The sequence below is a fragment of the Bacillus sp. JZ109 genome, from assembly GCF_053903135.1.
Genome location: NZ_CP096388.1, coordinates 1667157 through 1722822, shown reverse-complemented (window position 1 = coordinate 1722822; position 55666 = coordinate 1667157). Strand labels below are relative to the sequence as shown.

The window sequence follows — 55666 nt, the reverse complement described above, 5'->3', positions numbered from 1 at the left end:
AATTGATGATGGAAGCCAAAGAGGCAAATATCAGCCCGGAAGAAATACGAAAATATTTACTTTTAAACAAAAAGTCTGCTCATCCTGGTCCGGCAGCCAGAAGTCATACCGTAAATCCTTTCTGAATGTGCTATAATATCACAAGGAAGGTGATGACATTGATTGGCCAGCGTATTAAACAATACCGTAAAGAAAAAGGCTACTCACTATCAGAACTAGCTGAAAAAGCTGGGGTAGCGAAGTCTTATTTAAGCTCAATAGAACGAAATCTACAAACGAACCCCTCCATTCAATTTCTCGAAAAAGTCTCCGCTGTTCTGGACGTCTCGGTTCATACTTTGCTCGATGAGAAACATGAAACCGAATACGATGGTCAATTAGATAGTGAATGGGAGAAATTGGTTCGCGATGCAATGACATCCGGGGTATCGAAAAAACAATTTCGTGAATTTTTAGATTATCAAAAATGGAGAAAATCCCAAAAAGAGGAGTAGTGCCTGAGCAGAGGCACTAACTCCTCTTTTGTCAATAAACATCGAGACGGCCCAGTGATAATTTACTGGGCCGTCTCTTTTTTTGCTGTTATTAATTTTTATCCTCGCTATGCGCTTTTTCATTTTCTTTCACGTAACCATCTTTATCAGTATGGTCCTTTTTGATTGTCAAGCCGTTCCACTGTGTAGCTTCGAATGAGAATTGAAGCTTAATGGAGTTGCCTTGATATTTATTTTGAACCATAAGCCCGTTTTCATCTTTTGTTTTATCATCCTTGAATTGGATTTCCATTTGAACCTGATCGAAGTCAGTTGGTGTTTTTGGAACACCATCATATTCAGGAGCGGTTTTACCATCAATTGTTGCTACATTGACTTTACCGCTTGCATTTAAGAATTTAGGGTCAATTTGTTTTTTGATTTTTTCAGCAGCCGCTGCATCATTTTTAGCAGACATCAAATACAAGTCTTTAAGGTTCGCATCATCTAAAATAATGTTTTTCGGGTAGCCATTGCCGCCCTCTTTTCCAACTGTCAACAATGTCACTTCAAACTGGCTGAGGAAATCTTCTGGAGTTGTATTGCTGCCGCCATTTGCTTTAAAATCTCCATAATTAAGCGCCATTAAAACTTCTTTGATCGCAAGTGATCCGTTATTTTCAAATTGGAAATCCTTTGTCAACTTATCTCCCGGCTTTAGATTTGATAAGTTCACACTCGCTGAATTTTCTTTAGCAGATAAATCAAGCGTACCTGATGCAAAAGTAGCATCCTTTGATTTAATGTCGTTAAATGCTGCCCATGTTCCTCCTCCAACTAAAGCTAATCCTAGTGCTGCAGAAGCAACTCCTAAACTCAATTTCTTTTTCATACCCATGGTTAAAACTCCCCTTTTATTGAATGTTTTATATCGAAACCTGTTGCCAGGTTTACAACTGAAGTTAAGTGGACATGGTGCTGTCCTTTGTATCTGTTTCCAAGGCTTTTGTCTTTCTTTCAATTTCTCTAATGGCGCTGCTGATCGTCACAAAAGCGTACACTAACAGCATCACGCCGGGAACAATCAATAATACAGCCGTTCCAATTGGCTGGCTGGCAAAATGAAGCATATAGCCGGCATATGGAAGCTGAAAACCTGTGTATTGCGCGCGAACATTTTCGTCCGATACAGGCGCTGAATCAGCTGCTGCATTATTATCACCTTTTGTTTTAAATAACAAATGGTCTCCTTGCTTTGTTATGTCAACAATTCTGTGGGTGACCGCCGTATTTGCATCCTGCATAAATGTAATAACGTCACCTTTTTGGAGCTCTTTCACATCAGTGATTTCTTTGACCAATATTAAGGAACCTGTATTGAACTCCGGCTCCATCGAACCTGACAGAACTGATTTCAATGTATACCCAAACACAGCCGGCTCTCCCCCGGATGAACGTGTTGAAATCACGACAAGTGTCAGCACAATAATAAGAGTAAAGATGATCACGTATAAAATATTACTGATCAGCTTCATTGCTTTTTTCATCCTCTTCCCCGCTTTCCTTCTGGTCTGATTGAGTTTCATTTTCTTTGGTTACAGCTTCTTGAGATGTTTCTTCTTTCATTGTTTTTTCCTGTATATCCTTTTGTGTTGTTTCATTCTCCTTTTTGACGCCCGACTTTGTTTCTTTTTTAGGGACTGTCGGTTTTTCATCGCATTTTGCAAGCGTCATAGGCTCCGACCACTCAAATGTACTGCCGTTTGCCGGGTAGCCTGCCGGTTTATATACTTTAAATGCATAAATGCCGGGTTTCATTTTTTTCTTCGTCTCAATTTTATAAAGTGAATCGCTGATTTGATTGGAGACAAATCCTTTTTCGATCACGTTCCCATCCTTTAACGGTTTTCGGGCATTTTCAAGCTTATGAAGCTCCCACTTCCACTTTGATTTCTTAAGTTTCTCACCTGTATTTTCGAGCTCAGCAAATAAGGTGATAGGTGAGCATACAGTTCCTTTCGTATCCGTTTGATCTGATATGTGCAAATCACTTTGATCCCAGCGTTTATCATAATGGCAGTTTTTATCTGTATGCTGAAAGTCTTTACACGTTTGAAGTGAGACATCAAATGTTTCAATATCATGAAAAGCAGCGCTTGTATCATCGGAAAATTGTAAGCATATTGCGGCAGTCAGACTGAAAATGACTGAAAGCTGAAAGATTAGCAGAACTTTCAGTTTCGTCTTCGCCTTTTGCTGATTGTGAAACAATCGAAACATATCTTACCTCCTGTAAAACACTGTAACTTGATATGACAATCGTTCTCTTTAAAGAACTACACAAGTAGAGTATAATCAACGATTTATAGATTTAAAAACACCAAAATCGCTCATTTTGTTCGTTTAAAAGAATGTTTTCATCATATTACAAAGTCTTGCTCAGTATTGCTCATCTTTTCAATTTTTTTGAAATTTTTGGGATTGTTATGTGAGAATTTAAATGCATATCCCATTATTATTTGGTAATAATAAACAAGAAAGGGTGACAGCATGATGATCAAACAATGTGTGATTTGTCTATCTCTTCTCGTCTTTGGCGCCACAGCCGCTCACGCAGAAGAAACACCGCTTGTAACCGCCCGTCACATGTCCAAATGGGAAGAGATTGCTGTAAAAGAAGCAAAAAAAAGGTACCCGCTCGCACAGGTACTGTTCAAACAAAAAGTATGGGACCGTAAAAGAAAAGATGAAGCAGTGAAGCAATACCATTTAACTCTGAGGGAAGGATCAAAAGAATTCGGCGTTTTTGTGACGATTTCATTTGATCCTTATAGCCAAAAGGTCAATAAAATCGCCATATTAGAAGAATATCAATAAGGTCCTCCATTTTTTGAAGGACCTTATTCGTTTATTTGCGGTTATTTTTTCCGTTTCAGCCAAAGTCGGAAGCCATAGGGTAAAATACCGAACCACTGCTGGGAAACAGGCGTTTTTGTTTCTTTCCGCACCTCTTTTCGTTCTTTTCGCTCATCTCTCGGAGTATCTATATATTTGACAAATTGCTGCGTCATATATTTAACATAATCATTCGTTTTCACGTGATCACCTCATCATCAAATTATTATGAAGTGTTGTCTCACATGACTTTTTTTATACCCTTTACACTGTTTTATTCTGTCCATCTCAGCAGTTTTTTCTGTTTTTGGTCAAACACGATCTGTGCAGTTCTTTCTGTTCCCGACTCCGTTGATACTCTTAAGTTGATTTCTTTTTGTTCTTTTATCGATGTATCATGAATGTAATAAGAAACCCGTCCATATGGAAATTGCTGCGTACCCTCCTGGCCTTTCCGTTTCTCTAGAACGTGCCGAATCGAAAGAAGCGTACCATTTTGAAGCAAATTCTCTCCTATGTATAACTCTTTTGTTTCCTTCTCAAACATGCAGCGTGAAATATATTGAACAGCAGCAAAGTTCACGATTAACAGCACAAGCGCTGACACAAAAAGAACAGCTGGATAAATAAACCCTCTTGTACGATACATTCACCCCCCTCCTAAATACGAATAGACTGGAAAAGCAGTTTGATACACTTTTTGGTCCTCACTCTCAATTTTCAGCAAAACAACACCATTTTCAATATCAGCTTTCATGGCAGTAATATGATCTAAAATCGGAACATGCCCTTTGCCATCCACTCTTTTTCTGATCATTGAATGATAAATGTCAAAACGGATATCTTGTCCGGAAAGATTGGTGCAGATTAACACGCTCCCATGCTCGGCTGTCTTAACTGCCTGTGACTCCTTGCATTCATTCATCATCTGTTCTATCGAAATCATCCATTCTTGCTGTGTGAAACCGTCATGTTCCTGCTGTCGAGACAAAAACAGATGGAAAATCGCAGCTAACGATCCTGATATGAGCAAAAAGACTGAGAGCGAAAATAATACGTTAAGAAGCGTGTAGCCATTCTGTCTGCAAAATGCTGAGGCAAAATGATTTCTCTTTATAAGCTGCGGCTTTGATACATACGTTTTGATATTCGCCCTCCTCCTCCCACTTCATTGCATAGATATGATTGTTCTTTGTAATCGTTTTTGACGCGGCTCCTTCACCACTCATGACATATTTGCTAATGCTCTCATTCATCATCTGATAGCCAATTTCTCGTGATTCCGCCATTTTTTCATCAGACATCAGCTTGTCCCACAAGGGGACGACTGTCAGCAGCACAAACAGCCACAGGCTTAGCGCAGACATTGTTTCTATTGTAGAAAAACCTTTATTTTCTCTCCACATTGACTCTCCCGCTCCCTAGATAAACTGTTATGTCATAAGCGTCATGGCCTATTACTCGTATTTTTCCGCCTGCATTCGGGTGCCCTTTCTCATTAAATTCCAAACGGTCTTTTAATGTCAGCAGTTCTATAGAAAGTCCCCTTGCATACGGACGTTCAATGACCGTATCACCAATGACTAATTGATATTCTTTTTTATGAAAGAAAATTTTTGTTCTTTGTTGACGGGAAATAGCAGCCTGCTGTGTGAGCATAATATCATTTTTCAGCTGCCTTGCTGCCTGTCGGACAGCTATATTGTCATAAGCAGGAGGAAGTGTGGTGAAGACGGCAATCAGTAGGATAGAGGCAAGGCTTAACACAAGCAAACTTTCTAAAAGGGTAAACCCCTCCTCCTCGTTTAATTTAATGTTCAACCTTAACTTCTCCGCCGGTGATGATAATGCGCTTACCATTTGGACAGACAGCATCCTTTTTCACATAGCCCTCTGACTGTAAATCGGCAAGGCTCGGAGTTTGTCCCTCATGATCAAGCTCAAATGCAGTCATTTGTGCCTTAACCATGTTTTGTAAGCCTTCACAGCCTTTTTTTTGAATGGTTTGATTATGTTTTGTGACGTTCGGTATCGTAATTAAAAGCAAAATCGAAATAATAAAGAGCACGATTAACATTTCAACAAGTGTAAATCCTTTCTCATTCATCAGCCTCTTCCTTTCACATTTGATTCATCATCTGATACATAGGCACAAGCATAGATAAATACACAAGTAAGATCATCGCTGCAACAAATCCATAAATCATTGGCTGAAGGATGCCTGTCCATTTTTGCGCTTTGTGTTCCAGCCGCTGTAATATGAATTGGCTGTATGTGAAAAGCTCCCGATCCAATCGGCCGCTCAGCTGGCCGTGAGATATGACTTTTGATAAATCAGTTTCATAAAAAGGGCTTCCACAAATAGCGGATTCAATTGACTCACCGGCTTTTAGCCGTTCAATCAATTGTTCAGCCTCGCAGCGGTAGAAAGGGAGAAACGTTTGATGTTTAAATGCATTAAGGCTGTCATAAATTGAGAGGCCTGATTTTAAAAGGCTGCTTAGCTGCAAAGAAAAAAAGTAGCTGTTAAACAGCTTGACAAGCTTTCCAACCAAAGGAATCCTGATACAAATCAGCATTTGCCGGGCAGGTGATTTTTTCTTAAACACAAGCCAATAATAAATCCCGATACCTGCTGTAAAAAGAACAAGCAAAATGATCACAAGATCAATATGCTGAAAAAAAGCAAAAAGCATATCGGTTGAACGTGAGGTTTCCATATTCATCGATTGATAGATACCGGAAAACTGAGGAATGATGATGGACTGTAACATATAAAACATGACAGCGACCGTAAAGATGAGGAAAAGCGGATAGCGCAGCACTCTTTTCAGCTGGTCTGCCTGTGCAATTTTTCGTTCCAGCAGCTCTCCGCTCTGGATCATGGAAGCAGGCAGTTCACCATGTGTTTCAGCAAAATAACAAATACCTACGGCTTCCTTATGAAATGACAAACTCTTTAGTACTTGATAAAACGGAGCCCCTTCCCTCAAACAAGTGACCGTACCAGTCAAGTCAGCCGCCTGCCTCTTATTCATCTGAAGTTCCATCAGGCGTAATCCATCCAGAAGCGTATATCCGCCCGCAGTCATTTCACCGAGCCGCTTTAATAACCTGGCTTGATCCTTTAATGACCAGACTTTTCTAATCTTTTTCATGATAAACCCACCGGTCATAGTTGTTTGTCGTTAAATAGCCGAGCGCAATTCCTTTTCTGATAATTTGACGAAGCGTTTGATATTGGTAATTTGCATGATTTCCTTTTGCCTCCTGGATACATTGCTGAAGATTTTTCCCGTATAGAAGCTCATAAACGCTAGCTCTCCTGGTATTTCGTGACTGTCGGCAATACACTGATGAACATCCGTTTTCACAAAACGGGCAAGCCAAATCAACCAAGCGCTGAGCCGCTATTGCAATGACAGTCTGTTCGATTTCATTCATATTGATACCGAATTCAAGCAGTCTGTAAATGGCGCCCTTTGCGTCTCTCGTATGAAGGCTCGTTAGTACCAGATGTCCCGTCATCGCTGCCCGCACCGCAATTTCAGCTGTTTCCGCGTCTCTGATCTCACCTAAAATAATCATATCGGGATCATGGCGCAAAATTGCTTTCAGACCTGCAGAATAAGTTACACCGGCTTTTTCATTCACCTGAACCTGAAGAACATCTTCGTCCCTTGTTTCAACAGGGTCCTCTAATGTGACAATATTTCGATTAAAGTGTTTTTTTGCATATTGAACGAGAGAGTATAATGTGGTAGTCTTCCCTGAACCAGTCGGCCCGGTAAAAATGAGCATGCCATGGGAATGTTTTAAAAACGAGAGTAATGTGGCTCCTGTCTTCGGAAATAGCGACAATTTATCAATCGAAGGGATATTGTATTGGGGCATCACTCTGATCACGAGGCTTTCTTCATTAATTGTGGGCAGCGTTGACATTCTTAAATGAACATTTCCCTCTTTCAGCTTTAACGTAAGCGAACCGTTTTGCGGCTTTCGCCTTTCACCTATATCCATTGCTGAAAGAAATTTAAAATGTGAAATCAGTCTTACGCACTCTTCTTTTTTCATGTCCCTTTTTTTCAGCAAGGCATGATCGACCCGAAAATGAATGATAGCGTCCCGCTCCCTCGGCACGATGTGAATATCAGAAGCCTTTGTTAGATATGCCTCTTCAATCAAGTTTTTGCTTACATTTTCTATTGAATCCAATTTGATTCCCTCTCCTTTCAATGCGTATTGTAGAAAAAGAAGGAGCGGTAATCAAACAGGGAAAACGTGATTTTGTGAGATGTTATATGCTGAAAAACCAATTCTTTCTGGCAAGAAAAAAACTTTCAACTGAATGTGCCCCTTTCATTATAATTTTCCCAATAATAAAAAAGCAGACATGGTCACCATGCCTGCTTGATTCCATTTTCATTATGCTGTTTTCGCTTTTTGACCAGTATCTTTCTCAACGGAAAGGTCGCCTAATGCAACAATACCGGTCATTTGGTCATTTTCAAGAATCGATAAACTGCGGATTTGATGCTCTGCCATAAGCGCCTTGTCATCGTATCCGGTCACCCTGATATGTCTGGTGAAAAAGCGGGGCACGCTGCACAAAATATGAAACACCCTATAGAGTCCGCCTTTTTCGAGGTTTCTTTTTCTTCTTCCGCTCCTGCAGCATATCTCCCGTCCAGCCTTTTTTCCTCAAATAGAGATAGATCAGGACTGTAGATGTGACAATCAATAAGAGAGAAAAGAGATATCCGTATTTCCAATTCAGTTCCGGCATCACAGAAAAGTTCATCCCCCATAAGGCCCCCAGAGCTGTAATCGGCGTAAAAAGCGTCGTGAAAATGGTCAGCGCTTTTACAATTTCATTCCCCCTATGTGAGGTAATGACTTCCTCTGAATGCAACAGATTGTTAAGCTCCCCTTCAAATTCGCTGATATATGTAAATCCCCTGTCAATCTTCAGTTGTGTCCGCTGATAATCCTTTTTCCCTTCATTTTGAGGTAAAAAAGTTTCTTTCAACGCCATTTCAATTTTTTTGGCGCTTAATATTAAATTTTTCCAAATCATCAGTTCATGGCGCAGGAGATGGACGCGGTTTAAAATGCTTTTGCTATTGTCGTCTTTAATCTGCCATCTAAGCTTTCTCAGCTTTACTTCAAATTCATCAACACCGATTAAATACGCATTCATTAGTTCGCCGAGAAGAATTAAAAACCCCTCTATCGCATTGTCCGCTCTTTCCATTTGCCGGACAACTTCTTTTCCTTTAATCTCTCTCAAAATTGAAAAATCAAAGTTGATAGTAAAAAAATATTGTCTGGTGATATAAAAGTGAAAAACAGTATGATCTTTTTCTTCACCAAGCCCCTGATCATAAACAATCGACCCAAATACCGCTTCATTTTCCGTTTCAGTTGTATCTACTCGTAAAAAATTAACGTGATGGTTATTTTCAAACCACTTTTCACACTGAGGCCAGTGAGAAAAATGGATTAGATCCCTTGCCTTACTTCTTTCTTGAGGCCCCATTTGGTACCAAAACCAATCCTTTCCCGTATGTGCCTTCATGTCAAGCTCCTCCAAACTTTTGTTCTTTATTCTTTAATTGCCCAATAACCGCGTCACTAAACCAGTCTGCCGCTTCAACACATGTTTTATGAGCATTTTCAGGTGGTATGGAATGTAGAAAGACATCGGAAAAGGGAGGTGCATGCCTTCCTTGGAGAAGGCAGTTGTTTTGGAATTTGTCAATTTACTAGCAGTCGCTATTCTCATTTTGTTAACAGGATTTTTTGTTGCCGTAGAATTTTCAATCGTAAAAGTGCGGCGATCCAAAATTGATCAGCTTGTCGCAAAAGGAAAGAAAGGTGCTAAAGCGGCAAAGCATGTCATCACTCACCTTGATGAATATTTATCAGCCTGTCAGCTGGGCATCACAGTCGCAGCCTTAGGACTGGGATGGCTTGGGGAACCGACTGTGCAAACTCTGCTTCGACCGCTTTTTCATAAAGCAGGCTTAAATGAATCGCTTACCCACCTGCTTTCACTCGTCATCGCATTTTTAGCGGTTACGTATTTAAATGTCGTTATCGGGGAGCTGGCGCCAAAGAGTTTCGCCATTCAAAAAGCAGAAAGCATTACCTTGTTGTTCGCTAAACCGCTTATTTGGTTTTATAAGATCATGTTTCCATTCATTTGGCTGTTGAACCACTCTGCCCGATTGATTACAGGAGTGTTTGGGCTAAAGCCGGCATCAGAGCACGAGCTGGCATATACAGAGGAAGAACTTCGGGTCCTATTGGCTGAAAGCTATAAAAGCGGCGAGATTAGAAAAAGTGAATTAAAGTACATGAATAATATCTTCACCTTTGATAAACGAATGGCAAAGGAAATTATGGTGCCGCGAAATGAAATGGTCAGTTTGTCACTAGATGAAGACTCCATTTCAAATCTTCAGGAAACAGTCAAGCAAACAAAATATACACGGTACCCAGTTGTAAGAGAGGATAAAGATAACGTTATTGGCGTGATTAATATGAAAGAAGTGCTGTTTTCCATGCTGACGAAAGATTTTTCAATCAAGAAGCATCAAATTGAACCTTTCGTACAGCCCGTTATCCATGTCATTGAGACGATTCCTATTTATAAACTACTGCTGAAAATGCAAAAGGAACGCACTCATATGGCGATCCTCATAGATGAATATGGCGGGACGTCCGGTTTGGTCACTGTCGAGGATATTATCGAAGAAATTGTAGGAGAAATCCGTGATGAATTTGATGCGGATGAAGTGCCTCATATCCGCGAACTTGGAAAGGATCATTACTTGTTAAATGCAAAATTATTAATCAGCGATGTTAACAGCCTGCTTGGAACCGATTTATCAGAGGCTGAAGTAGACACCTTGGGCGGCTGGTTTTTGACACAAAACATAGACGCTGAGCCTGAAAGTGCCATAGAATATGATGGCTACTCTTTTAAGGTAAAAGACATCAACAGCCATCACATTTTATTTATAGAAGTTAAAAAAGCTGAATAGCCCGTGAAAGGCTGTTCAGCTGCTATCTTTCAAGATAAACATGGCAAAGGCATCAACACTCTTTTATTTTAAACCCTTTATTGGCCAGGGCTTTAGCAAGACTCTGCTCGGTTTTCACATTCGAAAAATCCAGACCCAGCTTCACGACAGTTTGGGCAATTTCCGGCCTGATTCCTGAAATAATCGTCTCAATGCCGAGCAATTTGGTGCTGTCAATCACTTTAAAAATTTGATAGGCTACCATGGTATCAACGATAGGAACGCCCGAAATATCTAAAAATAAATACGAGAGCTTTAACGCTGAGCACTGCTCCAGCACAGACTCCAAAATCGTCCTCGCTCTGTGCGTATCAATTTCACCGACAAGCGGAAGAATCCCAATTCCATCAGTAATCGGCATAATCGGCGCACTCAATTCATTAATCATTTCTTTTTGCGCGTTTAATTGTATCATGGTCACCTGGTGATATTCTTCCGTAAACACTTCGATGATCTCATCAATGTTTTGATTCAAGATCCGGCTCCACTCATAAAATTCCTGAATGCTGATGTCTTGAGAAGAAGCTTCGCTGAATTTCTGAATCCATTCAAACATAATGTGCCTGAAGGTGTTAAACTGGCCGACACTTTGTGTAACCGTCACTTCATGAACGGCACGGTCTCTGGCGCATTGAAGAGACCACCGGTTGAGCTCATCCTCTACGTCTTCTTTTCTAAGGGATTTTGCTACGATGGTCACCAATAATTCATGCTGGTCTTTTAACTTTTGTTCTAGTTTTTGCTGATCTTTCGCTGAATACAGCCAGCTGCCTTTTGACGTACAAACTTCCAGCCATTGTTGCGTGATATCTTCTTTGTGCTCTGTTAAGTGCTGATCAAGAGCTATCATCTTAATGAGCTCCCTCCTGTTTTTGAAAAATGTACGCTATATATGTATAACGCGTCTGCCTTTACACATACTATGTTTAGATTCAATGGGCTATAGCCAAGCGGTAAGGCAATGGACTTTGACTCCGTGATCGTTGGTTCGAATCCAGCTAGCCCAGTTTCTGAACAGGTGAAAAACCGAAGATAAGCTGATTCGAATAAATCAGCGGATCTTCGGTTTTTCATCATGCAGATTGATGAACCGTTTTCTTCTTCGATAACTTCAACAGTTCTCCCGGGTTATAACCAATCACCAGCTTTTTGTTGTCTACTAGAATCGGGCGTCGCAAAAGCTTCGGCTTCTCGATTAAAAGTTCCAGCACCTCATTTACCGTCATTTCTTCAATGTTTAAATTTAAATTTTTGAAAGTCTGGCTTCTTGTCGCCAAAATTTCATCAATTCCTTCTGTCGTTAACGATAAAATGTACTTTAATTCTTCTCTTGTCGGGGTTTCTCTGAATAAATGCCGTTCGTTAAATTCAATTTGATGTGCTTTAAGCCAATGTTTTGTTTTTCGGCATGACGTGCAGCTTGGATATGAGTAAAAAGTTAATTGTTGTTCCATTCGTTTTTTCCTCCTCAGTTAACCATCTCTTTGTAGAATAACTACCCGGATCATTTTTCATTTAAACCATTTACAGAACTTTTTTTCGGATTATTTTTTAAAAAACATTCATACAATAGAAAACACAATCAAAGGGACAAATTCCATTTGTATATTAATAATGAAAATGTTTACATTTCTAGGTGTGATCTATTATAATAACAGTCAGAGGGACTCTCGGGAGGGGATAAAAATGAATCGCATGTTCCGGGTGTTAGGATTTTGGACGGGAATTTTTGCAGTCATGTTTTATTTAGGTGATATGAAAGATGCTTCCCTTTTATTTTTTGGACAGACGATCTTATTTGTGTTTCTATCGTATTTGAACTTAACCGAACGCATGTATATTTATATTTTTGGCGCTTATTTAACAATTTTCTTCGCCGGCTTTACATATTACTCAATTTTTATTATGGTGCCCGGCGGCGGAGGCCATTAAATGCAAAAAGAGACAAACCTTATCGGTTTGTCTCTTTTTTTACAATGAAAACCCATTTAAAAACGGATTTTGATCCTGCTCAGTCAGTACGTCTGTTTCAGGTCCATGGCCGCTTAACACCAGCGTGTGTTCCGGAAGCGTAAGCAGTTTTTCATGAATGGACGTCAGCAGCGTCTCTTGATCGCCGCCTATTAAATCCGTACGTCCTATACCGCCTTGGAACAAGACATCTCCGGAGATAACCAAGTCTGCATCTTTCACGTAGTAAGACACACTGCCTGGTGAATGTCCCGGCGTAAATAATGTTTCCAAATGAAACGGCCCGATATTCAACTCACCGTCGCCTTCAATTAGATGATCTGCAGGCTTAGCTGTGACTTCTATCCCTCGCAGCATGCCGGAGCCGTTTAAAGAAGCATCCGTAAGCCAATTTTTTTCATTTTGATGCAGGTAAACTGGAATATCCCATTTTTCTCTCACTTCATCAAGCGCCCCAATATGGTCAAAATGGGCATGTGTAAGCAAAATGGCTAAAGGCGTCAGCCCTTTTTCTTTTATGTATTGATTGATTTTATGTCCCTCGCCGCCCGGATCAAAAATCAGGCATTGATCATCACTGATGAGAAAATATGCGTTCGCTTGAATCGGCCCTACTGGCATTCGTCTCCATTTCACTATTATCACCTCTTTCTTTTTTATGCTCTTATTATGAGGGTTTTTTAAAAAAGATTCAAACAATCGCAATGAAAACGCTATCGACAAACCTATAAAAAACAGGTAGAATAAAACTGGAAAGAATTGCAGGTTTTTCAATGTAAAGGGGGCTGTGTTATGTTACTTGTCGTGATTTTCGGCCTTGTCGCTCTTTTCGCTTTATGGGGAGTCTTGCGTTCTGTTAGAAATAAAAATATACTCGGGTTTTTATTAGCCGGTGCCACCTTATTTGTCTTTGGATGGTTTACCGTGATGACCGTAATAAACAGCGGGTATCCAACCGCACATTAAAACCTGTATCCGATCGGATACAGGTTTATTTTTATGGCTGTAAATGTTTATTGACACTTTCTATTTTGCTCTCAAGCGTCGTTTTTTTGTCACGCCTGTCATCGATACGGATATTCGTTGCCACTCTGTGCAATCCTTTTTGAAATGGCGCTTCGTGAATTGCCTGAATGACTGCAAAAAGGTCACTGAGTTCTCCCTCGATCAGCGTATTCATCGGTGTCAGCTGATATTTGATTTTCCCTTCTGCTTGATATCCTTCTAATATCTTTTGCACATCGGCTACGTAAGCACTGACACTGGGTGTTTCCGTACCGATTGGGATAATGGTTACATCTGCGATAGCCATCGTTATTCCATCTCCTTTTGATCAATGATGAGTTGCTTCGTTTCATGTGATTTCAATAAAATAATTTGCTCAAAATGAAAGCCGTATAACGCATATTTCCCGTTCGGAGATATTTGAATCGGCTCCATTTCCCGCAGAGACACAAGATCTTTTGTCTCTCCCGATGCTACATTGATTGCTGCGAGCTTATATGCATCGCCGCTTTGTTTGAATGTATAAAACAGGCCTCCTGCTTCATCATAGTCATACTCCATTGGAGCCAAATTTGTATATTTCGCTTGGAGCGGCCATTTCGCTGTAACAGGTGATGTTGATTGCGGCGTTTTAAACTGATACGTCCCTTTTCCTCCGGAAGCTGATTTGACAGTAAAACTCATTTGATGGAAAGAATCGAAGAATAGAACGTCATCCTCAAGCTTCTGTTCCGTCTTAGAAGCTGTATCGAACGTATATAAAGGCCCTGTTTTATCGTCTCTTCCCTCTTTTACATAATCAAATGTATTTTTGGATGTCCAATGAATGAACGGAACCTGTACTGGGCTTAAGAAAGATTCGTCTTTTTTAGCATTCACCTGATATGTATGGAAATCCCAGTTTTCATTGAATTCCGTCACCATCATTTGATAAGGATCATACTGATTCCAAGCAGCCTCAAGCTCATACGTTTCGTAATCTTTTTCGTAAAGCGTCTCTCCTTCTGCATTAAGCAAAACCACTGCCGTCTTTTGGCTATGTGTGATTTGCAGCAGAATCATCTGCTCCCTCGCATTGATTTGAACATCAACGATTTGACCATCCGTTTGATAGAGCTTTTTCGCTTTGCCTGTAAAGATGCGGTACGCAAAAAGCTCTGTTTTCGTCGGATTAGACGCAGTATATAATATTGTGCTGTTATTCAGCCAGCCTTCCGCCCCATCCGCTTTTTCCGAGGAAAGCGGTATGATGTCTTTTTTCTCATCTTTTGCCGCCGATGCCTGTTTTTGCTGCTGATGAGATGGTTCGCATGCCGATAAACTAAACAGCAATACCGCCAGCAGAATAAAACAAACTGATCTCATCAGCATTCCCCTCCGATCATCTTTATTCTCTCATATTTGCTTCAGCAGAAAAAAGAAAAAGTTTCAGTTACTCATGAAAAAATAACGCCCTCCACAAGATGCCGTTTGTGGCGTTATATATGTGTGAAAACTGCTGAAACGGCAAAGGATTTTGGCCTTTTCCAAGTTCCACCGTATACCCTTCCTTAAAATAATGGTGAATAAACCAATCACGAAATCCAGCATAGCTGTCTATATCCCTTACTCCCTTATAAATGTTCCCGCTTAACTCCTCAAAATCCTTTATGACGGCAGCAGATTCCTCAGGCTCAAGGCCTTTATAGCCCCAATAAATTTCTTCTCCTTGAGTATGAAGAGCCAGCAGTCTGTCAGGCGGATTCTCCGTGATCAGCCGGTACATCGCAATAGATTCCGGCTCCGTAAGCGGAGAGATTCCCGGAAAATCGCGGTAGCTGGGTGCTGTCGGTTTTCGGTATTTTTCAATTTCCCATAATGATGGAAATTGTTTATTTAAATCAACCCCGTTTATATTCGCCTTCCATTCTTTAAAATTTGGACGATGTTCATTTAGCCTTTCGAGCTCATCTCTTCTGGCTCCCATGACTTCTGATCCGTTTAAAACAAGATCAACGCCATCCGGATTGACAAGAGGAACGAGGGATAAGGATGTGCTGTTAAACAGCTTTATGGGAGAAAAGCCAAAGAAAGGCGAATTGCAGCATAATGACATACAGTATTCCTTCAACCATTTTAGCAGGACAGACGTTGTAATCCACTCATTCGCATGAAATGACGCGTTCATATGGACCTTTTTTACGGCATGCTCCCCACCAGCCTTCAGCTCCCAGATAGGCCTGCCGAGTACAGAGCGGCCAATTTCCCGGCATGAGACAAACGGAAAAACATCAATAATCTTCTTTATTTCCTTTTCAACAGCTGAATCATCATAGATTTTCTCTTGCTCAATCCAGCTATCAGAAAGTTTCAGCTGCCGAGGCTGTAAAAAGCGCTTTATGTCCTGAATGGTTTGAAGCTCTTTGCCGCTATGCTCCTCTATCACATAACCAGGGCAGTACAATTGATGTTTTTGTGCGGAGCGATTTGCACTTTTAAGCAATTCCTCGTCTATCTTCAGTTCTTTCGCCACTCTGGCCAAATTGTTCTTGATCTCAGGTTTCACCGTAATAAACGCCATCATCATCCCCCTTTTTTGTTACTATATGACAGCGTATTTAAAAAAAGAAAGCCTCCCGCTCACTTTGACGCGGGAGACATTGTGATTACGATGCCTGATCAAGCATTTGTTTTTCTTTCCGTTTTGACGAATTGTCCAGCCTTTTCTGGTCATAAAATCGCAACAAATCCCCATAAATGATTTCATCAGAAAGTGATAGCTCCTGTTTTGCTTTATCAGCAAATGCTTCACATTGTTTTGTCTCTTCTAATGGTTTTCCCGTCTCTTTGTCATAACACGCACCGTCTGTATAAACAACCTGATCTGTGATAAAGCTCCCGTCCCGGAGCACCGTAAAGTCCAGTTTTTCGTCTGAAAGCAGATCGTTGCCGAATTGAATTTGATCTTTCGTATCAATCCCTAAAAGATTCATTAGCGTCGGCCTGATATCAATCTGCCCGCCTACTGTTTCAATGGTTTGCGGCTTTTTATCAGTAATACCCGGAATATGAATGACCAGCGGCACTTTTTGGAGCTGTACCTCTTCAAATGGGGTTATTTCTTTTCCTAAAAACTGCCCCATCGCTTCATTATGGTTTTCTGATATACCATAATGGTCACCATATAATACAATAACAGAGTTGTCGTATAATCCGTCTTCCTTCAGCTTTTCGATAAACCGTTTTAGCGCCTCATCCTGATAACGCACTGTCGGAAAATATTTATTTAGCGTCTGGCTGCTTGAATCATATTCATCAATCAATTGATCCTCTTCATCAAGATCAAACGGGAAGTGGTTCGTCAGTGTAATCAGCCTCGAGTAAAACGGCTGAGGCAGATTTTTCATCAGCTCTGAAGACTGCTCAAAAAATTCTTTATCCTTCAGTCCCCAGCCGACTGAATTTTCGTCAGTTACATCATATGAGTTAATATCAAAAAACGAATCATATCCAAATGAGTCGTACATTAAATCACGATTCCAAAAGCTCTTATTATTAGCGTGGAGCACCGCTGAATAGTATCCGCTGTTTTTCAAAATTTCAGGAGCGGCCATATATTGATTGCCCGCATTCGTAAAAAACACGGCACCTCGTCCAAGCGGATACAGTGAATTGTCCACGATAAATTCAGAATCCGAGGTTTTCCCCTGGCCTGTTTGGTGGTAAACATTATTAAAGTTGTAGCTCTGTTTTATAAAGTCATTCAGAAAAGGCGTGATTTCTTCTCCATTCAATTTTTCATTAATCACGAAGCTTTGCGTCGACTCTAAGGATACGAGAATGACGTTCCTTCCTTTTGCAGCGCCGAATAAGCGTTTGTTGGCATCCTTCGCATTAGCGGTTACATAGTTTTCAATCTCCGTCAGGCTGTTGCTGTCTGCCAACGCTCTCTGTGCGGATTGCTTTGACTGAAGAACGCCATCGTAAATATGAAAATTAAACAGGCTAATGTTTTTAACAAGCATTTCTCTGTCAAATGAGCGTGTCAATAGCTGAGGTCTTTCCGCCTCAGACAAGCCCAGGTTGAAGAAATAAACAGAAGCAACGAACAAAAAATAAGCCGCCCGTTCATTTTTCGTTGAGGGAATGTCCGATTGAAAAGCTTTTTGCCGGATGTGAAGCCATATTAAAACCACAATATCTACAGCTAATAGGAGGTCTGTCGGCTCAAGAAGTGTTCCGATGCTGCTTCCGAGATCACCCATATTGCTCGTTTGAAAAAGAACAGGGATTGTTAAGAAATCATTGTAAAAACGGTAAAAAACCATATTTGCCAGCAATACAAACGTGACAAGACAGCTTATCGCGATAATATAGCGATTTCTGTTTTTGCCTTTTAAAAACAGGCTGAGGCCAAAAATAAGCAACAAAAAACTCAATGGGTTGATAAACAGAATAAATTCCTGTGTTAGATTGTCGATTTTAATATGAAAACTGGTTTTGTAAACAGCATACGTTTTCAGCCACATCAATAAAATGGCAATCAGCATAAATGAAATCTTCGAAAAAAACGTTTTTCGCATTTCAACCTCCTATGCAGCACGCTCAAAAAATCAGTCTATTCCCAACATTCTCATTAACACATCAAATTAAATCTTAACCTGAGCACAACAAAAAATCAATTTGATTTACACAATTTTAACAATTTTGATGTTTCAGCCATTCATTTTTAGCGATCCAAGCGCCTCCGATAACGCCGGCATCATTTCCAAGTGCTGCGATTGAAATATCAGCAGCTTGGGCAGCCCGTGGAAACGCGCATTTGCGGAATGTTTTCTCAACTTTTGATCTCAGCAGTTCTCCGGCTCTCGATACGCCGCCGCCAAGAACGATTTTGGATGGATTAAGCGAGCTTGCCAAATTTCCGAGCACCAAACCAAGGTGCTTGGCTACATAATCAACCACCTCAAGGGCAATTTCATCATTTTCACCCGCCGCTTCAAACACATCCCGCGCTGACAATTGTTCGGTTGCTTGTAAACGTGTCGTCTTTTTAGCATTTGCTATTTTTTCTTTTGCAATTCTTACAATTCCGGTTGCTGACGCAATTGTTTCGATACAGCCCGTTTTGCCGCAGTTGCAGGGCGCTCCGCCTTCAGGGATGCTGCAAATATGGCCGATTTCTCCGCCGGCGCCATTTATGCCATGTACAATTTCACCATTTGCAATGATGCCGCCGCCAACTCCTGTGCCAAGCGTCACGAGAATGACGTCTTTTGCGCCATCACCCGCTCCCTTCCACATTTCCCCGAGCGCAGCAATATTTGCGTCATTTTCTATAACAGCTGGGATGCCGGTTTCTGTCTCCAGATGGTTTTTCAAAGCATAATTTTTCCACCCTAGATTTACTGTTTCATAAACAACTCCTGACGCCATATCTACAGGGCCTGGCGCACCCATTCCGATGTATTTGATGATGTGCTTCGGTTTTTGCAGCTCATCCAGCTTGCTGTCGATAGTTTTTGCAATTGTGACAGTAATCGTGTCGCCGGTTTTATCAGTCGGAACTTCCCACTTATGCTGAATTTCACCATATTGATTAATAAAAGCGAGTTTAATCGTCGTTCCTCCCAGGTCAATGCCCGCAAACCATATCTCGTCCATTTTTATCACCTTAGCCTTTATAGAAATCTCTTCCGTTTTTTGTTTGTTCCAATTCTTTTCGAAGGACAGCTGCCGCTCTGGCCCACTGCTCCTTTTCAATCATGTGGTTCATGTATAATTCCTTTAATTCATCCAGCATAAACTCAATTTCAAGCTCTCTGTCTCCAAAATAAACAATGTGGCCAAACGTTTTTAACAGCTGTTGCACATCATAAAATGTATTCATTTTCCTCACCATTTCTTGAACTTAACTATCATAAGCGTATTCATAAGGAAGCGGTCAGTCAAGAAGAAAACGCTGACAAAAAAGCCAGCCTCCTTTCCATATTCCACCTTTATGATTCTTTATTGTTTTCAATTTGTTGCTGCAGCTCCTTGTAGCGCTGCTCCTTCGGCTCCAATTTTAAAGCCAGCCTGATGGCCTTTTCTGCTTGTGCAAGCTCATTTTTTTCCGCATACAATAAGGCTAAATTGTAATAGGAAGCATGGTCTTTAGGTTCTTTTTTCACTGCTCGTTCCAAAAGGGAAACCGCCTGATCATATTCGCCGATTTGAATATCAGATACAGCAAGAATTTTCAAAAGATCGGCAGAGGCATCTTTTTGCGCTGCTTCTCCGTTCAGCAATTCTGTTACTTCTTCATACTTTCCTTCCTGATACAGCTCGTTTGCCTGCTGAATCAGCGCTGACTGCTGGTGTGAAGGCGAATGCAATCCGTAATATAAAAAACCGGCAGCCAAAGCAATCAGCAAAACCGCTGACAACAATCTTTTTCCAAAGGCTCTGGCTTTGGGCAACCCCAATGCCGCTGCAGCGAAAAAGCCGCCAATCAAGCCGCCGATATGTCCTGAATTATCAATATTCGAAACTGCAAAACCAAAGCCCAGATTGATGATAATAATGACAATAATATTGGTTCCTATGGTTCTTAAAAACATTTTTCGATTAGACAAAGCAACATACAGTAATGCACCTAAGCATCCGAATATGGCTCCTGATGCCCCTGCCGAAGGATACGGGCTGAACACAAAACTCGCAATCGAACCCATAATGCCAGCAGCCAGATAAATCAGCAAAAATCTCCCCGATCCATACATCCGCTCAACCGCTGTACCAACCGACCATAAAGCCAGCGTATTAAAAGCTAAATGCGCTATGCCGATGTGAAGCACGATCGGTGTCAGAAGCCGCCACCATTCTCCTTGTGCAATCAGGCTGTTTTCTTTTGCTCCAAAAGCCACCAGCGTCTCCGTATTAGTGCTGCCTCCGTTTATTTCGAGCAAGAAAAACATCAGGATCTGAAGCGCAATAAATAAATATGCAAAAAACGGTTTTCCGTTTTGAAAAACCGCCGCTTCAGTTTTTCTCTGTTCTTCTTGTTTCAGCACTAGCGAAAGGAAACGTTCTCGCGCCATTTGCGCGTCTTCAAACGAAGCGTGTTCCTCTGTACAATCTTCTGTACGAAATGATGGAAAAACCGCTTGAAGATCATCTCGAAGCATCGTTCCTCTAACGATCGCCGGCTCAACTGACACAGTTCCCTTCTCAAACATTTTTTTTGCAATCTCTTCCCAGTCATCAACAGGGGCTTCCGTTGAAAAAAACACATTCAGCAGCTTCATCCTTCGTCTGCCCAATTGATGTCTGACTCGTTCTACTCGTTCGGCCTGCTCTTCGATGTCTCTAACCATTTCTTGACGGAAATCAAGATCGTGCTTATAAAGACGAACTAGATCATGAGAGGACTTGTCCGGCGCTTCCAGCCATATTTCATCTGACTCACCGGCTTGTATGACGCCATACCCGCTATTCACCAGGTGCGCCGCAATTTTCCAATATGTATACTCCAGCAAAAACATGTTTACCGCTCCAATAGTTTTTTTTCATTATAACAGCTGGCGCTCCCAAACGCCTACTGAAAGCAAAAAATCCCGTTTTTCACGGGATTTTAGAAAGCTTGCTGTATAAACTTATTGCGGATAAATGGAATTCTTAAAAACAAATGGATAAAAGACCGCCTGATTCCTGGCTGGCTGAGTACAGTATTCATAAGACGGTAGCGATTTTGATAAAACATGACGGCAGAAACCGCGAAAATGGCATAAATCAAAAGTTTTTTCATGATATCCCTCCTGCCAATAGGGTTTGTTATTCTGCCTTATTTATTCTCGAATAAGGGACAGGAAAGTTATGAAAAACAAGAAATAATCCGATCCTCTGTTATCAGCTTATGTACCGGGATGTCATGTGGCAGACTGGGTACGTGCGCATACAACTGGCACTCCAAAAGCAATGAGACTGTCTTCCCTTCATATTCACTTAAATAGCGATCATAATAGCCGCCTCCAAAGCCGACCCTAAACCCGTTAACATCAAAACAAACACCTGGAACGATCATCAAGTCAATTTGTGATGGGTTTACTTCTTTTGTTTTTTCAATTACCGGCTCGAGCAGTCCGGCGTACACGGTTTCGAGCTGATCATCAGTCTGATATGTGCGAAATTGCATTTTCTTCGTGTCCGGATGGCATTTTGGGATGCAAACTTGTTTCCCTTCTTCCCAAGCCTGCTCAATGACAGGACGCGTCGGTATCTCTAATCCTCTGGAAATAGTGACGGCAATGGTGCCGGCATTTTGCCACTCCGGCAGAGAAAACAAGTACTTATACATACGTTCCGTTTTTTGAAGAATATCTTCATTTGATAAAGCAGACAGTGCCTCCAGCGTCTTTTTTCTTAATTGTGATTTCATCTCTCATCCCCCTCGGAATAGAAAAAAGCCAGAACCTTTTTCAAAGCTCTGGCTTTTTTCTTACACCTCAAACAGCAAGGCTGTTATTTTGTTTCACGGTGTAACGTAGATTTTTTATCACGTGGGCAATATTTTTTAAATTCAACGCGGTCTGGATTGTTGCGTTTGTTCTTTTTAGAAATATAGTTACGCTCACCACATTCAGTGCAAGCCAAAGTAATATTAACGCGCATTATTTTCCCTCCAAACTAAAATCATTTACTTATTCAGACTTATATATAATACCACTATAATGGACGGAATGCTAGGCTGTTTTTCAATGAATTGCTGAATTATTGAAGATACGCTCATAAAGCTGCAAATATGATGACGTAATGAGTCGGGGGTGGTGGAGCTTGAACACTTGTTGTCTGCCAGCTTCTTTTATCCGGCGGGCTTTTCCCCGGTCTTTTAAAAAACTGTCCAGCAGATCAGCCGCTTCCTGTACGAGCGTAAAATTAGCGATGATTGCCGTTTTGTCATGAACGGCATAATCACAAAAACCTCCCGATTGAGAAACGACAGTCAGCACACCTTGTTCCATGCTTTCTTGCGCGGCAAGCCCAAACGGTTCATAAGAACTAGGGAAAACAGCCATTTCACAGTGAGACAGTAACGTTCTGATGTCTTTCCTATTGAGAAACGGCAGAAACATGACACGATCCTTCAGGTTATATGCCGCAGCCAATTTCTCATAGGAGGACAGAGACGGCCCCTCCCCAGCCAGCACTAGATAGAGGTCAGGCTGACGCTGCTTCAAGATGGCAAATACCTTTAACAGCTGCGAAAATCCTTTTTCCGGAACGAACCTTCCATATGAAAAGAGGAATCTTCTATTCAAGCTTCTTGGGATTTTCCCCTTCTCTTTCTCCATAGATGCAGGACTCGGGATAACGGTTATTTTCTTATGTGCCGCCTTATCAAGAGACCGCTTCATAAATGTGCTTAATACGATCAATGCATCAGCGGATTCTATAAGGAGCCGTTCGGTCATGAGCCTGTATGGGTGTGGGGCTTCTCGGCACACCTTCTTCCTTTCGCTTTCCAAGCCGTGGATTGTCGCAGCAAGCGGAAGACCAAGCCGTCGTTTCAAATACTGGGCGGCAGGGGCAGTTGTGTCATCATGGGCATGAATCAGATCAAAGCGTTTATTGTGTGATAACACATGGCGAACCATTGTAAAGTTAGCATCAGCTATGCAATCTTCAAACTTCGCATACGAAAACAACTGCCCGCTCGGAGTACAAACCGTAATGTTGATATGAGGATTTAAATAGGAAATGAGGCGGTTTAAATGGACACCGAGCCCGCTTTTCGGCTCATCGGGATGTTCGGGTGAAAGCATGAGAATGTTCACCGTTCTTTTTCCCCTCTCCCATAACAGGTGTATGCAGAAAATTGCGCCTCCCAACTGGTGTGCGCTTCTTCAATCTGAAAACTGTTTATATGACGAATCCCATTTTCATCAAGATAGATGTCGTCTGTACCGGCAAGCTTGAGAGAGACATTCATTGAATTCACAATTCTGTATTCAGCCCGATATACAGCATCACCAGCCGCCTGTCTAATCGTCCATTCGCCTTTATCATACGTTGTGCGTTTTGTCCTGACAGCTTCAATGTCTTTTCTTTTGATGACAATGCGCAATTCTTTTATCATATCCTGCGTTTTTTCGAAAAGGACCGCTTCAGCCAGCCGCATTGTTTCTTCTGAGATTTCCCAGCTTACGGTCAAGGTGTGGGCGTTTTGAATGATTATGTCGAATGTGTCCCTAAAAAAGGAAAGCTTATGTCGTATATTATAGGGAAATGGGTGTTTATCCATGGACTCCTAACATTCTCCTTTCCAATCGTTCACTTCGTGTTCCTATTAAACCATTACATAAAGAAGAAGCAAAGAAAGATTTCTCGACAAAATCTCGTTTTTTTCGCGAATTCCTTTAGAAACTATTGGTTTTATGGTATAAAAAAGAAGGATAAAAAAAGAATAGAAGGTGATGAAACGTGGAAATTGCTATTATTGCGTTGTTTATCGTCAGTATAGCGCTAATTGCATTCTCATATTCTCAAAGAGACCCGATGAAAGATGTAGAACAGGAGCTCGAAACACTGCAGCTTTCTGCGATGCAGGAAATTTACAAGCTCAAAAAGAAAATGACAGTGCTTGAGGAAGAATTACTGGAAACAAACCTTGTCATTCGCAAATCAAAGCAGAACGACATCAATCAAAAAATCGCTAAACAAATACTTTCTAAATATAATAACGGTATGTCAGCTGAAGCGATTGCTAAAGCTGAGCATGTATCAGTGGAAGACGTGAATACGATTATCAAAGATAATGAGAAGGTGCTCGTATGACAAAACGGGGCATTCAGGCATTTGCTGGCGGCATCATTTTAGCGACAGCCGTTCTTGCAGCTGTTTTTTATCTGACTGACGAAGACCAGGCCGCTGCTGTAAAAGATAATAAAACAGTAACTGAACAAGACGTGAACAATTACCTTGATTCTAAAAAAATGGTTTCTGTGAACCGTGATGAATATCAAAAACTTCTTGATTCAAAAGAGAAATCGTTGACCGATGACAGCAGCTCAGACACGACAACAGACAAAGTCAAAACGTACAAGCTCAAAATTAAAGATGGCATGAGCACTGCGGATGTATCTGCTATTCTTGAAAAAGAGGGCATTATCTCTTCGGCTCAAGACTTTAATGACTATGTCATTGATGCCGGCTATCACAAAGAAATTCGTGCCGGCGAGTTTAAAGTAAAATCAGACATGAGTTTCAAAAAGATCGTAAAAACGTTAACACGATAAAAAACAGGCTGACTCAGCCTGTTTTTTTCATCCAAACTTTCCTGAAATGTAATCGAGCGTTCTTTGGTCCTTCGGGTTAGAGAACATTTTATTCGTATTGTCGCATTCAACAAGCTCGCCCATGTAGAAAAAGGCGGTTTGATCAGAAACCCTTGCTGCCTGCTGCATGTTATGAGTGACAATGACAATTGTGTATTTATTTTTCAGCTCTAGAATGAGTTCTTCAATTTTTCTCGTTGAGATTGGATCTAGTGCTGATGTCGGTTCATCCATCAGCAAAATATCAGGATTGGTCGCAAGTGCTCTGGCGATGCAAAGACGCTGCTGCTGGCCCCCTGACAGCGATAGCGCGGACGTATGCAATCGATCCTTCACCTCATCCCATAACGCCACGTCTTTTAATGACTTTTCCACAATTTCCTGAAGCTTCTTCTTATTTTTGGTGCCGTGGACTCTCGGTCCGTAAGCCACATTATCAAAAATAGATTGCGGAAACGGGTTCCCTTTTTGGAATACCATGCCGATATTTTTCCGTAAATCCACGATGTCCACTTTATCCTTTAAAATGTTGCTGCCATTATAGTTCAGCTCACCTGCAAGCTTTACATTTGGCGTCATTTGAATCATTAAATTCAATGTCTTGATAAAGGTCGATTTCCCGCATCCGGATGGACCGATAATCGCCGTAACCTCATTTTCATAAATGCTCAAATTGATATTTTTTAAAGCATGATGCTGTCCATACCATAAGTTCATTCCATTGACTTGATAGACTTCCTGTTTCATTACAGCTTCGGTAGCAATACTCATTGCCGCCCTCCTATCCGAATTTCCCGTTAATATAATCCTCTGTCTTTTGCTTTTTCGGACTCGTGAAAATCTGTTCGGTCTGTCCGTATTCTACAAGCTCGCCGTTTAAAAAGAATGCCGTCCGGTCAGAAACCCGCAGAGCCTGCTGCATATTGTGCGTGACAATAATAATTGAGTATTCTCTTTTCAATCCTGTAATTAATTCCTCTATTTTCGCATTTGAAATCGGATCAAGCGCTGAAGCTGGTTCATCAAGCAGAAGAACAGCCGGCTTCATCGCAAGCGTTCTCGCGATGCATAAACGCTGCTGCTGGCCGCCGGATAACGAGAGTGCGGATGAATGTAAACGATCCTTCACCTCATCCCAGAGGGCCGCTTTTGTTAAACTTTCTTCCACAATTTCATCTAAAACAGCTTTATTCCGCTCTCCGGCATATTTCAATGCATGTGTGATATTCGCATAGATCGATTTCGGAAATGGATTTGGTTTTTGAAAAACCATTCCGATTTCTCTTCTCAAGCTGACAACGTTAATATTGCCGCCCAATATATTTAATCCTTCATAAAGGATTTCACCTTCCGCTCTTGCAGATGGAATTAAATCGTTCATTCGGTTAATATTTCTCAAAAAAGTAGATTTTCCGCATCCCGACGGCCCAATTAAAGCAGTCACCGCATTTTTTTCAATATCCATGTTTACATGATGAACGGCTTGTTTATTTCCGTAAAAAATAGACAGATCTTTGACCTCAAGCACGTGGTTCTGCTTCGGAACAATAACAGCTCGCTCAGGTTTTTCTTTTACCATTTGTTCAGACATGTTTTTCGCCTCTTTCCGTTCTAATTTGCCGTAAGCTTTTTGTAGATCATCGTGCCAAGCCATCTCGCCGCGAGATTAAACACAAGAACAGAAATCACCAGCACGGCAGAACCACCGTTGGCAATCGCTTCAGCATCCGGAATCATTCCTTGTGTATTGACGTTCCAAATGTGGACCGCAAGTGTTTCAGCGGGCCTGAAAATATTAAGCGGTGATGTTTCCGAAAACGGGTTCCACTCCGTAAAATTAAGACGCGGTGTTGTCAGGCCTGCCGTAAATAATAATGCGGCCGCTTCCCCGAACACCCTTCCTGACGCTAAAATTGCTCCTGTGATAATAGAAGGAATCGCACTTGGAATTAAAACCGTTTTTACGGTATGCCAGCGTGATACACCTAAAGCGAGAGAGGCTTCCTTCAGATCTTTAGGGACTGAACGGATCGCGTCTTCTGTCACACGCACCATGACAGGAAGGTTAAAAACAGTTAACGCAAGCGCCCCGCCTATGATCGTATATCCCCAGCCTGTTAAGTTGACAAACATCAATAATCCAAACATCCCAATGACAATAGACGGAAGAGATGAAAGCACCTCTATACATGTTCTGATGAAGTCAGTTACTTTGTTATTAGGCGCGTATTCAGCCATGAAGACTCCGCCGCCCACACCGAGCGGGATTGTAATCAGCATTGTAATAAACAAAATATAAAAGGAGTTAAACAGCTGATCTCGTATGCCTCCTCCAGCTGCAATGGCGCTCGATTTTGTTGTAATAAATTGAAAACTGAGCTGAGAAACACCGTTTATAATAATATAGGAAAACAAACCTACTAAAATGGCAGCGATAATGGCTGCACACAAACCAAACATTCCGGTCGCCAGTTTATCTGTTATTTTGCGGTTCATTACACTTTCCTCCTAGATGACAAGTAGCGAATAAGCAGGATGAACAGGAATGACATCACCAGAAGCACAAGCCCCATTGACCACAGCGTATTGTTTTCAACACTTCCGTATGTGGTGTGGCCCATATTCAGCGTGATGATCGTTGTCAGCGTTCCCGCAGTGTCAAACAGGCTTTCCGGCAATACTCTTGTATTTCCAATGACCATCTGAACAGCCAAAGCTTCACCGAACGCCCGAGCCATGCCTAACACAACAGCTGTCATCAATGTTGGAAAAGCTGCAGGCACAAGTACTTTTCTGATCGTCTGCCATCTTGTCGCACCAAGCGCGTAAGAACCCTCTCGTAAACTCTTCGGAAGAGAAGCCATTGCATCAGCAGAAATCGATGTGATCGTCGGGAGAATCATGACGGAAAGGACAATCGTTCCCGCCAATAAACTGTGCCCTGTTCCGCTCGATTTGAACTGGGCGATAAACGGCACCAATACTGTAAGACCTATGAATCCATAAACAACAGATGGAATACCGACTAAAAGCTCAATCACCGGCTGCAGCACTTTCTTTCCCCAATTCGGGGCAATCTCTGTCATAAAAATCGCACCTGCAATGCCAAGCGGCGCAGCGATTAGAGCAGAAAGAATCGTTACTGCAAATGAGCCAAAAATAAATGGCAGCACTCCGTATTTCGGATCACTATCTGTAGGATTCCAATTTAAGCTCGTTAAGAATTCAATTGGGCTTACACCATTTACAAGAAAAGATTGCAGCCCCTTCACGCCGAGGAAAATGGTGATTGCAACAGATGCCGCAATCATAATCAGCGCACATGCTGTCACAATCATTCTTCCCCGAACTTCATCCAATTGCCGATTTTGCCTTGAGCTGATTAAACGCTCGCTCACAGACATATTTTCTCTATTGTTTATCATTGTTTTACACTCCTATGAATGTGTTAAGAGGAGAAACGGTTGTCCCCGCACTCCTCTTTTTATTAAGATCAGCTTTGCTTCCCGTTGGCATCGCGTGTCACTTTCATATCAGTAACCGGAATGTAGCCTTGGTCAGTAACAATGCTTTTTTGAATGTCTTCACTCTTTAGATAATCAAGAAATTCTTTAGCTAAACCTGTCGCTTCACCTTTTGTATAAGAATGCTGATAAGCCCAGATCGGATACTCGCCAGTTGCTACATTTTTCGCTTCAGGTTTAACACCGTCAATAGATAGAGCAGTTACTTTGTCATCTGTTAAATATGAGAATGCAAGATATCCAATCGCTCCCGGAGTATCAGCAATGATTTTTTTCACCGTGTTGGAGGAATCTTCAGTAATGCCTTCTGCAGGTTCTTCTCCGTCAAGCGCATATTTCACAAATGTAGCACGTGTGCCAGAAGAATCAGGACGGTTTACAAGTGTAATCTTTTGGTCTTTGCCGCCGAGCTCTTTCCAGTTTTTAATTTTGCCAGTGAAGATTTTTTTCAATTCATCTTTTGAAATATCCTTCACACCAGCATCAGGGTTTACAGCTGCTGCCATACCAACTACAGCGACTTGATGATCGACAAGCGCTTTTGCATCGATGCCTTCTTTTTCTTCAGCAAAAACGTCTGAATTCCCGATCTGAACAGCTCCTTCAGAGACTTGAGAAAGCCCTGTTCCAGAACCGCCAGCTTGTACCTGTATATCAGCATCAGGGTTTTCTTCCATAAATTTTTCCGCGGCTGCAAGTACTAGTGGCTGCATTGCCGATGAACCAGAAATGGTTAAAGAACCTGATGCCTTTTCTTCTCCTTTTGCAGAATCGCTATTCGATTTTTTACTTTCTCCTGCATTTCCGCATGCAGCTGCAATCATCATAAATGCAGCCATCAGAAGCATAAGCACCAATTTGTTTTTTTTCATTTCCTGAATTCCCCCTGCGTATAATGTGTAATTTGTCCTACACGTATAGAGTAAAGGTTCTATGTAAAAAGGGTTTGAACCGAATGTTAAGGTTTTGTAAATCAGTGCGTTTATAAAAAAAACGCCCACATCATGTGAGCGTTTCTTTTTAGTTATCAGAAGACGTTGTGTTTTCTGCATTTTCTTCAATTTTGTCTTTATTCTTTTGCTGAGTATCTTCTTTGTCCTGCTTCGATTTCAGCTCAAAATATTTATCCATTACTTCCCTGCCGATTTCGTTTGTAATGGTATATTTAGCGCTGTAATCAATATAAGCCCAAGGGACTACTACAGAGATCGCAATCTCAGGATTATCAGCCGGTGCATAGGCAACAAGTGTCGTATTATAAGTCGATGTTCCTGTTTTTGATTTATCAGGTCCATCATAGAACGATTGTGCTGTTCCTGTTTTACCGGCAGGCTGATATGACGCTGAAGCAAATTGGCTGGCAGCTGTCCCTTTTGTCATCACCCGTCTGAATCCGGCCTGAACCTCTTTAATATATTCACTCTTCATGTCAATTTTATTCAGCACTTCCGGCTGAACGGATTGTACGACAGCACCGATTCCTTTTTCAGGATTAGGATCCCTGACTTCTTTCACAAGCTGAGGTTTTAAGCGATACCCGCCGTTTGCAATCGTTGATACGTATTGCGCCAGTTCCAGCGGTGTATATGTGTCGTATTGGCCGATTGCATAGTCAAGCAAGAATCCCGTCAATCTGTCTGTTCCTTTATAGCCTGTCATTTCATTCGGAAGATCAATTCCAGTTTTGACACCTAATCCAAATTGGCTGAAATAATTACGGAACGTATCAAAGGCCGTCGTATCAATCGGTAAAGCTTGGTGCGGTTTATATTCACCTTTTCCGAGCGCGATCGCTGTTTTAAACATAAATACGTTAGAAGACTGCTCTAAGGCTCTTTGAATATTGACCGGTCCTAAGTTAGTCCATGACTTTTTACCGCGTTTATCCTGACCAATATATAAAGGTTCATCTTGAAAAACAGTATTCAGATTGATGGCTCCGGTTTGAAGGCCTGTCAAGACTGTTGCGCCTTTGACTGCTGAACCCATGGCGTAAGATGACGTCATTGTACCTAAAGCGTAATCATCAATTTTATATTTCCCATTTTCTTGTTTAATCTGCTTGCCCGCCATTGAAAGCACTTCACCGTTTCTTGGGTCCATCATGACAACGAATGCCCGGTCTAACAATTGCGTGCTTGGTCTTGCTTTAGCAGATTTGAGGTTCTTCTCAATGATTTTTTCCACTTCTTTTTGCAAATCAATGTCAATCGTAAGGACGAGATCTTTACCGGCTTTGCCTTCAGATACCGTTTTTGTTCCCGTGACATTGCCGTTTGAATCTGTGATATTTTCGACTTTGGCTTTTTGGCCCTGCAGAAGGCTTTCGTATTGGTATTCCAGATAACTTTTTCCGACCCTGTCATTTCGGCTGTAGCCAAGCGACAGATAATGGTCGAGCAAGTTGGACGGCAATCCTTCATTAGAGCTGGACACACTTCCGAGCACTGAGCGAAGAAGGTTTTTATACGGATATTCACGTTCCCAATCGGACGTGACATCAACACCTGGCAGTTCGTCTAAATGTTCACTTACCACTGCCATTTCCTTCGCTGATACATCTTCGTTTTTGATATATTGAGGGGTCAATGCATAGCCCGAATCCATCTGTCTTTTGATAGCGAGGATCTGCATATCTTTATCCGTCAATTCATTCAGCTGCTTATCAGTAATCCGTTTTAGCTGAAGCTGGTATAAATCGTCATCGGATATTTTTTTGTCTTCAACCTGCTGTCTTTCTTTAGAGCTAATGAGCTTTTTCGCTTCTTTCGGTCTAGTCAAAATCCAATAATCTTTTTTATCCCGTTCTGTTACTTTTTTTGTATCGACTTTGATCATGTCAGACAGCTTTTTTGCGATCTTTAAGCGCTGTTCTTGCGTGGTCGATTTAGATCTCGTGTATGTGATTGCATTTAAAGCCTTATTTGTCACAATGGCATTAAAGTTTCGATCATAAATTTTCCCGCGCGGTACCGCTGAGCTGACTTCACTTTGTTCCTGCTTATTCGCTTGGTTTTTGTAATCATCGCCTTGCACGATCTGCTTGATGCCCAGTTCCACAATAATCCAGGTAAATATAACAAAGGCAGCTAAAAATAAAATATTCAGCCGGATCGGAAGCGACTTCTTTTTCTCTTTATGATTTTGCTTTTTTGGTTTATTTCTCCTCATAACATCACCTTTTCTATTTACAGAAAGAAAAGACACTCAAGTAAGAGTGCCAGTTTTCATTTTAAAGGTTTTTTCGACTTTTTTCTACAGATAACCCCTTTTTGGCAAAAAAATTATCTCTCGCCTTTTAACAGGGTCGGTTCTGTTACCCGTTTTTGGCCGTCTTCTTCCATGGTTTCATTTTCCCCTTCTTTCTCCTTAAAACGGATATCCTTGACAAAGTAATAAATCAAAGGATGTCCTATACCCAATATCGCAAGTGACAAAGGAATTCCCACATCCTCTTTCAGAAGGGCCACAATCAGGAGAAAGCACAAAATGGAAACAATTCTGCCGGCATTCAAGAACATTTCTCTAAGCACGATATATTCAATTCTTGCTTTTCTTGCATGCCTCGCGCGCCCTATCACATCATATGTAAGTGATACATATGGCACAAGCAACAGAGGATAGCCGATGGCAATAAAAACGCCGTACGTTAATAATGTCGAAAAGCTCATATGAAACAGAATCAAAAACAGCGCCCCATACAAAATAAGTCCGCCCAGCAAAATCGATTTTTTTCTCGCCTTTTTCTTAATCAGCCTGGATGCAAAGTAGTAGGCAAAGAAGGAAACAGCTGAATTGACAAGACCGAATGTACCGAGAGCAAGTTCGCTGTTTGTCTCAATAAATACAAACACACTGATTAAAAAGACAAAAATCCCTTCTCTCAAACCCTGAAAAAAATGCGCATTCGTGATTCTCCGCCAATTCATATTGCTATGGCGCTCTCCAAATACTTTGCTCAGCATAAAACGGCCCTTTGATTCTCTCCGTTTTAAGAAAAAGCTCATCACGACAGCCAGGGCAAATAAACTGAGGGAGAGACTGAAAATCACTGTATAACCCGTATTATTTTCAAGCCTTGAGATCACGAATCCGGCTACAATCGGGCCGATCATTCCTGCAGAGGAAGACAGAATGCCCATAAACCCGTTGAAAAAGTCTCGTGTATCCGGCTCTGTTATTTCAAAGGTCAGTACGTTAAACGCTAGCCAATAAAAGCCATAGCCAACTCCGAGCACCGCGCCGATTAGCACGAGGCGGCTGGCCGCCGTTTCTCCGGCTAAAAGCACACTTAAATAAAAGGCAGCTAAAAAAATGACGCCGAACCTTAAAATGAATACCCTGTCTATTTTTTTGGCTAACCGTCCAGCCAAATAAAAGGTTATCGGCTGCATTGTCACAATGGATAAATTATATATCGCCAAATCAATAAATTTCCCTGACTGCTTCCAAAGATACACATTAACAAATGTATTGGACAGTGCAATTCCCAGCGAGTAAAGCCCGCCAATGGTCAGCAGAAAGAGTAACCCTTTGTTTACGTCTACATCGCCTATCACTTTTTTTAGTTTGCTCATTACTGACTCCCCTTTACTATCCCTTAGTCTGTCTCACTCAAACCGAGATATGTAAAAAGAAGACATAAAAAAACAAGGTCCCATAATGAGGACCTTGTTTGTGCCATTATTTTGCTTCGCTGTATAGACGAGCCACTTCGTCCCAGTTTACAACATTCCAGAAAGCTGAAATGTAATCAGGACGGCGGTTTTGATAGTTAAGGTAGTAAGCATGCTCCCAAACGTCAAGACCTAAGATAGGCGTTTTGCCTTCTGAAAGCGGAGAATCTTGGTTTGGCGTGCTTGTGATTTCAAGTTTACCGTTGTTCACAACAAGCCATGCCCAGCCAGAACCGAAGCGTCCAGCTGCTGCTGCTGCGAATTGCTCTTTGAATTTGTCAAAGCTTCCAAATACACTGTTGATCTCTTCAGCAAGCGCGCCAGTCGGTTCGCCTCCGCCGTTTGGAGATAAAAGTGTCCAGAATAATTTGTGGTTCGCGTGTCCGCCGCCGTTGTTGCGGACTGCAGTGCGGATGTTTTCAGGAACAGAATCAAGATCAGCAACAAGCTCTTCAACTGATTTGTTGGCAAGAGCAGTGTTTCCTTCAACCGCTTTGTTTAAATTTGTCACGTATGTGTTGTGGTGTTTCGTATGGTGAATAGTCATAGTTTCCTTGTCGATATGCGGTTCTAAAGCATCGTACGCATAAGGTAATTCTGGAAGTTCGTAAGCCATGATAATTCCTCCTTAGTATATATGTACTGAAATGCCGCTTCACAGCGAGCCTTTCTTCATTCAATGTAACAAAAGAATGCTTTGTAATCAATGAAAAAGCTCACGATTTGGCTCATTTCAGCGGACATATTTCACTTTAACCGATAATCTGCCCCATTAAACCTGCCGCCAGCATTTCTTATAGGACCGTCCATAAAAAGTATCCGATCATCAAAAGCTGTATGATGCCCTTTGCAATAACCCCTGTTAAAAAACCAATGAGTGAGCCGAGACCAATTTTAAACGCTGACTTTAAGTCCTTCTGATGGACGATAAGTTCTGCGCAAACAGCCCCGATAAACGGCCCCAATATGATCCCTGCAACCGGAATGACAAAAGGCCCGACTAATAAACCGATCGTGCTTCCCCATATGGCAGCTTTGCTTCCTCCGAACCTTTTTACTCCAAGCAGATTCGACACATAATCTGCTGCGAATAATACTGCGGCAAAAACTGCCTCAACAAGCCAGAACATATAAGAATACGGACTGAATGAAAATAAAAATCCGTACAATACAAATCCGGCAACAATAAATACTACGCTCGGAATAACAGGATACACCAGCCCGACAAAGGCAATGATAAAAACCGCTGCAATTAACAGCCAATACAACATATCCATAGCTTCCATCCTCCCATTTTACTCTGTCTTCTTCATGTCTTCCTTGTATTCACACGCATGCAACGATACAATAAGCAACATATATTAGTTTAGCTAGGAAGTGAAGATAGTGAATGTGTTTCAGCTTTTCATTAAAAGTACATACTCTCCCCGTGATATTGCAAAAACAAGATTTCAAGGAATCGGAAAAGCGATTCTTTATGTATTTTTGCTCTCTGTCCTGTTTGCAATCCCTACCGCTTATTATGTAAGTACAGGGACCGTAAAATCAATGAACGGCTTTAAAACTGTTTTAAACAAAGATTTCCCTGATTTCACAATTTCAAACGGCAAACTTCAAACGGATGAGAAAAAAGCCACGGAATCTCAAGCAAATGGTTTCGTTATCGTGTTCGATCCAACAGACTCCTATGGCACTGAACAAATTGAAGCAAAGCAAAACGCAATCGGCATCCTTCAGAACAAATTTGTTTTGGCCATTGACGGACAGGCCCAAGAAATGTCTTACTCAATGATGCCGTCAGAGTTACAGAAAAAAGATGTCATTGCAGGGTTAAACCAAAATAAAGCGATGATTGTAACTGTTCTCTCAGCTCTTATTTTTCTCGTAACAGCAGCGGGAAAATTTATTGAAGTATCGTTTTTAGCGCTTATCGGGTTAATCATTAAGAATTCGCAGAAAAAACATTTATCCTATCATCAGCTCTGGAAGCTTTCTGCTTATTCCATCACCCTTTCAACTGTATTCTTTACAATCATGCGGGCATTAGAAGCAACCGTACCAAGTGAATTTTTGCTGAACTGGTTTGTCAATTTTGTCATCCTGTTTCTCGTTTTAAAAGAGATTCCGTCCAAAAAAGCTGCTGTATAAACCGAGGCTGCATTCGCAGTCTCTTTTCTTTTGTCATGAATCGAAATGGACAAGCATACTATGATATAAAATTTCGTATGCGGGAGGAAAAGCGATGAAGCGTCTCACCTTAGTATGCAGCATTGTTTTTATACTTTTTATTCTTTTTTATGATCTTAAAATTGGAACAATACCCATTCAGGACCTCCCTGTCTATGAAGCATCAGCAAAAACGGCTGCACAAGAACCGGCTTATAAAACGGTGAAGGTAAAGCCGGGTGATACGGTTATGTCGATAGTCGGATCAGCAGGTTCTCCGGATGACATTGTAAAGGATTTTGAAGCACTGAATCCAAATGTGAAAGCCAATGACATTCAAGCGGGAACAGCGTATAAATTCCCGGTCTACCCTTAATTTAACGTTAATTTCTTGTCAGTTCGGCGAAGACACTGTTACAATGTAATTTGTAAAATAAATTCACATAAACCATACTAGAATTGTTATATCTAGAAGCGGCAACTACAATTAAGGAGCGATTGCAAGTGAGTGAAATCACACATCGTACAAAAACGCGTCCCGTCAAAGTGGGACCTTTAACAATAGGCGGCAACAATGAAGTTGTCATCCAAAGCATGACAACAACAAAAACACATGATGTAGAAGCAACGGTTGCGGAAATTAACCGTTTGGCTGAAGCCGGATGCCAAATCGTTCGGGTAGCATGTCCGGATGAACGGGCAGCAAACGCCATTGCGGATATTAAAAAGCGCATTTCCATTCCTCTCGTTGTTGACATACATTTCGATTATAAACTTGCGTTGAAAGCCATTGAAGGCGGCGCAGATAAAATCCGAATCAACCCCGGCAACATCGGCCGGCGCGAAAAAGTTGAAGCGGTTGTTAAAGCGGCCAAAGACAAAGGCATTCCGATCAGAATCGGAGTAAACGCCGGTTCATTGGAAAAACGTATTTTAGAAAAATACGGTTATCCGACTGCCGATGGAATGGTAGAAAGCGCACTTCATCACATTAAAATTCTTGAGGATCTTGATTTTCACGATATTATTGTCAGCATGAAGGCCTCTGACGTGAACCTTGCAATCGAGGCTTATGAAAAAGCGGCGAAAGCGTTTGACTACCCGCTTCACCTCGGGATCACCGAGTCAGGAACGCTGTTTGCCGGCACAGTAAAGAGCGCAGCAGGACTCGGCGCCATTTTAAGCAAAGGCATCGGGAACACCATGCGCATTTCACTAAGCGCAGACCCTGTAGAAGAGGTAAAAGTAGCAAGGGAGCTTCTGAAATCTTTCGGCTTAGCCTCCAATGCTGCCACGCTCATCTCATGTCCGACTTGCGGCCGTATTGAGATTGATCTAATCAGCATTGCCAATGAAGTGGAAGAGTATATTTCTAAGATAAAAGCGCCGATTAAAGTTGCTGTTCTCGGCTGCGCTGTAAACGGACCTGGTGAAGCGAGAGAAGCTGATATCGGAATCGCCGGCGCACGCGGTGAAGGACTGCTGTTCCGGAAAGGGAAAATTGTCCGTAAGGTTCCAGAGGAAACGATGGTAGAAGAACTCAAAAAAGAAATTGACATTCTTGCTGAGGAACACTACGCAAAACTTGAAGCTGAAAAAGCAAAATTAAAAGAAGAAACACAAAAAGCTTGACGGGAACCCGTCAAGCTTTTTTGTGTTAGAAAAATGGAATAATAAATATTCCAAGCACTAATGAAACGACACCGATACCCATTGCCCAGGCACCAAGGCCTTGAGCACCTCTTCTTCTTGCGATATAGCCGACAATAATACCGGCAGCTCCCAATAAAACAGGCAGTACAAACAGTGAAATGATGGACAAGGCTAAAGCGATGTACCCTATTCCCCGTCCTTCATTGACATTGCCGCCGCTGCGATCATTGTCTTGGTCATTGCTGCGGTCAGCAGCACGATAAGGCTCTGCGATTTCAGCAGCTGTTTCCTCAAAAAAACCGTCATTGTCGCGGGTAATATTTGTCCCTTCAGATCCATGATCAACATAGTAACTGTTGTTATCACGCTTTTCGTAATCGTTTGCCACCTTCAATTCCCCCTTCTGTTTTATTAAAGGAGCTTTTATAGTTTGATCCATTTTGCCTGATTCATGTTTGCTAAACTTTTCTGTTAATGTCAATTGTTTATGTTACACTTGAAGGGATGAAACTGAAGGAGTGTGGGCATGTTACGCTTAGGAATAGATATTGACGGCACAATCACGGCTCAGGATACATTCGTCCCTTATTTGAACCGTTCGTTTAATCTTTCCATTTCATTAAACGATATGACGGATTATGATTTAACAAAGCTGTTAAACATTACCGAGGAAGAATTTTGGGATTGGATGAATCAAAATGAAGCGATCATATATAAGGAAGCATTGCTTGCACAGCATGCGAAACAGTCACTTGATCTTCTCAAAGAGGAGCACAAGCTTATTTATATTACAGCGAGACGGACTCATTTAACTGATATTACCTATGAATGGTTTGAGAGACAAAACATTCATTATGACCACATCGAACTCGTTGGCGGTCATCACAAAGTTGAAGCGGTCAAGAATCATAACATCGACCTGTTTTTTGAGGATCATCACGGGAACGCCATGATGATTGCGAAAGAAGCCGGGATACCGGTGATTTTGTTCAATTCCCCTTATAATCAGCTTCCGATTGATTCAAACATCATCAGAGTAAACAACTGGCTAGAAGCCGTTCAATGGATGAACAACAACAAGCATCACTTAATACGCGTCAATAACTGAAAAAGGAGCCCAAACCGGGCCCCTTTTTCATATATACGCATTTTACGCAGTAGTGTTGTCTTGGTTTTCCGCTGTACAATCAGGGCATGTGCCATAAATCTCAAATTTATGCCCGCTGACCTGATAGCCATCCAAATCATCACAAAGCTTGTCCATCGGACATGATTCAATTTCCTTTGTTTTGCCACAGGCAAGACAAATAAAATGATGGTGGTGATGGGTGAATGAACACTTAAATCGGAAAAGCTTTTCACCGGACAGCTCAGTTGTTTCCAAAATCCCAAGTTCTTCATATAAAGAAAGATTTCTGTAGATTGTATCAAAGCTTAAGCCTGGATAATCATTATTCAGTGCAGACAGTACGTTTTTAGCGGTAAGATATCTGTCTGAATCAGCAAAAAGCTGCAGCATATCCTCCCGTTTGTTTGTATATTTATATCCGTTTTCTTTTAGTAGGTTCAACGCTTCTTGTACGTTCATGAAGGGTCCCCCTTTTCGCTTTGCTTAAGAACGTATCACATGTATGAAAAAGAAAATGGCAGCTGTCTGTCCAGCAAGCCATTTTCTTTACTGCAGATAAAATTATACCCATAAAATGAATAAAAGTAAATGAAAGCCTAGTGGATTGCGTTTTTGAATTTTCCGCCTCTCGTTTCATGAGTATTCATAATTGTTATGAATGCATTTTGATCAACTTCAAACACGATCGATTTGAGCTTTGTCACTTCCAGCCTTGTGACAACCGCGTAAATTACGTCTTTTTCTTCGTCCGTATATCCGCCTTTCCCCTTCAGCTTCGTTGTGCCCCGACCGAGACGGTGCAAAATCGCGTCGGAAATCTCATCATACTGCTCAGACACAATAATGACAGCTTTTGTTTCATCAAGCCCTTGGATCACGGCATCAATCGTTTTCATCGCAATATAATAAGTCATGAATGAGTACATCGCTTGCTCAGGACCGAACACAAAAACTGCCCAAATGAAAATGAACACATTGATGAACATAACGAACTCACCTACTGAAAACGGGAGTTTTTTGGTCAGCAAAATACCGAGAATTTCTGTACCATCCATTGAACCTCCGTTTCGAATAACAAGCCCGACGCCAAAGCCGAGTAAAAGACCTCCGAACACAGTAGCCAAAATAGGCTGGGTTGTAATGGCTTCTACATGGTGAAGTGAGGATTCAATAACGGCAAGCCCGACAATCCCTATAAACGTAGAGACTAGAAAGGTCTTACCGATATATTTATATCCGAAGATCATAAAAGGAATATTTAATATGACAACGAAAAAGGCGAAATTCAGAAAGGGGTTTGACATAAAGAGGTGGTCTAAAATAAGTGATACACCGATAATCCCGCCATCAATAAAATCATTGGGGATTAAAAATAATTCAATACTTACAGCCGCAGATGCAGCTCCTACCAGAATCATAAAGACCCTGAAAATAAAATGGGTAAATGTTTCTTTCTTATGTTGTTTTGTTGGGGTCATAAAATCTCCTTTCCTGCAATAACTATTTTAAATACATTATAAATCTATTTTACCATTAAACACTGACACATTTTACTGATTTGCCCATACATTAAGTCTGGAGGTGGATTGACCGATGATTTTATTTCAAAGAATTATTTTACAGCGGCTTAATCAGGCTACTGCTGATGATTTGCTGAAGTACTCAAAACAATACGGAATCAGCTTAACAAGATCACAGGCCGTTGAAGTAGCGAACCTGTTATACGGGAAAAATGTAAACATCTTTAATGAGAGCGAACGAATGCGGCTGCTGAAACAAGTAGAGACGATTACATCGAAAGAAACAGCTCAAACAGTTAATGAACTATTCAAACAATTCACAAGCTAAAAAATGGGGGTGTTATCCCCCATTTTTTATTGCTGTAAAATCTTTTCGAGCAATGTGTCATCAAATTGTTTTTCTTTCAGCATTTCAATCTCAAAACGGTATGGCGGTTTCTTGTTCTTTTTATCTTCACCAACATATGGTGTTTCAAGAATTTTTGGAATGTCTTTTAACTGCTCATGGTGAACAACATATTGCAGTGCGTCAAAACCTATTTCACCAAAGCCGATATTTTCATGGCGGTCTTTTCTCGCACCTTTGACATTTTTGCTGTCATTGATATGAAGCACTTTAATACGGTCAATGCCGACGATTTTATCGAACTCATTCAGCACTCCGTCAAAGTCTTCGACAATGTTATACCCGGCATCATGTGTATGGCACGTGTCAAAGCACACTGACAGCTGCTCATTGTGTGTAACGCCTTCGATAATCTGCGCAAGCTCCTCAAAGCTTCTGCCGCATTCTGATCCTTTTCCAGCCATTGTTTCTAATGCAATCTGGACATTTTGATTCGGATCAATCACTTCATTTAAGCCTTCAATAATTTTTTTGATGCCGGCTTCAGCTCCTGCCCCTACGTGAGCGCCAGGATGAAGGACAATTTGCTTCGCTCCGATGGCCGCTGTCCGTTCAATTTCTGAACGAAGAAAATCAACACCCAGCTCAAAAGTGGACGGATTTGTCGTGTTGCCAATATTAATAATATAAGGCGCGTGTACGATAATCTCGTCAATGCCATTTTCTTGCATATGTGCCCGGCCTGCTTCTATATTTAAGTCTTCAATTTTCTTTCGGCGCGTATTTTGCGGTGCGCCTGTATAGATCATAAACGTATTCGCCCCATAAGAGACTGCTTCCTGGCTTGCAGCCAGAAGCATATGTTTTCCGCTCATAGAGACGTGTGAGCCTATTCTCAGCAACAGGTTCCCCTACTTTCTTTTCTTAGATTGGTTTCTTCTCTGTTTTTTCTTGATTTTCTCCATCTCATAGCTCATTTTCTTTTTATACCCAGGCTTAACCTTCTTCGGCTTTTTCACGAGACGATGAGCAATTTCATCCGCTTCATTCGGCGTTTTTTTACGCTTTTTGCGGCGCTGACGGTCATCGCCTTTTTTCCATTCGCCCTTTTCAAGCTCTAAGTAATCAAATTCGATGCCTATTTTTTCAAGTCTTACTAATGCATCCTCATCAGTAAGCTCATAAATGGTCATCGCTTGTCCTGATGAGCCGGCACGAGCCGTTCTGCCCACACGGTGAACATAGAAATCGAGATCATCCGGCAGCTCATAGTTGATAACATGGCTGATACCTTTAATATCAATACCTCTTGCGGCAAGGTCAGTTGCAATGATATATGTGAATTCCAAATCATTGATCTGCTTCATGACTTTTTTCCGCTCACGTGGTGTTAATCCGCCGTGCAGCAAGCCGATTTTCATGCCTTTGCCAGTCAGATACTGGGCAATATGGTCAGCCGTATTTTTCGTGTTGGCAAACACAATCCCCAGGTATGGATTCAGATGCGACATGATGTCAAAAAGGAGCTTGTCCTTGTCACGATGTTTCGAAGGAATGAGGATATGCTCGATTTTCGCAGCAGTCACCTGTTTTGGCTCCACATGGGCGTATTTCGGATTTTCCATGTATTTCTTCAAGAATGGTTTCAGCTTTTCCGGTATGGTCGCTGAGAACACAAGCATTTGCAGATCCACAGGCATGCGGGAACCGATGTAATCTACATCTGCAAGAAATCCCATGTCCAGCATTAAATCCGCTTCATCAATAACAAGAGATTCCGCTTTATGAACACTTAACGCCTGTTCTTTGATTAAGTCAGCAATCCGTCCGGGTGTACCGACAACAAGATGCGGCTGTATTTTCAATTTATCAATTGATTTTTGTTTATCAGTGCCTCCGATAAAACATTTCGAGCGAATCTGACTGCCTTCCTCACCCTGCGTGATTTTAAGCGCTTCCTGATAAATCTGGTTGGCTAGCTCTCTTGTCGGAGCCGTAATGACTACCTGAACGACATCCTTAGCAGGATCGATTTTGTTTAATAAAGGCAGTAAATAAGCGTGAGTCTTTCCAGTACCCGTCTGAGACTGGCCGATGACGCTTTCTTTTTTTAACACTGCAGGAATCAGCCTTTTCTGGATATCAGTCGGTTCGTAAAAACCAAGGCGATGTACTGCATCTATAATAAATGGTTTCAATTCATAAAGTTCAAATTTCGTTTCTTTCATTTTTCCCAGCTCCTTAAAGCGGCACATTATGTGTCCATCATCACATTATACCCGATTTTGCTTAAAAACACCACGTTTGCAAGGCGTTTGTTTTATTCAGTTATGTAAAGCAAATACCGCAGCCCATGCATATTCTAATAGCAGAGAGAGCTGAAAGGAGGTACAAGTATGTTTTCACCGCAGCAGCCAATGAGAAATTACCCACAGCCCGGACCGCCCCGCCCCATGCCAAATCAGCGAATGATGGGCAGAAGACCGCCTAATATGCGAGGACCTTCATTTGGAGCACAGCAGCAAGGTTTTCAGCAAGCCGGACAATTTCTTCCTCAGGCAAATGCCGGAGCGAGAAATGGTGCAGGTGCAGGCGGAGGCTTAAAAGGAATGCTGTCAAGGTTCCTACCCGGCGGAGGAGGCGCTGGCAGCGCCGGAGTTCCAGGAGCAGGTGCCGCAGCGAGCGGAGGTGCTGGCCTGCAAGGCATTCAAAATATCGCCAATCCTGCATCATTATCCAGTATGCTTGGAAATGTGCAAAAAGTACTCGGCATGGCGCAGCAAGTCACCCCTATGATCCAGCAGTACGGCCCATTAGTCCGCAATCTGCCAGCAATGATGAAGCTGTACAGCCAATTAAGTAAAAGTGATGATACTGAGACAGAGGCCAATGAGGAAAGTGAAAAACAATCCGTTTCAGAAGAATCATCAGAAAAAGAAAAAGAGACTGAAACAAAAACCTCAGATGGGAACAAAAAATCAAAACCAAAAAGTTCTTCTCTCCCAAAAAAATCTAAAACAACTGACAATAAAGAACAAGAATCAAAAACATCTGCCCCGAAGAAAAAGGAAGCTGCCTCTCCTGCTCCGAAAAGAACATCAGGCAGTTCAAAACCGAGATTATATATTTAACATTCTTTGATATCTGAAGTGAGATTGGCTATAATGAGATCAGAAGAATGCAAGAATAGAGCCGTTTGATTACGGCTTTTTATATTGCCTTTACTCACTTCAGTATTGGAGGACAACCGAAAATGGACGTAATTAAAATTTCACCGCGCGGCTATTGCTATGGTGTTGTTGATGCTATGGTCATTGCCAAAAATGCGTCACTAGATAAAAGCTTGCCAAGACCCATCTATATACTCGGGATGATTGTTCATAATAAACACGTCACTGATGCGTTTGAAGAGGAAGGGATTTTTACATTGGACGGCTCTAACCGTCTGGACATCTTAAAGCAGGTTGACAAAGGAACTGTCATTTTCACTGCGCACGGTGTTTCTCCCGAAGTCAGAAGAATCGCAGAAGAAAAAGGGTTAGTCGCAATTGATGCTACATGTCCGGATGTGACGAAAACTCATAATCTAATCTTAGAGATGAAAGAAAAAGGATATCACGTAATCTATATCGGCAAAAAAGGGCATCCAGAGCCTGAGGGAGCCGTTGGCGTAGCGCCGGAGATCGTTCACTTAGTTGAAACAGAAGAAGATGTAAAGAACCTTGATATCCAAGCAGAGAAGTTAATCGTGACGAATCAAACAACAATGTCTCAATGGGATGTCCACGACATTATGGAGCTTGTCAAAGAAAAATATCCTCATGTCGAATATCACCAAGAGATTTGCCTCGCTACTCAAGTGCGGCAGGAAGCTGTATCAGAGCAGGCAAAAAAAGCGGACTTAACAATCGTTGTCGGAGACCCGAAAAGCAACAATTCAAATAGGCTTGCTCAAGTGTCAGAGGAAATAGCCGGGACAAAAGCATACCGGATCGGCGACTTAAGCGAATTGAAGCTCGAATGGCTGAAAGGCGTTAATACCGTTGCAGTTACAGCGGGAGCTTCAACACCGACGCCGATCACAAAAGAAGTCATTCGCTTTTTAGAGCAGTTTGATCACGAAGATCCATCAACTTGGACAACTGAACATAATATACCGCTCAAAAAAATACTTCCAAAAGTAAAAGCAAAAAACTGAGGCTGTAAAAGCCTCAGTTTTTTTATAGAAATGTAAATGGATTTGTATCTGTTTCAGAAACAAAGATATTCACGTCAAACTTTTTATCATTACACATTGATGTCAGCTTTCTCGTGACGCCTTCTTTCATGATTTTTTCCGCATAGTGTCCCGGATCAACCACATTTAGGCCAAGCATCATCGCATCATGGGCCACATGGAAGTATAAATCTCCTGTGACGTAAACATCGGCTCCCTTTCGTTTTGCATGATGAATATACTTGTTTCCATCTCCCCCAAGAACAGCTACCTTTTTCACCATGCTGTCAGCATCCCCCACCATTCTGACACCATTGACGTCAAGCTTGTCTTTCACAAATAAAGCGAATTCCTTGAGCGTCATCTCATTTTTAAGGGTTCCGACACGGCCGAGTCCTTTTTCGGCGGGAGTCTGTTCAACAGGATAGATATCGTAAGCAACTTCTTCATATGGATGGCTTTTTATCATTGCATTGATAACAGCCTTTTCGACGCTTTTAGGAAATACAGTCTCAAGCCTTACTTCATGAACAAGCTCAAGCTCTCCCACTTCACCGATAAAAGGCTTAGCTCCGTCTAATGGCTTAAAGCTGCCGATTCCTTCAGATGAAAACGCGCAATGGCTGTATTCACCGATATGGCCGGCCCCCGCATTTCCGAGCGCGGCTCTGACCTGCTCTTCATATTCCTTCGGCACGTAAACTGCCAGCTTTTTCAGAGGATCCGTATAAGTAGGTGCCAGCACTTCCGTCTCACTCAGCTCTAATGCTTCAGCAAGCAAATCATTCACGCCGCCGTCCGCAACGTCTAAATTTGTATGAGCTGCATAAACAGCAATATCATGCTTCAAACACTTTTCAATTAACCTTCCAGCAGGCTGATCTGTTGAAATATGCTTTAGCGGCCGGAAAATAGGAGGATGGTGTGCAATAATCAAGTCAACCTCTTTTTCAATCGCTTCATCGATAACGCTCTCTAACACATCAAGTGTAACCATCACATTTTTAATTGGTTTGTTTAAAGTGCCGATTTGCAGGCCGATTTTATCTCCTTCAACCGCATAGGCTTTCGGGGAAAATTGTTCAAACAGCTGGATGATCTGCTGCCCATTTACACTTTTAGCCATGATCGATTACCTCCTTTAACAGCTCCATTCGATCGGCGAGCTCCTTTAATTTTTGTTTGTTTTGCTCTGTATCCGCCGCTTGGCTGATCTGTTCATAGATGCTTTGAGTGTGCTGAAGCTCTTGTGTCCACTTTTTCAAAAAGACAGCATTTTTTTCTTTTGCCAAGAAAGGGCCGACGAGCATCCCGGCTGATAAAGAAATACCGTCATAAGCCGCATCCCTGTCTCCCTCTTCTGCTACCAGCACCTCATAGCACTTTCCGTCCTCTTCAAGGATTACCTCATCTATCAGCGCATATCCTTCTTTATAAAGCCACTCCCTGATATGAACAGCATGAATATTCGGCTGTAAAATGAGCCGTTCCTTCCCCGTTAATTTGTCTTTGCCCGCTTCTAAAATGTGAGCGATCAAAGCCCCGCCCATTCCGGCAATCGTAATGGCATCAGCTTCACCTTTTTTAATCACTTCCAGTCCGTCTCCCTGCCTTACAGAAATGTGCGAGTTTAAGCCTGATTTTTCAACCTGCCGCTTTGCAGACAAAAATGGGCCGTCTGTTATTTCTCCGACAATCGCCCCGCTGGCTTTATGATTCAGCACCGCATAACAAGGAAGGTAGGCGTGGTCAGAGCCGATATCGGCCATCACCGCTCCATTCGGTATGTACTCCGCTACTGTTTGCAATCGTTTAGATAATTTTAATTCGTTCACTTGTCATCACAACTTTTCTCAATCATTTTTTCCTTTACTATCATATAAAAAATCAGCCCGGAATCCAAGCTGAAGCAAATGATTTTGAAATTATTTCTTTTGATGCGGGTCTGCACGCGGCAGTCAAAAATAAAAGGCTGTCGAGAACATCTCGGCGGCCTGTGAATGTATAAAGAGAAAAATAGTTCTTTTATTTAATTTTTGACACCCACTCTGCCATATCATCCAGCTTATCGGCCGGAACAAGACCGGAAGGCATTCCATTACCGCCTTTTTCGATCTTTGTTTTAATTTCAGCGACATCTTTCTTATCCCCTACACCTTTTAAGCTCGGACCCGAAACACCTTCATAATTTTCTCCGTGGCATGCGATGCAGTTTGCCTTGTAAATTTCTTCTGGTGAAGCGTTCGCATCTTTCTTTTCAGCAGATTTGCTTTCTCCTCCGCTCGCAATCTCCCGAGAGTCATCAAGTCCTTTTACTGATAAAAAGAAAGTTAGACCAATTCCTAAAACAGCGATCAGCAAAAATGGAATAAGCGGGTTCCATTTCATTTCCCTTCCCCCTTTTTGATCCTTCCCCCTATGTAAACACTTCTAATTCTAACTTATTTTTACAAAAAGTAAATGGATTGCTATACAAAAGTTTTTTATTCACACTTTATACAAAATTGAATAGAAACATGCCTAAATCTCTAATATCCTTTTTATTCTATTGTATAATGTATTGTATACGCTTACAATAGAAAATATGGAATTAGATTTTGAAATTTTTCACCACAATGTTCATTTGCAAATGACATCATTTTTCAGTAAAATAAAGGCATATTATCCATATATCTTTTTAAAAAAAGAAGAACGGATCTTCAAGACCCGTTCCATCTTATTCGAGGAAATCTTTCAAACGTTTACTTCTGCTAGGATGTCTTAGTTTCCGCAACGCTTTGGCTTCGATTTGTCGAATACGCTCTCTCGTTACTCCAAATACTTTGCCGACCTCTTCTAATGTTCTTGTACGCCCGTCATCAAGACCGAATCGAAGACGCAATACATTTTCTTCACGATCAGTTAACGTATCAAGCACATCTTCCAGCTGCTCTTTCAATAGCTCGTATGCGGCGTGGTCAGAAGGTGAAGTTGCTTCTTGGTCTTCAATGAAATCACCAAGGTGCGAGTCATCCTCTTCACCGATCGGTGTTTCCAGAGATACCGGCTCTTGAGCAATCTTTAAGATTTCGCGTACTTTTTCAGGCGTTAAATCCATATCTTCCGCAATTTCTTCAGGTGTTGGTTCTCTGCCTAAGTCTTGCAGTAATTGACGCTGCACACGAATTAATTTATTAATGGTTTCAACCATATGAACGGGAATCCGGATCGTTCTCGCCTGATCGGCAATGGCGCGTGTAATCGCCTGTCTGATCCACCACGTAGCATACGTACTGAATTTATAACCTTTGCGATAATCAAATTTTTCAACGGCTTTCATCAGACCCATGTTTCCTTCCTGGATCAGATCAAGGAACAGCATACCGCGTCCGACATACCGTTTTGCGATACTGACAACAAGCCGCAGGTTCGCTTCAGCCAATCTGCGTTTAGATTCTTCGTCACCTTCTTCAATCTTTTGAGCGTAGGCGATTTCTTCTTTTGCAGAAAGAAGGTTAACCCGACCGATTTCCTTTAAATACATACGAACTGGGTCATTGATTTTAACGCCAGGCGGTACACTTAGGTCATTAAGGTCAAATTCTTCTTCGGCTTTGGCAAGCTGCTGAATATTAGGATCTTCTGTTTCTTCATTCTCACTAATTAATTCAACACCTTGTTCACCTAAAAATTCATAATACTCATCCATTTGGTCTGATTCAATTTCAAAGCTGGACATACGCTCAGCAATTTCTTCATATGTCAAAACGCCACGTTTTTTACCAGACTCTGTTAATTGCTCTTTTACTTGGTCGAATGTTAATTCTGTCTCGTGGGTTTGTTTATCAGCCATTATGGATCCCTCCTTCCAAAGCTTGCAACGAATTCTATAAGCGGTATGATTCTTATTCGGTCCATTCAGGCGTTTTCTATGTGAACTGCCTTTAACAATGTGCGAATAATGAAATGACAATTCATGATGAGGTTAAGCGATCTATTTGCTCCTCCGCAAGGAATCATTGCCAATACATGCTCCTCATCAGTTCTCCAGTTATTTTAAAGATCGGTTCAATGTAACGATTTCTTGAGCCAGAGAAGCAGCTCTTATAAAATCTTTTTGCCTTTCGGCTTCGGCTCTTTCCGCCTCTTTTTCTTTTATCATTGACCAATTTCTTTGATTCAACACTTTTTTTACATAATCTGATAACTCGGCTTCGCTAAGCTCTTGATTAACCTGAAGCATTAATATATCAGACAAGAGCTGGCTTATATGATCATCCGTCACCCTGGCCATCAGATGCTGAGGCGTCAGCTCGGCTCCCTCTTCATAAAAAGCATAAAGATAGGCGGCTAATGCCCGGTGCTCATCAATATTAAATTGAAACCCTACCCGGTCAATCACTTTTTTGATGACGCTCCGATCTCGAAGCATGTGAGCGAGTAACAGCCTTTCTGCATTTTCATACGCCGGACGCAAACGTTTTTGCCTTGCTTTTGTCGTCAGATGCGCTCGCCGCGTTTTTGTTTCACCGCTATTGTCAGCAGGTTTGTTTTGCTTGCTGAAAACAGACAGCTGCTCAGTTAAAGACTCCTGTGAAAGCGAAAACTCTGAAGCAAGCTGCTTTACATAGACTTCCTGCTCTAGAGACCCTGAAAGCGTGCTGATTTCTTTCAGTACGTCTTTAATGTAAGCCAGGCGGTCGCCTTCATCGGACAGGTTCTTTCCTTTTCGGAAATATTGCATTTTGAACGCCATTACGGTGACACTGGCGTCAATAATGTCGTTTTTAAATTTTTCCCCGCCGAATTTTTTGATGTAATCATCAGGGTCCAATCCGTCAGGAATCATTGCAACTCTGACTTTGCAGCCTTTTTTTTGCAGAAGCTCCGAAGCTTTTAAGGTGGCTTCATAACCGGCTTTATCAGAGTCATAGCAAAGAATGATTTCTTCGACGTTTCTTCTCAGGATCTTGACATGATCATCTGTAAGAGACGTTCCCATCGTGGCTATGCTTTCTTTTACACCCGAGCTTACAGCCGATATGACATCAGCAAACCCTTCAAATAAGACTGCTCTTTCCTGCTTTCTGATATGAAGGCGGGCCTTATAAAAATTGTAAAGCAGTTTACTTTTATGAAAGAGCGGGGTTTCAGGACTGTTCATATACTTAGGCTGCTGACTGCCAAGAGCCCTGCCCGAGAAAGCAACAACAGCCCCGTGATGATCATGGATCGGAAACATGACACGGTTTCTGAAGCGGTCGAAATATCCGCTTCCGTCTTCGCGTCTGATCAGGAGACCCGCTTTTTCCATTTGTGCCTCACTAAATCCCCTCTTTACAAGGAATTTCGTGATAAAGTCCCAAGAATCAAGAGCATAGCCAATCTGAAATTCATCAATCAGCTCTTTCGTAAAGCCCCTAGAAAGCAGATAATCCAGTGCCTCTTGACCTTCTTTTGTATTTATTAACAAATGATGGTAAAATTTCTTCAGGAGCTCATGTGCCTCAGCCATTTTTTGTTCTCCAGAAGACTCTGGCCGGGCTCCGGAATGGACTGTTATATCATCTGGAAAATCAATTTGGTATTTGTCAGCAAGGTGAGAAACCGACTCGGCAAATGAGTAGCCTTCCATCTGCCTTAAAAAAGAGAAAACATTGCCGCCCGCTCCGCAGCCAAAGCAATGAAAAATCTGTTTGTCGGGCGATACGGAAAACGAAGGTGTGCTTTCTCCATGAAAAGGACAGAGTCCAAAGTAGTTTCGGCCTTGCTTCTTTAATTGAACATAATCACCTATGACTTCAACGATATCTGCCGACTTTTGCACCTGATCCACAATTTCATCTGGTATCCGATTTCCCATCTTATAACACTCCGTCGTACATTATTCGATGCTTTAGTGCAAAATCCCTTCATCGTTCGACAGGATTTTTTGCAGCAGTGTAATAAATCGTTCTCGATCTTCTTTATTCAATTTTTTAGGCCCTTTGGCATATACGCCTTTTCTTCTTTGTTTGCCGGAAAAATGACGGCCCTCTAGAGCAAAATCAATCGTGTCTTCTTTGTAAAGACGACCTCTTTCCGACATAACGGAGACATTTCTGTTCAACAGCAGAGATGCTAATCCGATGTCCTGCGTCACAACAATATCTCCCGGTTTCACGTGATTTGCGATATATAAATCAGCAGCTTCTTTATGAGGATCAACATACTTCCATTTTTCTTCATTGCTTCTGGAAAGCTGATAATGTTCAAATGAAGCGACAAAAAGAACTTGAACTTCATACTCGGATGCTGTTTGTAAAATTTCATCTTTTACCGGACAAGCATCAGCATCGACAAAAATCGTCTTTTCTTGTTCATTAAGAAGAGTAATTCTCCATCCCTCCATTAAACTCCTGCATAAAAGCAAGCAAAATCGCACATCCTTTATTATTGTGGATGTATATGAATTTGTCGAAAAATTTCCGGGAGAAATTCTTGACATCTTACCCATAATAGTTTATTCGTATCACACGATCCTTAAACCTAAAATTAATCATTTTATCACAATTTTTTATTATAATACAAACTTCACAAAGATGCTATTGTTTTTCATTATTCCCTTTTGGCACAGCCAAAAACCCAGGATAGAGCGTCCTGAGTTATATGTTTTTTGTTTTGAGATGATGGATAATATTTGCTGTTTCCTCAACCGCTTTATTTGAAACATCAACAACTTGGCAGCCGATCCGATCCACAATCTTTTCGAAATACTCGAGTTCCTCTTTGATTCTGTTGATATTTGCATAAATCGCTTTATCATTAAGCCCGAGTGATTTTAAACGTTCTTTTCTGATATGATTCAGTTTATCAGGGCTAATCTTTAAACCGATGCATTTTTTCGGATCAACGTTAAAGAGTTCTTCCGGCGGATCAACCTCCGGTACAATCGGAACATTGGCAACCTTCAGGCGTTTGTGTGCGAGATATTGAGACAGCGGTGTTTTAGACGTTCTTGACACGCCGATCAAAACGATATCAGCTTTTAAAATTCCTCTTGGATCACGTCCATCATCGTATTTAACTGCAAACTCGATGGCCTCCACTTTTTTGAAATAATCTTCATCAAGCTGGCGCACCCGCCCCGGTTCGTATTTCGCTGTTAAACCGTAGGCTGTTTCCATTTTATCAATCAACGGGCCGATAATATCATAATATAAAACATTTGCTTTTTCCGCTTCGGCTATCAAATATTCTCTGATTTCCGGCACCACGAGTGTAAAACAGATAATGCCGCCGTCTGCCTTTGCAAGTGAAATCACTTCATTGATAGTGCCTATATCTTCAACATAAGGAATTCTTCTTACATGAGTATCATCCGCTGATCCGTTAAATTGGCTGAGTGCTGCTTTTACTACCAATTCAGCCGTTTCACCGACGGAATCCGATACAACATAGATGATGCGGTTATTCATATTATCCCCCCGTTAGTTTGCAATCTTATAGGATTTCATTTTCAGATAAACTGACAAGTATTTTGGTCATATTTGTTTTTGTCACTCTGCCGATCACTTCAAAGCCTTTATCGGTGTCTTTGATGACAGGAAGTGCATCAATTTGTTTTTCTATTAAGTGCTTTGCAATGTCCATCACATAATCCTCGCGTCTGCACACCGTAATGTTCGGCATCCTTGTCATGATGATGTGAACAGGGACCGATGTAAGCTCCTGCTGGCCAATGCTCGCTCTGAGCAAGTCTTTTCGTGAAAGCACCCCGACTAAAACAGCATCGCGGTCCACCACAAACAGAGTACCTACATCTTCTAAAAACATGGTGCAAATCGCATCGTACACAGAAACGTTTTCGTGAATCACTACGGGGATAGATTGAAAGTCTTTCACCTGAAGCTTTTTGAGTTTATCCGCCAAAAGCTGCGTGCCGGTTTTTCCCGTATAGAAATAACCGACTCTCGGGCGCGCCTCGAGGAATCCTGACATGGTGAGTATGGCTAAATCCGGGCGCAATGTCGCCCTGGTTAGGTTCAGCTTTTCTGCAATATGCTCCCCTGTAATCGGCCCGTTTTCTTTTACAATCTGCAAAATATGTTCTTGCCGTTTATTTAGTTCGATCGTACTCACCACCTTTTCACTTCATAGCTATGTAAAGAAATAATAATCCATATTATAACGTAAATATCTTGTAATCAAACAAAAAACTTATAAATGGGGAAAAGACGATTACCGATCACACAGCAACCGCCTTTTCTCTCTTTATTTTACAATAAGGGCATTCATATTCGCAAAGGACTTGATCTCATCCGCCAAGCTTACCATTTGCGCTAAACGATTTGCCTTTAATGACTCATTATCCGCTATAACCATTGTATGATCGAAGTAAGCATCGATCGGTTCTTTTAAGGCTGCAAGTGAAGCAAGCGCCGCCTCATAATCTTTTTTGCTGAAGTTTTCCTGCAGATTTTGCTTCGCTGTTTGGTAGGCATCAAACAGTTTTGCTTCGTATTCATTTTCAAACAGATCAGGCTGAATGTCTCCGCGGACTCCTTTTTTGCTGATAGAGATCACTCGGCCTAACGCTTCGGCTGTTTCCTTAAAGCCAGGTGCACCAAGCTTTTGCTCCAGTACTTGTGCTTTATGCAGCGCAGAGTACGGCTCAAGCTCAGAGCTTTCCAGCACGGCGTCAATGACGTCATGTCTGATTTGTTCAGCATTCAAGACATATTTCAAGCGCTGAGTGAAGAAATCCAGCAGTTCATTTTCTTTATCGGTTTGAACGAAAGTAAGCAGCTCTTCAAATGAAATTCCCCAGTTGCGGTCAAGAAGAATCGCAACAATACCGCTTGCTTGGCGGCGCAGTCCGTAAGGGTCCTGGGAACCGGTCGGAATTACGCCGATAGAGAAGAATGAAGCGATTGTGTCAAGCTTATCCGCCATTGCTACAACAGCTCCGGTGAAAGTAGAAGGCGTTTCTCCGCCCGCTGATCTAGGCATATAATGTTCATTAACTGCCGCCGCCACAGCTTCATCTTCGCCAAGCATTCTCGCATACTTTTCGCCCATAATTCCTTGAAGTTCAGGGAATTCATATATCATATGCGTCACAAGGTCGAATTTAGAAATTTCAGCAGCCCGCTTCACATGTTTTAATGTATCTTCATCAGCCTGAAGACGAACGGCAAGTTTCTCTGCGATTGATGTGACTCTTCTAACCTTATCAGCAAGAGAACCAAGCTCTTCATGGAAAACGATATTTTCAAGCTTCTTCACATTTGCATCAATGTTTAGTTTCTGATCTTCTTTGTAGAAGAATGAAGCATCAGATAAACGTGCGCGCAGCACTTTTTCATTGCCTCGGGCCACATTTTCAATCGCGTGGCTGTTGCCGTTTCGGACTGTGATAAAGTGAGGCAGCAGGTCACCATTTTTGTCTTTGACAGGGAAGTAGCGCTGATGCTCTTTCATTGTCGTGACAAGCACTTCTTCAGGAATTGACAGAAACTCGGATTCAAATGAACCGTAAAGAGCTGTCGGGTATTCTACCAAATGATTCACTTCATCAAGAAGGTCTTCGTCAACTGGAATGCTCCAATTGTTTTCAGCAGCCATTGCTTCCAGCTGAGATTGAATCATTTGCTTTCGGACGCTAGGATCAGCAATAACATGCTGTCCTTTGAGCTGCTCTTCATAAGCTGAAGGTGATTCAATTGACACTTCATGTCCGAGGAAACGATGTCCCTGTGTTGTCCGTCCAGACTCAACGTTTGTGATCGAAAATGGAATGACATCCTGTCCAAATAATGCGACAATCCATTTGATCGGTCGGATATAACGCAAATCTTCATTTCCCCAGCGCATGTTTTTCGGGAAATGCAAGCTTGTAATTAAACCGCTCAGTTCCGGCAGAAGCGACTTCGTTTCTTGGCCGGCTTGGAATTTTTGCACGAATACATACTCTATGCCTTTTACTTCTTTGATGTACAGGTCTTCCACATTCGCGCCTTGGCCTTTTGAAAAGCCGATTGCCGCTTTTGTCCAGTTCCCGTCCGCATCAAGGGCAATTTTTTTCGCAGGCCCTTTTGCTTCTTCTTTTATATCATCCTGCTTTTCTGCGACATCCTTAACGAACACAGCAAGACGTCTCGGTGTATTGAAGAGTTTCACTTCACCGTGAGTAATATTTTTTTCTTTAAGCCAGCCTGTCAGCTTGTCGCCAAGCTGAACCATGCTTTCATTCAAAAAGCGCGCCGGCATTTCCTCTAATCCGATCTCTAAAAGTAAATCCTGTTTACTCATGAGAAGAACCCTCCCCTTTAAGCATTGGGAACCCTAGTTTTTCTCGTTCCTCATAGTAGGTTTTTGCTACTTTTCTAGCTAAATTCCGCACTCTTGCGATATAGCCCGTCCGCTCGGTAACAGAGATCGCACCTTTGGCATCAAGCAGGTTGAAAGTGTGCGAGCATTTCAGCACATAGTCATATGCTGGATGAACAAGTCCGTTGTCCATTTGCTTGATCGCTTCTTTTTCATATGTGCTGAACAATTGGAACAGCATATCGACGTCTGATGTTTCAAACGTATAAACAGAATGCTCATATTCAGCCATCATGAATAAATCTTTTACTGTAAACCCTGAGGTCCATTCCAAGTCAAACACGTTTTCTTTATCCTGGATATAAGACGCGAGACGCTCAATTCCATACGTAATCTCTACAGAAACGGGTTTACACTCTAATCCCCCGACCTGCTGGAAATACGTAAATTGTGTGATTTCCATTCCGTCAAGCCAAACTTCCCAGCCTAGACCCGCACAGCCTAAAGACGGATTCTCCCAGTTGTCTTCAACAAAGCGAATATCGTGCTCAAGCGGATCAATTCCAAGAGCACGCAAGGAATCCAAATACAGCTCTTGAATGTTATCAGGTGACGGTTTAATAATGACCTGGAACTGATGATGCTGATACAGTCTGTTCGGGTTCTCCCCGTAGCGGCCGTCTGCCGGACGTCTGGAAGGCTCTACATAAGCCACTTTCCACGGCTCAGGACCGATACTGCGCAAAAATGTATACGGGCTCATCGTGCCGGCTCCTTTTTCTACATCGTAAGCCTGCATAAGCACACAGCCCTGACTGGACCAATGCTTTTGCAAGGTTAGAATCATGTCTTGAATATTCATTTCAAGCACCTCCACTTTTCTTTCATAAGTTGGTTGACTGCGGCAGCAACCAAAAAACTCCCGTCTCTATGCTTGCCAGCCGCAAACATAGGGACGAGAGTTCTCCCGCGGTTCCACCCTAGTTGCTGAGAACAAAATCCCAGCCTCTTTTTTTAAAATTGCTCAAGAATGCCTTTCGTTGCGTGCTCATCCTTAGCTTACACCGCCCTAAGGTCGCTTTCATGAGGTAAACGCAAGTACTTCTTTCTCTCACTGCAACATATTTTATAATAAATGATCATATAAAAAGATGGACCAAAAGTCAACTTTTGTTTTCACCCATAAGATGTTTCATGCTTTCCATTTGATCTAAAAAGCGCTTTGATTTTAAATACAATCCCGAATATTCTTCGTAATATAAATCAATCACTTGCTTTAATTCAGCTTTTGTTTCCTCTTTTAAGGACACATTGCCGAGCCTCGACAGATCAAAATAGTAAAAGAGTCTTAACAGCCTTGCCGTTTGCGGTTTAATCGGTATCCTGTAAGGATCTTTTTCAAAACAGCGGTGGCATATAAAAC

The 55666-nt window shown here is 41.7% G+C and carries 68 protein-coding genes, 1 tRNA gene and 1 other annotated feature (2 of these 70 only partly in view); of the genes, 16 read left to right on the top strand and 53 right to left on the bottom strand.

Annotation, left to right across the window (positions count from 1 at the left end):
• Both sinI and sinR read left to right on the top strand, forming a co-directional pair.
• A protein-coding gene (gene sinI / locus M1D94_RS09065; RefSeq protein ID WP_014477323.1) for an anti-repressor SinI crosses the window boundary here: on the top strand, window positions 1-125 show its 3' portion. Its footprint begins 49 nt before the window's first position; the window shows 125 of its 174 coding nt (coding positions 50-174); its start codon lies off the left edge, out of view; it ends in the stop codon at window positions 123-125.
• Between the two features lie 33 nt (window positions 126-158).
• On the top strand, window positions 159-494 hold the full coding sequence (gene sinR, locus M1D94_RS09060) for a transcriptional regulator SinR (RefSeq protein ID WP_003226345.1): 336 nt from the start codon (window positions 159-161) through the stop codon (window positions 492-494).
• Window positions 495-585: 91 nt separating this feature from the next.
• On the opposite strand, the gene tasA is transcribed toward sinR, so the two are convergent.
• The 3 genes from tasA to tapA form a co-directional block, all read right to left on the bottom strand.
• Window positions 586-1371: a biofilm matrix protein TasA gene (tasA, locus tag M1D94_RS09055; protein WP_424935069.1), complete on the bottom strand. Its 786-nt coding sequence runs from the start codon at window positions 1369-1371 to the stop codon at window positions 586-588.
• 64 nt (window positions 1372-1435) lie between these two features.
• Window positions 1436-2008: a signal peptidase I SipW gene (gene sipW, locus M1D94_RS09050; protein WP_003246088.1), complete on the bottom strand. Its 573-nt coding sequence runs from the start codon at window positions 2006-2008 to the stop codon at window positions 1436-1438.
• Complete coding sequence (gene tapA, locus M1D94_RS09045) at window positions 1992-2753, bottom strand: amyloid fiber anchoring/assembly protein TapA (protein WP_456270511.1); 762 nt, start codon at window positions 2751-2753, stop codon at window positions 1992-1994. The genes sipW and tapA overlap by 17 nt, the downstream gene beginning before the upstream one ends.
• A 270-nt stretch (window positions 2754-3023) precedes the next feature.
• Here tapA and M1D94_RS09040 point away from each other — a divergent pair, with 270 nt between their 5' ends.
• A complete protein-coding gene (locus M1D94_RS09040; RefSeq protein ID WP_085186489.1) occupies window positions 3024-3350 on the top strand; it encodes a YqzG/YhdC family protein in 327 nt (108 codons plus the stop codon).
• Between the two features lie 41 nt (window positions 3351-3391).
• On the opposite strand, the gene M1D94_RS09035 is transcribed toward M1D94_RS09040, so the two are convergent.
• The 10 genes from M1D94_RS09035 to corA form a co-directional block, all read right to left on the bottom strand.
• A complete protein-coding gene (locus M1D94_RS09035; RefSeq protein WP_003230176.1) occupies window positions 3392-3571 on the bottom strand; it encodes a YqzE family protein in 180 nt (59 codons plus the stop codon).
• 71 nt (window positions 3572-3642) lie between these two features.
• Window positions 3643-4017: a ComG operon protein ComGG gene (gene comGG / locus M1D94_RS09030; RefSeq protein WP_021480019.1), complete on the bottom strand. Its 375-nt coding sequence runs from the start codon at window positions 4015-4017 to the stop codon at window positions 3643-3645.
• On the bottom strand, window positions 4018-4401 hold the full coding sequence (gene comGF, locus M1D94_RS09025; RefSeq protein ID WP_032726158.1) for a ComG operon protein ComGF: 384 nt from the start codon (window positions 4399-4401) through the stop codon (window positions 4018-4020).
• Between the two features lie 25 nt (window positions 4402-4426).
• Window positions 4427-4774, bottom strand: a complete 348-nt coding sequence (gene comGE / locus M1D94_RS09020; RefSeq protein WP_063335293.1) for a ComG operon protein 5 — start codon at window positions 4772-4774, stop codon at window positions 4427-4429.
• Entirely contained in the window at window positions 4758-5189 is a 432-nt protein-coding gene (comGD, locus tag M1D94_RS09015) for a competence type IV pilus minor pilin ComGD (protein ID WP_032726159.1), read from the bottom strand. Before comGD ends, comGE begins: the two co-directional genes overlap by 17 nt.
• Window positions 5179-5475 (bottom strand): comG operon protein ComGC, encoded by a 297-nt coding sequence (gene comGC / locus M1D94_RS09010; RefSeq protein ID WP_003230162.1) that lies wholly within the window; start codon window positions 5473-5475, stop codon window positions 5179-5181. Before comGC ends, comGD begins: the two co-directional genes overlap by 11 nt.
• A 13-nt stretch (window positions 5476-5488) precedes the next feature.
• A complete protein-coding gene (comGB, locus tag M1D94_RS09005; RefSeq protein ID WP_086344083.1) occupies window positions 5489-6526 on the bottom strand; it encodes a comG operon protein ComGB in 1038 nt (345 codons plus the stop codon).
• Window positions 6513-7583, bottom strand: coding sequence for a competence protein ComGA (gene comGA, locus M1D94_RS09000; protein WP_070547533.1), 1071 nt, complete (start codon window positions 7581-7583; stop codon window positions 6513-6515). Before comGA ends, comGB begins: the two co-directional genes overlap by 14 nt.
• A 210-nt stretch (window positions 7584-7793) precedes the next feature.
• Entirely contained in the window at window positions 7794-7991 is a 198-nt protein-coding gene (locus tag M1D94_RS08995; protein ID WP_072173931.1) for a CBS domain-containing protein, read from the bottom strand.
• 1 nt (window position 7992) lies between these two features.
• Window positions 7993-8946, bottom strand: coding sequence for a magnesium transporter CorA (gene corA / locus M1D94_RS08990; RefSeq protein ID WP_004399136.1), 954 nt, complete (start codon window positions 8944-8946; stop codon window positions 7993-7995).
• A 142-nt stretch (window positions 8947-9088) separates the two neighbouring features.
• On the opposite strand from corA, the gene M1D94_RS08985 reads away from it, so the two are divergent.
• On the top strand, window positions 9089-10417 hold the full coding sequence (locus M1D94_RS08985; protein WP_021480026.1) for a hemolysin family protein: 1329 nt from the start codon (window positions 9089-9091) through the stop codon (window positions 10415-10417).
• A 52-nt stretch (window positions 10418-10469) separates the two neighbouring features.
• Here M1D94_RS08985 and rsbRD read toward each other — a convergent pair whose 3' ends face one another.
• Window positions 10470-11306, bottom strand: coding sequence for an RsbT co-antagonist protein RsbRD (gene rsbRD, locus M1D94_RS08980; protein WP_021480027.1), 837 nt, complete (start codon window positions 11304-11306; stop codon window positions 10470-10472).
• Between the two features lie 86 nt (window positions 11307-11392).
• Here rsbRD and M1D94_RS08975 point away from each other — a divergent pair.
• Window positions 11393-11463, top strand: a tRNA-Gln gene (locus tag M1D94_RS08975).
• Window positions 11464-11529: 66 nt separating this feature from the next.
• Here the strand turns inward: M1D94_RS08975 and mgsR are convergent.
• Window positions 11530-11910, bottom strand: coding sequence for a transcriptional regulator MgsR (gene mgsR / locus M1D94_RS08970; RefSeq protein ID WP_003230147.1), 381 nt, complete (start codon window positions 11908-11910; stop codon window positions 11530-11532).
• Between the two features lie 232 nt (window positions 11911-12142).
• Between mgsR and M1D94_RS08965 the strand changes: the two genes are divergently transcribed.
• Window positions 12143-12388, top strand: a complete 246-nt coding sequence (locus M1D94_RS08965; protein WP_003226300.1) for a DUF2626 domain-containing protein — start codon at window positions 12143-12145, stop codon at window positions 12386-12388.
• A gap of 39 nt (window positions 12389-12427) precedes the next feature.
• Here the strand turns inward: M1D94_RS08965 and M1D94_RS08960 are convergent, their stop codons facing one another.
• Window positions 12428-13063 carry an MBL fold metallo-hydrolase gene (locus M1D94_RS08960; RefSeq protein WP_014480263.1) on the bottom strand — a complete coding sequence of 212 codons (636 nt, stop codon included), beginning with the start codon at window positions 13061-13063 and terminating at the stop codon, window positions 12428-12430.
• A gap of 156 nt (window positions 13064-13219) precedes the next feature.
• On the opposite strand from M1D94_RS08960, the gene M1D94_RS08955 reads away from it, so the two are divergent.
• On the top strand, window positions 13220-13393 hold the full coding sequence (locus M1D94_RS08955; protein WP_003230141.1) for a DUF2759 domain-containing protein: 174 nt from the start codon (window positions 13220-13222) through the stop codon (window positions 13391-13393).
• A 31-nt stretch (window positions 13394-13424) separates the two neighbouring features.
• Here the strand turns inward: M1D94_RS08955 and M1D94_RS08950 are convergent, their stop codons facing one another.
• The 12 genes from M1D94_RS08950 to M1D94_RS08895 all read right to left on the bottom strand — a co-directional run bounded on the left by M1D94_RS08950 (window position 13425) and on the right by M1D94_RS08895 (window position 23690).
• Window positions 13425-13739 carry an MTH1187 family thiamine-binding protein gene (locus tag M1D94_RS08950; RefSeq protein ID WP_003230139.1) on the bottom strand — a complete coding sequence of 105 codons (315 nt, stop codon included), beginning with the start codon at window positions 13737-13739 and terminating at the stop codon, window positions 13425-13427.
• Window positions 13740-13741: 2 nt separating this feature from the next.
• Entirely contained in the window at window positions 13742-14797 is a 1056-nt protein-coding gene (locus M1D94_RS08945; protein WP_032726168.1) for a YqgU-like beta propeller domain-containing protein, read from the bottom strand.
• Between the two features lie 67 nt (window positions 14798-14864).
• Entirely contained in the window at window positions 14865-15995 is a 1131-nt protein-coding gene (locus M1D94_RS08940) for a M14 family metallopeptidase (RefSeq protein ID WP_424935113.1), read from the bottom strand.
• A gap of 82 nt (window positions 15996-16077) precedes the next feature.
• Window positions 16078-17994 carry an LTA synthase family protein gene (locus tag M1D94_RS08935; protein WP_163136245.1) on the bottom strand — a complete coding sequence of 639 codons (1917 nt, stop codon included), beginning with the start codon at window positions 17992-17994 and terminating at the stop codon, window positions 16078-16080.
• A gap of 115 nt (window positions 17995-18109) precedes the next feature.
• Window positions 18110-19075 (bottom strand): glucose kinase GlcK, encoded by a 966-nt coding sequence (gene glcK / locus M1D94_RS08930; RefSeq protein WP_046160589.1) that lies wholly within the window; start codon window positions 19073-19075, stop codon window positions 18110-18112.
• A gap of 10 nt (window positions 19076-19085) precedes the next feature.
• Window positions 19086-19301 carry a YqgQ family protein gene (locus M1D94_RS08925; protein ID WP_004399107.1) on the bottom strand — a complete coding sequence of 72 codons (216 nt, stop codon included), beginning with the start codon at window positions 19299-19301 and terminating at the stop codon, window positions 19086-19088.
• A gap of 109 nt (window positions 19302-19410) precedes the next feature.
• Window positions 19411-20934: a rhomboid protease YqgP gene (gene yqgP, locus M1D94_RS08920; RefSeq protein ID WP_456270510.1), complete on the bottom strand. Its 1524-nt coding sequence runs from the start codon at window positions 20932-20934 to the stop codon at window positions 19411-19413.
• 89 nt (window positions 20935-21023) lie between these two features.
• Window positions 21024-21197 carry a hypothetical protein gene (locus tag M1D94_RS08915; RefSeq protein ID WP_003230126.1) on the bottom strand — a complete coding sequence of 58 codons (174 nt, stop codon included), beginning with the start codon at window positions 21195-21197 and terminating at the stop codon, window positions 21024-21026.
• 66 nt (window positions 21198-21263) lie between these two features.
• Window positions 21264-21827, bottom strand: a complete 564-nt coding sequence (locus M1D94_RS08910; RefSeq protein WP_038429302.1) for a 5-formyltetrahydrofolate cyclo-ligase — start codon at window positions 21825-21827, stop codon at window positions 21264-21266.
• 83 nt (window positions 21828-21910) lie between these two features.
• Complete coding sequence (gene rpmG, locus M1D94_RS08905; protein WP_003153056.1) at window positions 21911-22060, bottom strand: 50S ribosomal protein L33; 150 nt, start codon at window positions 22058-22060, stop codon at window positions 21911-21913.
• Window positions 22061-22143: 83 nt separating this feature from the next.
• Window positions 22144-23223, bottom strand: a complete 1080-nt coding sequence (locus M1D94_RS08900) for a glycosyltransferase family 4 protein (protein WP_456270509.1) — start codon at window positions 23221-23223, stop codon at window positions 22144-22146.
• Complete coding sequence (locus tag M1D94_RS08895; protein WP_038829723.1) at window positions 23220-23690, bottom strand: hypothetical protein; 471 nt, start codon at window positions 23688-23690, stop codon at window positions 23220-23222. The genes M1D94_RS08900 and M1D94_RS08895 overlap by 4 nt, the downstream gene beginning before the upstream one ends.
• Before the next feature lie 179 nt (window positions 23691-23869).
• Between M1D94_RS08895 and M1D94_RS08890 the strand changes: the two genes are divergently transcribed.
• Window positions 23870-24223 (top strand): hypothetical protein, encoded by a 354-nt coding sequence (locus tag M1D94_RS08890; RefSeq protein WP_003245993.1) that lies wholly within the window; start codon window positions 23870-23872, stop codon window positions 24221-24223.
• Window positions 24220-24684 (top strand): endolytic transglycosylase MltG, encoded by a 465-nt coding sequence (locus M1D94_RS08885; protein WP_456270508.1) that lies wholly within the window; start codon window positions 24220-24222, stop codon window positions 24682-24684. The genes M1D94_RS08890 and M1D94_RS08885 overlap by 4 nt, the downstream gene beginning before the upstream one ends.
• A 27-nt stretch (window positions 24685-24711) precedes the next feature.
• On the opposite strand, the gene pstB (M1D94_RS08880) is transcribed toward M1D94_RS08885, so the two are convergent.
• From pstB (M1D94_RS08880) to M1D94_RS08840, 9 genes are all read right to left on the bottom strand, one after another.
• Window positions 24712-25494: a phosphate ABC transporter ATP-binding protein PstB gene (pstB, locus tag M1D94_RS08880; RefSeq protein ID WP_014480273.1), complete on the bottom strand. Its 783-nt coding sequence runs from the start codon at window positions 25492-25494 to the stop codon at window positions 24712-24714.
• A gap of 10 nt (window positions 25495-25504) precedes the next feature.
• Window positions 25505-26314, bottom strand: a complete 810-nt coding sequence (gene pstB / locus M1D94_RS08875) for a phosphate ABC transporter ATP-binding protein PstB (RefSeq protein ID WP_015384102.1) — start codon at window positions 26312-26314, stop codon at window positions 25505-25507.
• Between the two features lie 20 nt (window positions 26315-26334).
• Window positions 26335-27219, bottom strand: coding sequence for a phosphate ABC transporter permease PstA (gene pstA / locus M1D94_RS08870; protein WP_003230103.1), 885 nt, complete (start codon window positions 27217-27219; stop codon window positions 26335-26337).
• A complete protein-coding gene (pstC, locus tag M1D94_RS08865) occupies window positions 27219-28148 on the bottom strand; it encodes a phosphate ABC transporter permease subunit PstC (RefSeq protein ID WP_014477352.1) in 930 nt (309 codons plus the stop codon). Before pstC ends, pstA begins: the two co-directional genes overlap by 1 nt.
• Window positions 28149-28216: 68 nt before the next feature.
• Entirely contained in the window at window positions 28217-29119 is a 903-nt protein-coding gene (locus tag M1D94_RS08860; RefSeq protein ID WP_014480275.1) for a phosphate ABC transporter substrate-binding protein, read from the bottom strand.
• Window positions 29120-29267: 148 nt separating this feature from the next.
• A complete protein-coding gene (gene pbpA, locus M1D94_RS08855) occupies window positions 29268-31418 on the bottom strand; it encodes a penicillin-binding protein 2A (protein ID WP_014477354.1) in 2151 nt (716 codons plus the stop codon).
• A gap of 113 nt (window positions 31419-31531) precedes the next feature.
• Entirely contained in the window at window positions 31532-32824 is a 1293-nt protein-coding gene (locus tag M1D94_RS08850) for an MFS transporter (protein WP_003230095.1), read from the bottom strand.
• A gap of 106 nt (window positions 32825-32930) precedes the next feature.
• On the bottom strand, window positions 32931-33539 hold the full coding sequence (gene sodA / locus M1D94_RS08845) for a superoxide dismutase SodA (RefSeq protein ID WP_004398583.1): 609 nt from the start codon (window positions 33537-33539) through the stop codon (window positions 32931-32933).
• 178 nt (window positions 33540-33717) lie between these two features.
• Entirely contained in the window at window positions 33718-34200 is a 483-nt protein-coding gene (locus M1D94_RS08840; RefSeq protein ID WP_069837635.1) for a DUF456 domain-containing protein, read from the bottom strand.
• A gap of 109 nt (window positions 34201-34309) precedes the next feature.
• On the opposite strand from M1D94_RS08840, the gene M1D94_RS08835 reads away from it, so the two are divergent.
• From M1D94_RS08835 to ispG, 3 genes are all read left to right on the top strand, one after another.
• Entirely contained in the window at window positions 34310-35071 is a 762-nt protein-coding gene (locus M1D94_RS08835; RefSeq protein WP_015384107.1) for a DUF1189 domain-containing protein, read from the top strand.
• Window positions 35072-35165: 94 nt separating this feature from the next.
• Complete coding sequence (locus M1D94_RS08830) at window positions 35166-35465, top strand: LysM peptidoglycan-binding domain-containing protein (RefSeq protein ID WP_021480041.1); 300 nt, start codon at window positions 35166-35168, stop codon at window positions 35463-35465.
• A gap of 122 nt (window positions 35466-35587) precedes the next feature.
• Window positions 35588-36721, top strand: coding sequence for a flavodoxin-dependent (E)-4-hydroxy-3-methylbut-2-enyl-diphosphate synthase (gene ispG, locus M1D94_RS08825; protein WP_010886567.1), 1134 nt, complete (start codon window positions 35588-35590; stop codon window positions 36719-36721).
• A 25-nt stretch (window positions 36722-36746) separates the two neighbouring features.
• Here the strand turns inward: ispG and M1D94_RS08820 are convergent, their stop codons facing one another.
• Entirely contained in the window at window positions 36747-37136 is a 390-nt protein-coding gene (locus M1D94_RS08820; protein ID WP_010886568.1) for a DUF308 domain-containing protein, read from the bottom strand.
• Window positions 37137-37268: 132 nt separating this feature from the next.
• On the opposite strand from M1D94_RS08820, the gene M1D94_RS08815 reads away from it, so the two are divergent.
• A complete protein-coding gene (locus M1D94_RS08815) occupies window positions 37269-37850 on the top strand; it encodes a hypothetical protein (protein WP_273797500.1) in 582 nt (193 codons plus the stop codon).
• 42 nt (window positions 37851-37892) lie between these two features.
• Here M1D94_RS08815 and zur read toward each other — a convergent pair whose 3' ends face one another.
• Both zur and M1D94_RS08805 read right to left on the bottom strand, forming a co-directional pair.
• Window positions 37893-38330: a zinc uptake transcriptional repressor Zur gene (gene zur / locus M1D94_RS08810; RefSeq protein WP_070547543.1), complete on the bottom strand. Its 438-nt coding sequence runs from the start codon at window positions 38328-38330 to the stop codon at window positions 37893-37895.
• A 137-nt stretch (window positions 38331-38467) separates the two neighbouring features.
• Window positions 38468-39349 (bottom strand): YitT family protein, encoded by an 882-nt coding sequence (locus tag M1D94_RS08805; protein ID WP_003230077.1) that lies wholly within the window; start codon window positions 39347-39349, stop codon window positions 38468-38470.
• A gap of 115 nt (window positions 39350-39464) precedes the next feature.
• Here M1D94_RS08805 and M1D94_RS08800 point away from each other — a divergent pair, with 115 nt between their 5' ends.
• The gene (locus M1D94_RS08800; protein ID WP_003230076.1) at window positions 39465-39719 is read left to right on the top strand and encodes a DUF2624 domain-containing protein; all 255 of its coding nucleotides are present in this window, start codon (window positions 39465-39467) and stop codon (window positions 39717-39719) included.
• 26 nt (window positions 39720-39745) lie between these two features.
• On the opposite strand, the gene M1D94_RS08795 is transcribed toward M1D94_RS08800, so the two are convergent.
• Both M1D94_RS08795 and cshB read right to left on the bottom strand, forming a co-directional pair.
• A complete protein-coding gene (locus M1D94_RS08795) occupies window positions 39746-40639 on the bottom strand; it encodes a deoxyribonuclease IV (protein WP_101502463.1) in 894 nt (297 codons plus the stop codon).
• Between the two features lie 9 nt (window positions 40640-40648).
• The gene (cshB, locus tag M1D94_RS08790; protein ID WP_456270507.1) at window positions 40649-41965 is read right to left on the bottom strand and encodes a DEAD-box ATP-dependent RNA helicase CshB; all 1317 of its coding nucleotides are present in this window, start codon (window positions 41963-41965) and stop codon (window positions 40649-40651) included.
• 168 nt (window positions 41966-42133) lie between these two features.
• Between cshB and M1D94_RS08785 the strand changes: the two genes are divergently transcribed.
• Both M1D94_RS08785 and M1D94_RS08780 read left to right on the top strand, forming a co-directional pair.
• Entirely contained in the window at window positions 42134-42868 is a 735-nt protein-coding gene (locus tag M1D94_RS08785) for a YqfQ family protein (RefSeq protein ID WP_049141203.1), read from the top strand.
• 122 nt (window positions 42869-42990) lie between these two features.
• On the top strand, window positions 42991-43935 hold the full coding sequence (locus M1D94_RS08780; RefSeq protein ID WP_014477361.1) for a 4-hydroxy-3-methylbut-2-enyl diphosphate reductase: 945 nt from the start codon (window positions 42991-42993) through the stop codon (window positions 43933-43935).
• A gap of 22 nt (window positions 43936-43957) precedes the next feature.
• On the opposite strand, the gene M1D94_RS08775 is transcribed toward M1D94_RS08780, so the two are convergent.
• The 11 genes from M1D94_RS08775 to recO all read right to left on the bottom strand — a co-directional run.
• Window positions 43958-45079 (bottom strand): Nif3-like dinuclear metal center hexameric protein, encoded by a 1122-nt coding sequence (locus tag M1D94_RS08775; RefSeq protein ID WP_038829714.1) that lies wholly within the window; start codon window positions 45077-45079, stop codon window positions 43958-43960.
• Complete coding sequence (trmK, locus tag M1D94_RS08770; protein ID WP_249385614.1) at window positions 45072-45722, bottom strand: tRNA (adenine(22)-N(1))-methyltransferase TrmK; 651 nt, start codon at window positions 45720-45722, stop codon at window positions 45072-45074. Before trmK ends, M1D94_RS08775 begins: the two co-directional genes overlap by 8 nt.
• Window positions 45723-45978: 256 nt before the next feature.
• The gene (gene cccA, locus M1D94_RS08765; protein ID WP_003230068.1) at window positions 45979-46341 is read right to left on the bottom strand and encodes a cytochrome c550; all 363 of its coding nucleotides are present in this window, start codon (window positions 46339-46341) and stop codon (window positions 45979-45981) included.
• 328 nt (window positions 46342-46669) lie between these two features.
• A complete protein-coding gene (gene rpoD, locus M1D94_RS08760) occupies window positions 46670-47785 on the bottom strand; it encodes an RNA polymerase sigma factor RpoD (RefSeq protein ID WP_003226225.1) in 1116 nt (371 codons plus the stop codon).
• A 198-nt stretch (window positions 47786-47983) separates the two neighbouring features.
• Complete coding sequence (dnaG, locus tag M1D94_RS08755) at window positions 47984-49795, bottom strand: DNA primase (protein WP_276352934.1); 1812 nt, start codon at window positions 49793-49795, stop codon at window positions 47984-47986.
• 33 nt (window positions 49796-49828) lie between these two features.
• Entirely contained in the window at window positions 49829-50323 is a 495-nt protein-coding gene (locus tag M1D94_RS08750) for a YaiI/YqxD family protein (RefSeq protein WP_003230065.1), read from the bottom strand.
• Between the two features lie 253 nt (window positions 50324-50576).
• Complete coding sequence (locus tag M1D94_RS08745) at window positions 50577-51389, bottom strand: pyruvate, water dikinase regulatory protein (RefSeq protein WP_003230064.1); 813 nt, start codon at window positions 51387-51389, stop codon at window positions 50577-50579.
• A gap of 25 nt (window positions 51390-51414) precedes the next feature.
• On the bottom strand, window positions 51415-52053 hold the full coding sequence (ccpN, locus tag M1D94_RS08740) for a transcriptional regulator CcpN (protein ID WP_003237058.1): 639 nt from the start codon (window positions 52051-52053) through the stop codon (window positions 51415-51417).
• A gap of 132 nt (window positions 52054-52185) precedes the next feature.
• Complete coding sequence (gene glyS / locus M1D94_RS08735) at window positions 52186-54225, bottom strand: glycine--tRNA ligase subunit beta (RefSeq protein ID WP_038829712.1); 2040 nt, start codon at window positions 54223-54225, stop codon at window positions 52186-52188.
• Window positions 54218-55105, bottom strand: a complete 888-nt coding sequence (gene glyQ / locus M1D94_RS08730) for a glycine--tRNA ligase subunit alpha (protein ID WP_003226213.1) — start codon at window positions 55103-55105, stop codon at window positions 54218-54220. Before glyQ ends, glyS begins: the two co-directional genes overlap by 8 nt.
• 86 nt (window positions 55106-55191) lie before the next feature.
• Window positions 55192-55367: a binding site (T-box leader), on the bottom strand.
• Window positions 55368-55406: 39 nt separating this feature from the next.
• Window positions 55407-55666 carry the final stretch of a DNA repair protein RecO gene (gene recO / locus M1D94_RS08725; protein WP_038829711.1) on the bottom strand. It continues 508 nt past the right edge of the window, so only the last 260 of its 768 coding nucleotides appear in the window; the start codon falls outside the window, past its right edge — the gene reads right to left on this strand; it ends in the stop codon at window positions 55407-55409.

What these genes read in the sequence shown, in the direction of transcription:
- tasA (WP_424935069.1), bottom strand. Translation starts at nt 1,371, where the DNA reads ATGGGTATGAAAAAGAAATTGAGTTTAGGAGTTGCTTCTGCAGCACTA.
- sipW (WP_003246088.1), bottom strand. Translation starts at nt 2,008, where the DNA reads ATGAAGCTGATCAGTAATATTTTATACGTGATCATCTTTACTCTTATT.
- tapA (WP_456270511.1), bottom strand. Translation starts at nt 2,753, where the DNA reads ATGTTTCGATTGTTTCACAATCAGCAAAAGGCGAAGACGAAACTGAAA.
- M1D94_RS09040 (WP_085186489.1), top strand. Translation starts at nt 3,024, where the DNA reads ATGATGATCAAACAATGTGTGATTTGTCTATCTCTTCTCGTCTTTGGC.
- comGG (WP_021480019.1), bottom strand. Translation starts at nt 4,017, where the DNA reads ATGTATCGTACAAGAGGGTTTATTTATCCAGCTGTTCTTTTTGTGTCA.
- comGE (WP_063335293.1), bottom strand. Translation starts at nt 4,774, where the DNA reads ATGTGGAGAGAAAATAAAGGTTTTTCTACAATAGAAACAATGTCTGCG.
- comGC (WP_003230162.1), bottom strand. Translation starts at nt 5,475, where the DNA reads ATGAATGAGAAAGGATTTACACTTGTTGAAATGTTAATCGTGCTCTTT.
- comGB (WP_086344083.1), bottom strand. Translation starts at nt 6,526, where the DNA reads ATGAAAAAGATTAGAAAAGTCTGGTCATTAAAGGATCAAGCCAGGTTA.
- corA (WP_004399136.1), bottom strand. Translation starts at nt 8,946, where the DNA reads ATGAAGGCACATACGGGAAAGGATTGGTTTTGGTACCAAATGGGGCCT.
- M1D94_RS08985 (WP_021480026.1), top strand. Translation starts at nt 9,089, where the DNA reads ATGCCTTCCTTGGAGAAGGCAGTTGTTTTGGAATTTGTCAATTTACTA.
- rsbRD (WP_021480027.1), bottom strand. Translation starts at nt 11,306, where the DNA reads ATGATAGCTCTTGATCAGCACTTAACAGAGCACAAAGAAGATATCACG.
- mgsR (WP_003230147.1), bottom strand. Translation starts at nt 11,910, where the DNA reads ATGGAACAACAATTAACTTTTTACTCATATCCAAGCTGCACGTCATGC.
- M1D94_RS08965 (WP_003226300.1), top strand. Translation starts at nt 12,143, where the DNA reads ATGAATCGCATGTTCCGGGTGTTAGGATTTTGGACGGGAATTTTTGCA.
- M1D94_RS08955 (WP_003230141.1), top strand. Translation starts at nt 13,220, where the DNA reads ATGTTACTTGTCGTGATTTTCGGCCTTGTCGCTCTTTTCGCTTTATGG.
- M1D94_RS08950 (WP_003230139.1), bottom strand. Translation starts at nt 13,739, where the DNA reads ATGGCTATCGCAGATGTAACCATTATCCCAATCGGTACGGAAACACCC.
- M1D94_RS08945 (WP_032726168.1), bottom strand. Translation starts at nt 14,797, where the DNA reads ATGAGATCAGTTTGTTTTATTCTGCTGGCGGTATTGCTGTTTAGTTTA.
- M1D94_RS08940 (WP_424935113.1), bottom strand. Translation starts at nt 15,995, where the DNA reads ATGATGGCGTTTATTACGGTGAAACCTGAGATCAAGAACAATTTGGCC.
- M1D94_RS08935 (WP_163136245.1), bottom strand. Translation starts at nt 17,994, where the DNA reads ATGCGAAAAACGTTTTTTTCGAAGATTTCATTTATGCTGATTGCCATT.
- glcK (WP_046160589.1), bottom strand. Translation starts at nt 19,075, where the DNA reads ATGGACGAGATATGGTTTGCGGGCATTGACCTGGGAGGAACGACGATT.
- M1D94_RS08925 (WP_004399107.1), bottom strand. Translation starts at nt 19,301, where the DNA reads ATGAATACATTTTATGATGTGCAACAGCTGTTAAAAACGTTTGGCCAC.
- yqgP (WP_456270510.1), bottom strand. Translation starts at nt 20,934, where the DNA reads ATGTTTTTGCTGGAGTATACATATTGGAAAATTGCGGCGCACCTGGTG.
- M1D94_RS08915 (WP_003230126.1), bottom strand. Translation starts at nt 21,197, where the DNA reads ATGAAAAAACTTTTGATTTATGCCATTTTCGCGGTTTCTGCCGTCATG.
- M1D94_RS08910 (WP_038429302.1), bottom strand. Translation starts at nt 21,827, where the DNA reads ATGAAATCACAATTAAGAAAAAAGACGCTGGAGGCACTGTCTGCTTTA.
- rpmG (WP_003153056.1), bottom strand. Translation starts at nt 22,060, where the DNA reads ATGCGCGTTAATATTACTTTGGCTTGCACTGAATGTGGTGAGCGTAAC.
- M1D94_RS08895 (WP_038829723.1), bottom strand. Translation starts at nt 23,690, where the DNA reads ATGGATAAACACCCATTTCCCTATAATATACGACATAAGCTTTCCTTT.
- M1D94_RS08885 (WP_456270508.1), top strand. Translation starts at nt 24,220, where the DNA reads ATGACAAAACGGGGCATTCAGGCATTTGCTGGCGGCATCATTTTAGCG.
- pstB (WP_014480273.1), bottom strand. Translation starts at nt 25,494, where the DNA reads ATGAGTATTGCTACCGAAGCTGTAATGAAACAGGAAGTCTATCAAGTC.
- pstB (WP_015384102.1), bottom strand. Translation starts at nt 26,314, where the DNA reads ATGTCTGAACAAATGGTAAAAGAAAAACCTGAGCGAGCTGTTATTGTT.
- pstA (WP_003230103.1), bottom strand. Translation starts at nt 27,219, where the DNA reads ATGAACCGCAAAATAACAGATAAACTGGCGACCGGAATGTTTGGTTTG.
- pstC (WP_014477352.1), bottom strand. Translation starts at nt 28,148, where the DNA reads ATGATAAACAATAGAGAAAATATGTCTGTGAGCGAGCGTTTAATCAGC.
- M1D94_RS08860 (WP_014480275.1), bottom strand. Translation starts at nt 29,119, where the DNA reads ATGAAAAAAAACAAATTGGTGCTTATGCTTCTGATGGCTGCATTTATG.
- pbpA (WP_014477354.1), bottom strand. Translation starts at nt 31,418, where the DNA reads ATGAGGAGAAATAAACCAAAAAAGCAAAATCATAAAGAGAAAAAGAAG.
- M1D94_RS08850 (WP_003230095.1), bottom strand. Translation starts at nt 32,824, where the DNA reads ATGAGCAAACTAAAAAAAGTGATAGGCGATGTAGACGTAAACAAAGGG.
- sodA (WP_004398583.1), bottom strand. Translation starts at nt 33,539, where the DNA reads ATGGCTTACGAACTTCCAGAATTACCTTATGCGTACGATGCTTTAGAA.
- M1D94_RS08840 (WP_069837635.1), bottom strand. Translation starts at nt 34,200, where the DNA reads ATGGATATGTTGTATTGGCTGTTAATTGCAGCGGTTTTTATCATTGCC.
- M1D94_RS08830 (WP_021480041.1), top strand. Translation starts at nt 35,166, where the DNA reads ATGAAGCGTCTCACCTTAGTATGCAGCATTGTTTTTATACTTTTTATT.
- M1D94_RS08815 (WP_273797500.1), top strand. Translation starts at nt 37,269, where the DNA reads ATGTTACGCTTAGGAATAGATATTGACGGCACAATCACGGCTCAGGAT.
- zur (WP_070547543.1), bottom strand. Translation starts at nt 38,330, where the DNA reads ATGAACGTACAAGAAGCGTTGAACCTACTAAAAGAAAACGGATATAAA.
- M1D94_RS08805 (WP_003230077.1), bottom strand. Translation starts at nt 39,349, where the DNA reads ATGACCCCAACAAAACAACATAAGAAAGAAACATTTACCCATTTTATT.
- M1D94_RS08800 (WP_003230076.1), top strand. Translation starts at nt 39,465, where the DNA reads ATGATTTTATTTCAAAGAATTATTTTACAGCGGCTTAATCAGGCTACT.
- cshB (WP_456270507.1), bottom strand. Translation starts at nt 41,965, where the DNA reads ATGAAAGAAACGAAATTTGAACTTTATGAATTGAAACCATTTATTATA.
- M1D94_RS08785 (WP_049141203.1), top strand. Translation starts at nt 42,134, where the DNA reads ATGTTTTCACCGCAGCAGCCAATGAGAAATTACCCACAGCCCGGACCG.
- M1D94_RS08780 (WP_014477361.1), top strand. Translation starts at nt 42,991, where the DNA reads ATGGACGTAATTAAAATTTCACCGCGCGGCTATTGCTATGGTGTTGTT.
- M1D94_RS08775 (WP_038829714.1), bottom strand. Translation starts at nt 45,079, where the DNA reads ATGGCTAAAAGTGTAAATGGGCAGCAGATCATCCAGCTGTTTGAACAA.
- trmK (WP_249385614.1), bottom strand. Translation starts at nt 45,722, where the DNA reads ATGGCCGATATCGGCTCTGACCACGCCTACCTTCCTTGTTATGCGGTG.
- cccA (WP_003230068.1), bottom strand. Translation starts at nt 46,341, where the DNA reads ATGAAATGGAACCCGCTTATTCCATTTTTGCTGATCGCTGTTTTAGGA.
- rpoD (WP_003226225.1), bottom strand. Translation starts at nt 47,785, where the DNA reads ATGGCTGATAAACAAACCCACGAGACAGAATTAACATTCGACCAAGTA.
- dnaG (WP_276352934.1), bottom strand. Translation starts at nt 49,795, where the DNA reads ATGGGAAATCGGATACCAGATGAAATTGTGGATCAGGTGCAAAAGTCG.
- M1D94_RS08750 (WP_003230065.1), bottom strand. Translation starts at nt 50,323, where the DNA reads ATGGAGGGATGGAGAATTACTCTTCTTAATGAACAAGAAAAGACGATT.
- M1D94_RS08745 (WP_003230064.1), bottom strand. Translation starts at nt 51,389, where the DNA reads ATGAATAACCGCATCATCTATGTTGTATCGGATTCCGTCGGTGAAACG.
- glyS (WP_038829712.1), bottom strand. Translation starts at nt 54,225, where the DNA reads ATGAGTAAACAGGATTTACTTTTAGAGATCGGATTAGAGGAAATGCCG.
- glyQ (WP_003226213.1), bottom strand. Translation starts at nt 55,105, where the DNA reads ATGAATATTCAAGACATGATTCTAACCTTGCAAAAGCATTGGTCCAGT.